At 52.0% G+C, this 48,701-nt stretch carries 40 protein-coding genes and 1 tRNA gene; 8 read left to right on the forward strand and 33 right to left on the reverse strand.

What is annotated here, in order from left to right; all coding sequences use genetic code 11:
• The first annotated feature begins 59 nt into the window (after window positions 1-59).
• The 4 genes from C4520_02310 to C4520_02325 all read left to right on the forward strand — a co-directional run bounded on the left by C4520_02310 (window position 60) and on the right by C4520_02325 (window position 4,483).
• Window positions 60-950 (forward strand): hypothetical protein, encoded by an 891-nt coding sequence (locus C4520_02310; GenBank protein RJP25455.1) that lies wholly within the window; start codon window positions 60-62, stop codon window positions 948-950.
• A gap of 158 nt (window positions 951-1,108) precedes the next feature.
• Window positions 1,109-1,861 (forward strand): hypothetical protein, encoded by a 753-nt coding sequence (locus C4520_02315; GenBank protein ID RJP25456.1) that lies wholly within the window; start codon window positions 1,109-1,111, stop codon window positions 1,859-1,861.
• Between the two features lie 35 nt (window positions 1,862-1,896).
• A complete protein-coding gene (locus tag C4520_02320; GenBank protein RJP25457.1) occupies window positions 1,897-2,790 on the forward strand; it encodes a hypothetical protein in 894 nt (297 codons plus the stop codon).
• A gap of 172 nt (window positions 2,791-2,962) precedes the next feature.
• Window positions 2,963-4,483, forward strand: coding sequence for a glycogen synthase (locus C4520_02325; protein ID RJP25458.1), 1,521 nt, complete (start codon window positions 2,963-2,965; stop codon window positions 4,481-4,483).
• A 78-nt stretch (window positions 4,484-4,561) separates the two neighbouring features.
• On the opposite strand, the gene C4520_02330 is transcribed toward C4520_02325, so the two are convergent.
• The 8 genes from C4520_02330 to C4520_02365 all read right to left on the reverse strand — a co-directional run bounded on the left by C4520_02330 (window position 4,562) and on the right by C4520_02365 (window position 13,689).
• The gene (locus C4520_02330; GenBank protein ID RJP25459.1) at window positions 4,562-5,965 is read right to left on the reverse strand and encodes an MFS transporter; all 1,404 of its coding nucleotides are present in this window, start codon (window positions 5,963-5,965) and stop codon (window positions 4,562-4,564) included.
• A gap of 112 nt (window positions 5,966-6,077) precedes the next feature.
• Complete coding sequence (locus C4520_02335; GenBank protein RJP25460.1) at window positions 6,078-7,811, reverse strand: histone deacetylase family protein; 1,734 nt, start codon at window positions 7,809-7,811, stop codon at window positions 6,078-6,080.
• Window positions 7,786-8,352: a GNAT family N-acetyltransferase gene (locus C4520_02340; GenBank protein ID RJP25461.1), complete on the reverse strand. Its 567-nt coding sequence runs from the start codon at window positions 8,350-8,352 to the stop codon at window positions 7,786-7,788. The genes C4520_02335 and C4520_02340 overlap by 26 nt, the downstream gene beginning before the upstream one ends.
• A 9-nt stretch (window positions 8,353-8,361) precedes the next feature.
• On the reverse strand, window positions 8,362-9,348 hold the full coding sequence (locus C4520_02345; protein RJP25462.1) for a D-alanine--D-alanine ligase: 987 nt from the start codon (window positions 9,346-9,348) through the stop codon (window positions 8,362-8,364).
• Entirely contained in the window at window positions 9,323-10,336 is a 1,014-nt protein-coding gene (locus tag C4520_02350) for a D-alanine--D-alanine ligase (protein ID RJP25463.1), read from the reverse strand. Before C4520_02350 ends, C4520_02345 begins: the two co-directional genes overlap by 26 nt.
• On the reverse strand, window positions 10,333-11,613 hold the full coding sequence (locus tag C4520_02355) for a KamA family radical SAM protein (protein RJP25464.1): 1,281 nt from the start codon (window positions 11,611-11,613) through the stop codon (window positions 10,333-10,335). The genes C4520_02350 and C4520_02355 overlap by 4 nt, the downstream gene beginning before the upstream one ends.
• Before the next feature lie 92 nt (window positions 11,614-11,705).
• Window positions 11,706-11,936, reverse strand: a complete 231-nt coding sequence (locus tag C4520_02360) for a hypothetical protein (protein RJP25465.1) — start codon at window positions 11,934-11,936, stop codon at window positions 11,706-11,708.
• A gap of 322 nt (window positions 11,937-12,258) precedes the next feature.
• The gene (locus C4520_02365) at window positions 12,259-13,689 is read right to left on the reverse strand and encodes a sigma-54-dependent Fis family transcriptional regulator (GenBank protein RJP25466.1); all 1,431 of its coding nucleotides are present in this window, start codon (window positions 13,687-13,689) and stop codon (window positions 12,259-12,261) included.
• Between the two features lie 403 nt (window positions 13,690-14,092).
• Here C4520_02365 and C4520_02370 point away from each other — a divergent pair, with 403 nt between their 5' ends.
• Entirely contained in the window at window positions 14,093-15,001 is a 909-nt protein-coding gene (locus C4520_02370) for a hypothetical protein (GenBank protein ID RJP25467.1), read from the forward strand.
• 89 nt (window positions 15,002-15,090) lie between these two features.
• On the forward strand, window positions 15,091-16,203 hold the full coding sequence (locus tag C4520_02375) for a hypothetical protein (protein RJP25468.1): 1,113 nt from the start codon (window positions 15,091-15,093) through the stop codon (window positions 16,201-16,203).
• Between the two features lie 58 nt (window positions 16,204-16,261).
• Here C4520_02375 and C4520_02380 read toward each other — a convergent pair whose 3' ends face one another.
• The 24 genes from C4520_02380 to C4520_02495 form a co-directional block, all read right to left on the reverse strand.
• On the reverse strand, window positions 16,262-17,920 hold the full coding sequence (locus C4520_02380) for a hypothetical protein (protein RJP25469.1): 1,659 nt from the start codon (window positions 17,918-17,920) through the stop codon (window positions 16,262-16,264).
• A gap of 34 nt (window positions 17,921-17,954) precedes the next feature.
• Complete coding sequence (locus C4520_02385) at window positions 17,955-18,242, reverse strand: hypothetical protein (GenBank protein ID RJP25470.1); 288 nt, start codon at window positions 18,240-18,242, stop codon at window positions 17,955-17,957.
• 10 nt (window positions 18,243-18,252) lie between these two features.
• Entirely contained in the window at window positions 18,253-18,489 is a 237-nt protein-coding gene (locus tag C4520_02390) for a hypothetical protein (GenBank protein RJP25471.1), read from the reverse strand.
• 134 nt (window positions 18,490-18,623) lie between these two features.
• Window positions 18,624-19,565: a methyltransferase domain-containing protein gene (locus C4520_02395; GenBank protein ID RJP25472.1), complete on the reverse strand. Its 942-nt coding sequence runs from the start codon at window positions 19,563-19,565 to the stop codon at window positions 18,624-18,626.
• 14 nt (window positions 19,566-19,579) lie between these two features.
• Window positions 19,580-20,977: a hypothetical protein gene (locus C4520_02400; protein RJP25473.1), complete on the reverse strand. Its 1,398-nt coding sequence runs from the start codon at window positions 20,975-20,977 to the stop codon at window positions 19,580-19,582.
• Window positions 20,970-22,442 (reverse strand): O-antigen ligase domain-containing protein, encoded by a 1,473-nt coding sequence (locus C4520_02405; GenBank protein RJP25474.1) that lies wholly within the window; start codon window positions 22,440-22,442, stop codon window positions 20,970-20,972. Before C4520_02405 ends, C4520_02400 begins: the two co-directional genes overlap by 8 nt.
• A 3-nt stretch (window positions 22,443-22,445) precedes the next feature.
• Window positions 22,446-24,518, reverse strand: a complete 2,073-nt coding sequence (locus C4520_02410) for a hypothetical protein (GenBank protein ID RJP25475.1) — start codon at window positions 24,516-24,518, stop codon at window positions 22,446-22,448.
• Window positions 24,519-24,539: 21 nt separating this feature from the next.
• Entirely contained in the window at window positions 24,540-25,778 is a 1,239-nt protein-coding gene (locus C4520_02415) for a hypothetical protein (GenBank protein RJP25476.1), read from the reverse strand.
• Between the two features lie 277 nt (window positions 25,779-26,055).
• On the reverse strand, window positions 26,056-27,939 hold the full coding sequence (locus C4520_02420; GenBank protein ID RJP25477.1) for a hypothetical protein: 1,884 nt from the start codon (window positions 27,937-27,939) through the stop codon (window positions 26,056-26,058).
• A 173-nt stretch (window positions 27,940-28,112) separates the two neighbouring features.
• Complete coding sequence (locus C4520_02425; GenBank protein RJP25478.1) at window positions 28,113-30,185, reverse strand: hypothetical protein; 2,073 nt, start codon at window positions 30,183-30,185, stop codon at window positions 28,113-28,115.
• Window positions 30,038-31,174, reverse strand: coding sequence for a glycosyltransferase family 1 protein (locus C4520_02430; protein ID RJP25479.1), 1,137 nt, complete (start codon window positions 31,172-31,174; stop codon window positions 30,038-30,040). Before C4520_02430 ends, C4520_02425 begins: the two co-directional genes overlap by 148 nt.
• Before the next feature lies 1 nt (window position 31,175).
• The gene (locus C4520_02435; GenBank protein RJP25480.1) at window positions 31,176-32,402 is read right to left on the reverse strand and encodes a glycosyltransferase family 1 protein; all 1,227 of its coding nucleotides are present in this window, start codon (window positions 32,400-32,402) and stop codon (window positions 31,176-31,178) included.
• Window positions 32,403-32,411: 9 nt separating this feature from the next.
• The gene (locus tag C4520_02440) at window positions 32,412-33,611 is read right to left on the reverse strand and encodes a glycosyltransferase (GenBank protein ID RJP25481.1); all 1,200 of its coding nucleotides are present in this window, start codon (window positions 33,609-33,611) and stop codon (window positions 32,412-32,414) included.
• Window positions 33,608-34,798 carry a glycosyltransferase family 1 protein gene (locus C4520_02445; protein ID RJP25482.1) on the reverse strand — a complete coding sequence of 397 codons (1,191 nt, stop codon included), beginning with the start codon at window positions 34,796-34,798 and terminating at the stop codon, window positions 33,608-33,610. The genes C4520_02440 and C4520_02445 overlap by 4 nt, the downstream gene beginning before the upstream one ends.
• A complete protein-coding gene (locus C4520_02450) occupies window positions 34,783-35,931 on the reverse strand; it encodes a glycosyltransferase family 1 protein (protein ID RJP25483.1) in 1,149 nt (382 codons plus the stop codon). Before C4520_02450 ends, C4520_02445 begins: the two co-directional genes overlap by 16 nt.
• A gap of 1 nt (window position 35,932) precedes the next feature.
• The gene (locus C4520_02455; GenBank protein ID RJP25484.1) at window positions 35,933-37,144 is read right to left on the reverse strand and encodes a glycosyltransferase family 1 protein; all 1,212 of its coding nucleotides are present in this window, start codon (window positions 37,142-37,144) and stop codon (window positions 35,933-35,935) included.
• Window positions 37,145-37,170: 26 nt separating this feature from the next.
• Window positions 37,171-38,910: a hypothetical protein gene (locus C4520_02460; protein ID RJP25485.1), complete on the reverse strand. Its 1,740-nt coding sequence runs from the start codon at window positions 38,908-38,910 to the stop codon at window positions 37,171-37,173.
• 174 nt (window positions 38,911-39,084) lie between these two features.
• Complete coding sequence (locus C4520_02465) at window positions 39,085-40,533, reverse strand: radical SAM protein (protein RJP25486.1); 1,449 nt, start codon at window positions 40,531-40,533, stop codon at window positions 39,085-39,087.
• Window positions 40,534-41,364, reverse strand: a complete 831-nt coding sequence (locus C4520_02470; protein RJP25487.1) for a glycosyltransferase — start codon at window positions 41,362-41,364, stop codon at window positions 40,534-40,536.
• 16 nt (window positions 41,365-41,380) lie between these two features.
• Window positions 41,381-42,331: a PIG-L family deacetylase gene (locus C4520_02475; protein ID RJP25488.1), complete on the reverse strand. Its 951-nt coding sequence runs from the start codon at window positions 42,329-42,331 to the stop codon at window positions 41,381-41,383.
• Window positions 42,252-43,709, reverse strand: coding sequence for a flippase (locus C4520_02480; GenBank protein RJP25489.1), 1,458 nt, complete (start codon window positions 43,707-43,709; stop codon window positions 42,252-42,254). Before C4520_02480 ends, C4520_02475 begins: the two co-directional genes overlap by 80 nt.
• Before the next feature lie 12 nt (window positions 43,710-43,721).
• Window positions 43,722-44,846 (reverse strand): GNAT family N-acetyltransferase, encoded by a 1,125-nt coding sequence (locus C4520_02485; GenBank protein RJP25490.1) that lies wholly within the window; start codon window positions 44,844-44,846, stop codon window positions 43,722-43,724.
• The gene (locus tag C4520_02490; protein RJP25491.1) at window positions 44,843-46,357 is read right to left on the reverse strand and encodes a radical SAM protein; all 1,515 of its coding nucleotides are present in this window, start codon (window positions 46,355-46,357) and stop codon (window positions 44,843-44,845) included. Before C4520_02490 ends, C4520_02485 begins: the two co-directional genes overlap by 4 nt.
• Before the next feature lie 343 nt (window positions 46,358-46,700).
• Window positions 46,701-47,507 carry a hypothetical protein gene (locus C4520_02495; GenBank protein ID RJP25492.1) on the reverse strand — a complete coding sequence of 269 codons (807 nt, stop codon included), beginning with the start codon at window positions 47,505-47,507 and terminating at the stop codon, window positions 46,701-46,703.
• Between the two features lie 41 nt (window positions 47,508-47,548).
• Between C4520_02495 and C4520_02500 the strand changes: the two genes are divergently transcribed.
• Entirely contained in the window at window positions 47,549-47,941 is a 393-nt protein-coding gene (locus C4520_02500) for a hypothetical protein (GenBank protein RJP25493.1), read from the forward strand.
• Between the two features lie 104 nt (window positions 47,942-48,045).
• On the opposite strand, the gene C4520_02505 is transcribed toward C4520_02500, so the two are convergent.
• Window positions 48,046-48,133 (reverse strand) — tRNA-Leu (locus C4520_02505).
• A gap of 215 nt (window positions 48,134-48,348) precedes the next feature.
• Here C4520_02505 and C4520_02510 point away from each other — a divergent pair.
• On the forward strand, window positions 48,349-48,642 hold the full coding sequence (locus tag C4520_02510; protein RJP25494.1) for a hypothetical protein: 294 nt from the start codon (window positions 48,349-48,351) through the stop codon (window positions 48,640-48,642).
• Window positions 48,643-48,701: the final 59 nt, after the last annotated feature.

A 48,701-nucleotide genomic window follows, 5' to 3' on the forward strand; every position in this document is an offset into this window, starting at 1 on the left:
CCATTGGTATATCGACGACCTCAAGCGACAGATCGCCGAGTTGCGTGCCGGAGGAGAGGATGCGCTGCAATCGAAGGGCCGACTCGCAAAGGCCCAGGCCGATCTCAAAGAGCTCGAGTTGGCACGACTGCGCAAGGAGACACTCGTTGCCCCGGACGTCCAGCGGATCATTCGGGGTCCGCTCGAGGCAACGCGCACGCGGATCCTCTCGGACTACAAGCGCCTGGCGCCACAGCTCCTGGGCCTCACGACGTTGTCGGAGGTCGAAGCCGTCTTGGAGCAGGCCGGTCGTGAACTCCTCACCGAACTCTCGCGCATTCCGGAGCTCCTCCGAGGCCCTGCGGCATCTGACGCTGGAGGTGATCCCACGCGCGTGGAAGCTGTTCGCCCCGCCTCCGAAGCTCACGCCAAGTCAGTGGGCCGAACGCAACCGGTTTCTCAGCCGCGAAACCGCTCCCGAGTGGGGAAAGTACCACGTTGACCGGGCCCCCTACCAGGTCGAGATGATGGACGCCATCGTCGAGCCCGGCGTGGAGGAGGTCACGTTCATGACCGCCGGCCGCGTGGGGAAGACGACGATCCTGGAGAACATCCTCGGCTATTACATCGACTACGATCCGTCGCCGATCCTCATCATCCAACCCACCGACCTCAAGGCGCGACGGTTCTCGAAGCTCAACCTCGGACCGATGATCCGGGACAATGCCGCGCTCGCCCGTCGGGTGGCCGCTCCGAACTCTCGCGACGCCGCGCACGAGATCCTCTATAAAGCCTTCGAAGGTGGTCATATCGTCGTGGGTGGAGCGAACGCCCCGACGTCGCTCTCCGCGTACTCGATGCGGATCGTCCTCTTCGATCCGCCTCACGACACCTTGCCAATTCGGATTTGGGGGTACATAATTCTACAAAAAATCAACTTTAATGGAGGCGTTACAGCGGCGGTTGTATAAGATGGAGCAGCGGTGTTTCAACTTGTTTCGTCATGTCTCCGTTCCACCTCGAGACAAATTTATATTAATAAGGAGTGACTCCATGTGCGCGATCCTTGAATGCTTTGGATCAAGGCGACGGCGCAGTCCCCGGGCATGGAGGAAAGGAGCATCAAGAGATGTTTTGGTACTTGAAAAAGAACTGGAACGATCCGGTACCCGGCATTGATGATGTCCGGCTCCATTACGTCTGGAGCCCGCGAGGATCTGCCCCCGATTGGGAGCGGTACGGGCAGGTTCGCAGTCTGAACACTTACGCAGAACGGGTCGAAGGAAAGGGAAGGGTTTCTCCTCATGAGGGGAGAGGGGAAACCAGAGTTGTGAGGGCCTTGCCGCCCGGCATGCGCGAGAAGATCATTAAAATCCCGCCGGGACTCTCCAATGGCGAGTTCGGACTGCACGACGCCACTTTTCTGCTCCACCACTACTTCGAGATCAAGCAGAACGGATCCACCTTCTACAGTCAGACCTTCACTGAAGAGATCGTCTCGTGGGAAGTCGAATATCTGGATTGGACGGGATCAATCCTTGCCGTATGCGCCCATTGGGCCATCGATGACATGGATACTCTCGCCTATACTCCGACCGAAGACCCGCGCTTTATCGAGTGGTACGGAAACGACAACGCGTTCAGATCAATCAAGGTGTATGATTGTCAGGACCTCTTGTGGTGGGCTAAAGGAAAATGGTCAATGCTTCAGCCGATGTCGTTGCCGCGCGTCTTTAAGACCCGGCTGTGGGCTCCGTGCGGCTCCCGCATTATTCAGGGGTGGCACGTGGTCCATGCTTACCGAAGTCCGGAAATGTGGCCGCTGAATGACAGTGACGAAATCTACGAAGGCTATGTTACGTACAAGGCGGGTGAGCGATAGAAACATAAGCAACCTGTACATCGAAAGGCAGCCCAATGATGTTTATAGATGCTCACGTGCACGTCGTTTCATTTGACATCCGACAGGAGTTCCAGCGGATGGGCCTCTCCGCTATCTTTGACCATTGCCCGCCCGAGCAAACGAGACAGGCGATCGAGAGCCTGCTGGGCGACATGGATAAGGCGGATGTCGATTCCTCAATCGCCATAACATCGTGCGCTCTTGACATCTTTAATGAATATCACAAAACCCGGCCACAGCGGATCTTCATTGGCTATCTCTACGATTCAAGAAACCCGAAGAGCGGATTTCGCGCACTCCGCAGGACGGTCGACGCGTATCCCCATCTGGTCAAATGCGTGAAGACGATGTTTCCATATCTCGGCCAGCATCCGCTCCAGAAGGAATTCGCCCCGCTATACCGTTTCTGCGAACAACGCAGCCTGCCGATCCAGTTCCACATCGGAGGCGACCCCAACATGGAGAATCTCAGCAATCCGCTCTATTTCGGGAAACTCTCCTCTTTGTTTCCGAAGCTGAGCATTGTCTGTCTTCATGGAGGAGGCGGCATGTTCCAGAACCTTCCCCTTCTGATGAAATTGTGGCCGAACATCTACCTGGAAGTGGAAGCGCTCCAGCTGAACGAAGCCGAAGGCTCCCGTCAGCCGCATACCCTGCAGTATCTCCTGCAGCACATCGACAGCAGCCGCTTGATGTTCGGGAGCGACCGAATCTTTCCGGAAGAAAAATATTTTTGGCGCGTTCAGGCAGCTCGTTCACTCTCGTCCGAGCAGGCTGAAGATGTCTGCTGGAGAACTGCCAATCGGGTATTCGATCTGGGACTCGACAGGAGACGGAGACCCAGGGCCGCCGCCAAGACTGAAAAAAAGGTGGAAAAAAAGAAAATAACGACAAACAAAATCAAATGAGTGGCCAGTAATAAGGCAAAAAACAATAAAAGCAACAAGGGATTGGGAGCAACCGCCCCTCTTTATAATCGTACAGGAAGAACCTGAGGCAGCACCTCCTTTCGCCCTCAACTCGCCGGTGACGACCGCCCAAAAAAACCAATCCCGCAAGAAAGCCAAGGAGAAATCGCGAATGAGGGTGCTGTTCGCGGCGTCGGAAGCGGTTCCTTTCGTGAAGACCGGCGGGCTGGCCGACGTCATTGGCTCGCTTCCTCAGGCCCTCCATCGTTCCGGAAAAGCGGATATATCCGTTGTTTTGCCCAAGTACAACTGTATTAATACCGAACTCCACGATATTGTGCCGACCGGTCTTGGCGCAGAAGTGCCGATCAACGGAGTCGTCGAATGGGCCAACGTGTGGGAATGCAAGCGAGAGATCCATTATTTCTTCATTGATAACCCGCGGTTTTACGACAGGCCGCACCCGTACCAGGAAAACGGATCGGACTATTCAGATAATGCGGAACGGTTCATCTTCTTTTCGCGCGCAGTGCTCGAGCTGTGTCACCGCTTCGACGTACGCCCGGACATCATTCACTGCCATGATTGGCATACCGCACTGATACCGGTCTTTCTTCGAACCAAGACATTTTTCTTTGCCGGAAAGAGACCGGTGGCAAGCGCATTCACCGTCCATAATGCCGGGTACCAGGGGAAATTCCCGCCTGAGAAATTCAAGCAGACGGGATTGCCAAGCAGGCTCTTTAATTCTCAGGCAGGCCTCCGGCATGGCGACGGGATCAATCTGCTCAAGGGGGGATTGCTGTTTTCCGATGTGATTACAACGGTCAGCCCCCGCTATTGCGAAGAATTGAAGAGCTGGCCGGGCGGGAACGGACTCGAAGATGTTTTTCGACGGCGCTCTGACAGCATGGTCGGCATCTTGAATGGAATCGACCTGAACGAGTGGAACCCGGCCTCTGATCCCTTCCTTGTGCGAAATTATGACGTGAATAATCCCGAGGGCAAGCGCGAATGCAAGCGCGCGCTTCAAAAGCGTCTTGCTCTTCCCGATCGAGACGATATCCCGCTCCTTGCCGCCGTCATGCGATTGACCGAGCAGAAAGGGACCCACCTCGTCGAAGCGATCAGCGGGTATCTCGGGGCCGCCGATGTCCAATTCGTCATACTCGGCTCCGGCAATCCCGCTCAAGAAGAAACATTCAGGCGCCTCTCTCGTGATTATGCCCATAAGTGCTGCGCGGTCATCGGCGATACATACTGCTTTGATCAGGCGCTCGTGCACCAGGTGGAAGCGGGTGCGGATATCTTCCTTATGCCTTCCCTCTATGAGCCGTGCGGCCTCAGCCAGATGTTCAGCCTCAGATACGGCACCGTTCCGGTTGTGCGTATGATCGGCGGACTGGATGACACGGTGAAAGAATATGATCCCGCGACCGGCAGCGGAAACGGGTTTACTTTCTTCGACCCCGTTCCGGAGCAGTTTCTCCATGCAGTCGATCGCGCGATTTCATGCTTCAGTGGACAAAAGACGCACTGGCGCCGAATCATGAAAAACGGAATGAGCGCCGACTTTTCCTGGGATACCGCGGCAGCTCATTATCTCGAACTCTACGAACGCGCACTGCGCCTGAAAGACCGCGGAGTTATTGTGGCGGGGAAAAATTCAGAAACATCCCGGTATCGTCTCTGATCGATCGAGGATCAGATCTTACAGGGCTGAAAGTATCGGAGCGAGCCTTCGCTCGCAGGCTGTTTTCGCCGCTTCAGCCTACCTCAAGCTTTTGCGGGCGATCTCCGTGAACGGGTGCAGCAGATAATTGAACCCGCTCGCAATGTTTATCCCTCGAACGCTCCTCAGGACCCGGATCAACTGTCCGACTTGCGCTTCTTCAGGCTCGGATATGTGCCTGAATAACTGAAAACCCAGCAGGCGCATCAAAGTGGAGGCGAGAAAGATGAAATGAAGCGGAACGATCTCGAAGGAAAGGAGGTTCAAGTGAGGCAAGGCAGCGTGCTTGAGTATCGATCCCGCCACGATAGGACCGGTCGCGGCGCCGAGCCCGCCGATTATGCTGTACGTGGAGAAGTAAAGCGAGCGGTTCTCCTTCGGAGAAATTCCAAGCAGCAAGTTGCTCATGCACAGGTTTATGCCGGCCCAAAAGAGCCCGCTTATGATGCTGATCATAACCGGCAAGGCGAGCGAGCCGGGCCGCACGAATATCCAGATGAAGGGGATGCAGATAGCGACTGAACTCGAGAAACGGATAACGGCCTTGTTCTTGACCGTGTCCGACATTCTCCCCCAGAAGCGCATTCCCAGCAGGTCTGCAAAACCCGATATGGTGCCCAATGCCGCCACGAATCCATAGCTGAACTGCAGGTCCTGCAGGAAGAACACCGTAAAGAAAGGCGCGGCGAAATGCACCGAAAACCCCCATACGAGCGCGAACAACAGGAATTTTCTGAAGTTGCGCTCGCGGAACGGCAGCGCCAGATTCGCCAGGAAAGGACGCGTGCGCATCGGCCGCACCATTACCGGCTCTGACACTTTGAGAAGGAACCGCATGCTGATGATGCCGAATATTATCGCTGAGATGAATACGACGCTGAACCCGAGAGATAGCCCGTCCGGCGAGGCATCCTTCAATACGTCAAGCAGCTTGCCATAGCCGAGCATCATTGCCATTCCCGCCGCCCCGCACAACATGTTCCTGTTCCCGAAGAAGCGGCCTCTCATCGAACCGGGAACCATATCCGACATCAGCGACAGCCAGGAGACTCCGCTCACGGAATTGCAGCTATGGGAAAGAAAAATAAGACCGAGGATAAGACTGAACTTCAAGGAGGCCGGATGCACGGGCAGAAGCGCCGTGATCAGAATCGGCGCCCACATGAGGCGCGCCAGCGCCGCCCCCCAGCACCAGAAGACCTTCCGCTTGCCGGTTGTCTCGATCAGGTGCGACGTCGGCCACTGAAAGATCGTCACCAGGAACGGCATTGACGCCAGGATGCCGATCATGAATTCATCCATTCCCAGATGGAGCGCAAAACCCGTAAGAAAAACCCCGCCGGTGAGGGTTGCATACATGTTCGCGAATACCCCCTCATAAACCGAATTCCTCAAATCGGTATCCGTTTCCGTGACGGGGGCAGCCTTTGCTACAACTTCCATATGAATCCTCTCCCAATAACGACTTCAGATATAAAAAATTCCTGCGCAGGGCAGGAACCAATAAGGATGACAAACTGATGAAATATGAGGCGTACTTTACAGATACTGTCGGCTATACCGATGCTCCCGCCGTCAACCCCGCAAAGAAATGCCGGGCGTTGACGCCGAGAGACCTGGTTCGATATCCCCCCTCCTGGACAATGAGAATAGGACACTCCAACTGCGCGATCATCCGGCCATTGAGCTCGAAATCGCGAGCGATTAAACTCCATGTCCCCGTCGGATCGTGCTTGGCCGTGTCAAGCCCGAATGCAATCACAACATAACGCGGGTTGAATTTCGCCACCCGCCTCAGTGCCCGCGTGAGAACTTCTCGATACTGTTCTCCTTCCACGTGCTCGGGAAGCGGGAAGTTCACGTTAAAACCTTCGCCGGCGCCGCCCCCCCGCTCATCCTCAAATCCGCTGAAATAGGGGAACGCGAACTGAGGATGGCCATGAATGGAAATGGTGAGAACATCCGGCCGCTCGTAAAAGATGTCCTGCGTCCCGTTGCCGTGATGGTAATCGATATCCAAAACGGCGACCTTCCCGTACGCGCTGAGGAAAGCAGCCGCGATGGCGGCCGAATTGAAGTAGCAGAATCCGCCGAAGGAACGCCGCTCCGCGTGATGGCCCGGCGGGCGCACCAGCGCATAGGCGAGGTTGTAGCCGCTCAGCAGCGCCTCAGCCGCCGTGAGCGCGCAGTCGACCGCCCGTTCTGCAGCGAGAAAAGCATTGCGGTTCAATGGCGTGAACGTGTCGATGCAATAATATCCGGCGCGTATCGCGAGCTCTTTGGGAGGGCGCGCCACGTTCCTGATCGGAAAAACGTATGGATAGATCGACCTGTTGCTTTCCATGCTCAAACAGATTCTGCGCAAATAGTCCACGAATCTGTTGTCGTGGACCGACTTGATATATTTTTCGGAGAAGTGGCGCGGCTCGAGCCGTTCAAAGACGTCCAAGGAAAAAATCTCGCGGAGGATCGAACGAATTCGCACCGGAGCTTCAACGTAACCCCGCTCGCGCACGTGATGGATGTCATGTTTCTCATTTATCACCAGCGCGACCTTCTTTCCGCGCAGCCGTATCTCTTTCGGAGGAGAGGGTCTTCGCTTCGAATATTTCGGCTCGCGAAGCATGACGGGATCGTCCTTGAACGACTCGACAACCAGGTCCACGTAATCGGGGGTGCACAGATAACGATACTTTCTTTCCAGGATTGCACGAACCGCGGCGCGAGCATAATCGCGACCGAGTGGAATCCCTCGGCCGAGATCGTCATATACGAGGTAGGGAGGGCACTGCAGGTCCGGTCGAACAGGCGTCTCATACGCCGTGTTCACTATCGGGCGAGCCCCGTAACGCTCATAAAAACGGAGACGAGCCGCGTTATCCTTTAGAATCTCCGGTATCCGGCACAGCATCGGGTCGTCCGGCAGGCATTCAAAGAAAATGCCTGCCGCATCAAGCGCAAGAGCTTCCTCCCTTGCCCTTTCATAGAGAGCGCCTCCTATTCCGCCTCCCGCACGCAGGGGAGCCGCCGAAATGAAATCCAGAAACATGAAGTCCAGATCGGAGGCATGATACATCAGCGCAAAGCCCTTCACCTGTGCGCGCATGTCGTCGGCAACGAACAGGATCGGGCGGAAGAGGCGGGAAGGATCGCGCAGTTTTTCGGGAAGGCTCTCCACTTGCTCTTCAGGCAATGCTCGAAATCGCGTCCGAAGGATGTCCTGGACCTGCGTGATCGCGTGCCTGTCGATGAGCACGCCGTCATCATGGATTCTTCGAATGCGAAACATCGTCTTTCGTTCTTGGTAAGGCGGGCATCAAAACCGATTTCCTCGCCGGATAGGGATGTTTTGGCTCCAGGTTTTTCATGAAAATCAACTTGTGGTCGCCTGCTTTGTAAAAATCTGTCAGAATCGAAACCAGTTCATACTGATTTTTCTTGTAAAACGTTCGGGCTTGCTCGAAAGCCGGCAACGAAGAAGTCTCAATATAGATTTGCCGGGCTCCCTGCGAGCGGGCGAGGTGCTCCATATGCTTCACGAGGGCGCCGCCGACACCTTGTCTCCCATAGTGAGTGCTGACCGCAATCCAGTAAAGGTCGTAGGCGGCGTCGGTGATCGGGATCAATCCAAAGCATATGTATCCCGCAAGGTCACCCTGTTCTCCGACCGCGCAAAAAGTCTGGTAATCCCCTCGCTCTGGAAAGCGAAGCGCATCGTCGAGCACCTCGATCGCAACCTTCATCTCGTGTTCGGGGAATACACGTCTCTCCCGCAAGATCCGTACGATCTGATCCTTGTCCTCTCCTTTGAGCGGCCGAATGGTAATCATCAGACGGTCTCATCCCATTCTTTTCTGCACGAATTGAAGAAGCTCATCGATCATCTCCACATAGTGCAGGTCATTCTGGTTCCCCGCCGCCGCGAATCCCGCATCCGGACTGATGCACGGATTCGCGTTCACCTCCAACACGAACACTCTGCCTCGATCATCGACGCGTACATCAACCCGGCCGTAGTCCCTGAGTCCGAATAGACTGAAACATTCCAGAGCCGTCTCCTCCAGCTTGCGGGCGAGCGGGCGCGGGAGGCGCGGGAAAGTTCGCCGCGAATGCTGATATTCAAAAGACGAGACGTCCCATTTCGCGCGATAGCCGACGATCCGAAATAAATCCGGGGGAAAGCCATCAAAGTCTATTTCGGCTATTGGCAACGTCTCCGGCACCGGAAACCCGAAAAGGGAAATATTGAATTCCCGTCCCGCGATGTACTCTTCAATCAGGAGGCAGCCATACCGCTGGAACAAGTCACGCAGGCCCGCGCGCAGCTTGTTTGCTTCCCGAAACACCGATTCCTGATCGATTCCTACGCTGGCGTCCTCGAATCTGGGTTTAACGATCACCGGGAAATTCAGCTTCTCAAGCGCCGGGACTTCATTCCCCTCGTAGGCTTCAAACCTCGGGGTCTTGAATCCGCAGGATGAAAGCAGGCGCTTCGACACCAGCTTGTCGGTACTCAGCATGAGCGCCGCGGTGGGCGAGCCTGAAAAAGGGATATCGAGCAACTCCAACACGGCCGCAGGATGACCGATTAACAGAGGATCTTCGTCCACACTCTCGCAGAGGTTCATCACCAGATGGGGCTTTTCTTCGGCGAGCTTTTGGACGACCGCTCCTACGTCTTTCGTGAAAGCGATTCGCGTGGATTCATATTCCAGTTCGGCGAGGGCCCGTTCCACGGCCTCCACCTGCGTCAGGACGTCAATGGAGGCTTCCGAAAATTCGCGGCCCGTGAGGGCGGGCTCATTGTATAGGATAGCGACCTTCATGTGCTACTTGCTCCACGCTGTATCTCTTTATCGCCGATGTCAGTATCTGCGCAATCAAATCGCGATAGGTCATCCCAACCCGATAGGCGATAAAACACAGGTCGGAATGGTCCGGGTTGAGGCCGGCCAACGGATTAACCTCCATGAAATTGGGGATTCCCTTGCTGTCCATGCGAATATCGATACGGCCGCCGTCGCGACAGCCAAGGCCACGCCAGGCCGCCAGTGCAATCTCCGCCGACTCCTCCGCAATCCTTCCCGTGACCAGAGGATATTCAACGAACCGCTCCCATTCTTGCTTGTTCGAATAGGAATAAGCGTCCGCCTCGGACCCTTCGCGAAGGACCACCTCGACGACGCCAACTGCCGTCGCCGCCTTACCGGTGCCGGTTATGCCTACGGTGAGCTCTCTGCCGGGAAGATACGTCTCCACAAGGACCGGCTGCCTGAATTGCCTCGCGATCGACAGACAGACCCGGCGCAACTGATCGCGGTCCACAATCTTTGAGGCGGCGCTAATGCCCTTTCCCGTGCCTTCCGCCACTGGTTTGGCAAAAAGAGGGAACGGAAGGGTTATCCCCTCGATGTCTTCTTCGCTTTCGACCACGGCAAAATCCGCCGTCGGAATCCCGAGGTCGCGAACGACATGCTTCGTCATTCCCTTATGCAAAGTCAACGAGAGCACCAGCGGGTCCGAAAAGACATAAGGGATATCGTATGCGTCGAGAAGGGCGGGAACCTGTGCTTCCCGCCCGAACCCGCGCATCCCTTCGGCAATGTTGAAAACCATGTCCCAGCGCCCGCCAGCGGCGAGTCGCCGGGTGAGGCTCTCGATATTCCCGATTCGCTCGGTCTCGTGGCCCAGCTCGGCCAGCGCCCGCTCCAGAGCCTCGATCGTATCGAGACGGTCGAACTCGGCCGTCTCTTCCTCGCCGTACCCCTTCTCCAGGTACTCCTGCCGTAAATCATAGGTCAGCCCCATTCTCATCTGCAGGGCGCCCCTTGTTCCGCGTCGACATCCGTCCCGACTCCGGGGCTATCCGGATATCGATAGACGTTGCCTTCGTAATTTCTCAAGAGCAGATAGCCGTCTTCCCGGCCAACCACGTTCTCCGGCAGCAGCGGCACCTTTCCGCCTCCGCCCGGCGCATCGATAACATACGACGGCACGGCGTAGCCGGTCGTATGACCGCGCAGACCCTGAATGATCTCGAGCCCCTTTGATACCGGCGTCCGGAAATGCGAGGAGCCCAGGATCGGGTCGCACTGGTAAAGGTAATATGGCCGCACGCGAGCCCGAAGCAGCCCCTGTAACAGGCTCTTCATCGTCTCGACGGTGTCGTTGATGCCGGCCAGCAGAACGGTCTGGCTGCCCAGCGGGATACCTGCATCGGCCAGGCGCTCGCACGCGCGGACGGTTTCCGGTGTCAACTCGTCCGGATGAGTGAAATGGATGCTCATCCACAGGGGATGATACCGCTTGAGCATCGAAGTCAGAGCCGGCGTAATGCGCTGCGGCAGCACGACGGGCGCCTTTGTGCCAATGCGGATCAGCTCCACGTGCGGGATGCGCCGCAGCCGCGACAAAAGCATCTCCAGCTTGTCGTTCGTGAGGGTGAGCGGATCTCCCCCCGAAAGCAGAACGTCGCGAATGGCCGGCGTTGCTTCTATATACGACAGCGCCTTCTCCCAATTTTCGAACTTGCAGGGCGAAGCCTTCTTCCCAACCATCCGAGAGCGCGTGCAGTAGCGGCAGTACGTCGAGCAAAATTCAGTCACAATGAACAAGGCCCGGTCCGGATATCGATGCACCAGCCCATGCACGGGACTGTCCTCATCTTCACCCAGAGGGTCCGCCGACTCGCCGGGGGCCGCGAGATGCTCCGCCGCCACGGGAATAACGCTTCGGCGTATCGGTTGAGAGGGATCGTTTTCGTCCAGAAGCGTGGCGTAATGAGGGGTGATGGCTACCGGCAAAGAACCAGAGTGGAGGGAAATGCCTTCTCGCTCATCGTCGGTAAGTTTGACAAGATGCTCCAGCCGCTCGAGGGTCTTGATTCGATTGCGCAGTTGCCAGCGCCAATTCGACCAATCTGCCTCGGTGGCTTGCGGGAAAAAACGTTTTCGAAAAACCAGGACCCTGAGGTTTTGCTCAGCGACTGGTATACGGCGGGCGTCTCCACCGGCTCTTTTCCTCTTGAATGTTTCAGATCCTGTCGCACAGACACCCCACCTTTTGTCCTCCGACTGCCCGAGACCGGGCATGGTACCCGGAGGTTCGACTTCTTCAATACTAATGAAGTCCTTTTTCATTTACCCTGTTGTCCTCCAACATGAAAGTTGCCATAACCTTCTTCCTAAATGCTTCCACTCCGATGCTTCTTTTGCAAGCGGTACTGTTTGACCCAGATGACTTTTTTGCCTTCCTCCTCTCTCACCTCACCGCTGACATGTACATTCTGATGAATCAACTGCAGCAGCTTCCCGCCCTTTTCCCGACCGTCGATCCGATACTCATTCTCATCGCCAGTGGCAACGGCGGCGGCAAGAACCTTCCCTTTGGAATCCCACTCCACGGGAATAACCACGCCCGATATTTTTGCGAGTCTGGCTTCCGTAATTGGACCTTCTCACTTTCACTAGCTCAAACATCGATATACAAATTATCGGTATATTAGGAGCAATAACCATGCCATAACGATAACGTCTTATTCTTCAAAGGGTTAAGCAGAGATCAGCAACGTACGCTTTCGGAATCGGAAGTTCCTCTTTTTTCGCCCGCGCTCATGCAGAAAAGCCTTGTCGGGCCCAGATAGACAGAAATGTCAAGAAAAAACATCATACCGGAACAAGATGTTCCTATTTGTGATAATATCAGAACTGGGAATTCCTGAATCGGAGGGAGTGCCTCTATGACCGGGAGCCGAATCGCCGAACCGGGCTCTCCTTGAAGTCTTCTTTGCGAAGCCCGTATTTCTTCATCAACTTGTGCAATTGGCGCGACGTTATACCCGCCGCCCGTGCGCTTTGTTCTATTTTTCCTTTGTGAGCCGACAGCAGCCCGTTGAGATATGTCACCTCCACCTGCTCGATTCCGCGGCGGCGGGCCTCGCTGATGCTGATCGAGGTGTCCAGACTTACCCATGAGCGCGGTGATTCGGAAACGAAGAGCTCGCTTGGGAAACTCTCGGGAGTGAGCATGGACGAGGACTCGAGAATGTAGGCGCGTTCGAGAAGGTTCTCGAGTTCGCGGATGTTTCCCGGCCAGGAATATTTTTCGAACGCTTCCATCACATACGGATGGACGTCGTAAATCTGTTTCGTGTAGAACTTGTTGAGCTTCTTGAGGAAACCCTCGACCAGCAAGGGGATGTCCTCGATGCGCTCGTTCAGCGGCGGTATCTCGATCGGGAACACGTTCAGGCGGTAGTACAGGTCGCTTCTGAACTGGCCGGAATCGCACATCTTCTTGAGATCGGTGTTGGTTGCGGCGATGATGCGGACGTTCGCCTCGATTGATTCCTCGCCGCCCACTCGTTGGAACGTACCATCCTGCAGTATCTGCAGGAGCTTGATTTGAGCGGATGGCGTTACGGTGCCGATCTCATCGAGAAAAATCGTTCCTCCTTTAGCGATCTCGAACCGGCCAAGCCTGCGCCGGATCGCTCCCGTGAAGGCGCCTTTTTCATGTCCGAACAATTCGCTCTCCAGCAGCGTATCCGGAATGGCGCCGCAGTGAACGCTGATGAATTTATTACCCCTGCGATTGCTGTGCTCGTGGATCAGTTCGGCGAGCAGGCTCTTGCCGGTGCCGGTTTCCCCGATCAGGAGAACCGTGCTTTTTGTCGGCGCGACCGACCGGATTTTCTCGAAGACTTTTTTCATCAACGCGTTTCGCGTCTTGATGACGTCGAGATCGTCCGTATGCCAGAACTTGTCGCGCAGGTAATCGAGTTCGGACTGCATGATGACCATCTCGTAGATGCTCTCGATTACATATTTCACTTCGTCCGGATTAAGCGGATACGTAAGGTAGTTGCTCGCGCCCGCCTTGACCGCCATCACGGCTTCCCGGATCATTTCCGGTCGCGTCATGACCACGATCTCGACAGTCGGATACAGGTGCCAAAACGGCTGGAGCGCCGCCTTGTAACCTTCGCCGGTTGTGGAATCCCGAAGGATCTCGATATCGATCAGAATAAAGTCGTGTCGCTTTTTCCGAAGCAGCTCGAAAGCGGCCGCCTTGTCTGCCGCGCTCGCGACTTTATAGCCGGCGCGAAAACAGGATTGGACTTGCCCGATGGTTTCGGCTTCCTGCGATATGACCAGTATCGATTTCATTCCGTCCTCGTCTCTGAATAACTACAGCAAGCGGAGAAAAATTTATCCGCTTGCTGCACCTTATTATACAGCAACTGTACTCAGAAGTGAAACGGCTTTGTGGCCGCCGGGGGAAGGCGAGGGAAATGAAATACCTCATGCGCAACCACCCGGCATTCACACGTTCCGCCCGAGGCGGTGGGTTGTATGGAAATCCTCCTGCTCCTGAAATATAATAAGAGTGCGCTTGCTTTCACCTTTCTGTGCCCGCTGTATCCGTGAGCCTGTGCATGAGCGGCTGCCGCGATGGGGGAGTTCCCCCAACTTCGATTCCAGGCCCGGGGCGCATTCAGTGAGGAGCAGGTAACCGGAGAAAGTAGACTATCAGCCGTTCCCGGAGCAAGGAGGCTTCTCGAAGAGAAACATGAAATCGAGGCTTACCAGGATCATATGTTCTTATTGCCTTTTCTTCGGGGTCATCATGTTTTCGGCCATTAAAGCCAGCAACCTGCTTACAGCCTCAGCATTTCCCTACATGCCGGACAGGCGTCTCCTCGAATTCGACCGGACGTTGGAGGGGTACGCCAGTTCGCCTTCGCCCGGCCGGCGCTACGTCATTCTGGGGAGCTCCTACGCTGAAGCCCTCGACACCTCCTATATCAATCTCGGGCTGATCTCAACGGTTCCGCGGGAACATATGCACATTATCAAAAAATGCCCGCCTGCGGATACGGTCCTTTATGTCTTCACCCTTCTGGACCTCTTTTATGCAAACTCTCCAACGCGCGAATATGTCATACGACCGCCGCTGCGGCGCCTGTATCTATGCAAAATGAGCCTTCTCTACCGGGCGCGCCTCTTTGATCGAGTCGAGGAAAAGCCAGGCAGCTATCATGAGGAGTACCGGCTTCTGCAGTATGCAGCGGGAAGGGAGAGCCTGAAAGATCTGTGGGCGGATAGAACGATCCAGTTGATCGGAGGACTCGCTGCGTGCGAGCGAGTGGACCTTGCTCCGCTGAGAAGGCTGCAACAGCTTCATCCGAATATCATCTTCGTTCTTCATCCTATTTTGCCATTGAAATCGCTTCCCGAGAACAGCGCCTTCGCGCGACAGGTGAACCATCTCGTCACCCGGCAGCACGAGCTTCTGGAAAACATGCAGCAAAGCGGGTTGCCCTTTATCGATTTATCCAATGAGGTGAAATCCGAACAATTTATTGATCTCCTCCATGTCAGGCCGGAGGCCGAATTGGGCCGCAAACTCGAGGATGCCCTGATGGACAGAGAATTCCTCAAAGAGCCTCTGATTCGGGCGCCCGTTCCCGCGGGATAAGGAAATGGATATCCTTGACAAATCAAAGGCTGCTGTGCTTCAATTAACGCATTCAACTACAGTCGAACTTTCTAACGAAGAGGGAGCCAATGGCAAGATGCCGTAGATGTCTGCTGACCGATGCGATTCCGGACGTGAATCTGGATGAGGACGGCGTGTGCAATGAATGCCGCGAGTTTCGGCCTGAAGTCTATGAGCCCGACCCGGTAACCAGGGAACAGCAGCAAAGACAGCTCGATTCGATTCTCACAAGGTATAAGGGCAGAGGCGCTTACGACGTGCTTGTCGGTTTGAGCGGCGGAAAAGACAGTGCTTATCTGATTTACCGGCTAAAGGAAGAATACGGGCTCAGGGTGCTGGCTTATTCTTTTGATAACGGCTTCCTGCCGCCGGCGGCGCTGAAGAACATCAGGCAGACTTTGGACACTCTCAAGGTTGATCACTACATGGCGCGCCCCAGCTTCGATCTGTTGCGGAAGGTCTACATTTACATGCTGACACGAACGTCCGGCAGCGTCATTCTGAAGCTCTGCCCGATCTGCGCTTCCTTCTATGGAAATATCGCAAAAAGTGTGGCATCGAAGTTCAACATCCCCGTGGTGGCTTTCGGATACTCGCGAGAACAGGATGACCCCAATTTCCGAATCCCCCGGAGCCGGTACTATGCATTTGCAACTCAATTCATGCCGCGGGACCTGTTCGATAATGTTCTCAATGCAGATGAACGCGCGTATCTGAAAGAAATCTATTGCGACCAGGTGAGAAAGATCATGCCGAACTGGCTGACTAGGGCGCTGGCGTGGGAATTGCCCACCTCCCAGTTCCGGTTTGCGATCCGGAAGTGGCCCATGGTCGTCGCTCCCTATAAGGTCTGGGGATACAATCCCGATGAGAACAAGAAAAAAGCCATAGAGTTGGGGCTGCTTGCAGATGGAAAAGCCCACCCGCTGGACACTAATTGCCATCTCGTGCCGGTCATGTATTATTCGGATTACAAGCGCCAGGGATGGACCGTGTTCGTCTATGAGTTGGCTCGCCTGGTGAGACAGGGTAAAGTCGATCGCTCCATCTGGGCCAAAGAATTCGACCAGGGCGACCTCGAGGTGGAAGAAGGCACCTTCCGGAAAGAAACAGTGGACTATGTCTTGGACCGGCTCGGAATAACCAGAGAACAACTGACGGCGAAAACAGCGGGGGGTTGAAGGAGGAGCCTGTTTCGACCTGAAAACGGCTCTCCGCTTCTCAGCCGCTTCAATCGGTTCAATCTACGTATCCAAGCCCGCGCAACGAGTCTATGATGCGCTCCTCATCCTCGGCGCCGTACGCGTCTTCCCCGTGCCCCCCGAAGGCCTCGGCAGTTGATTCGTCATAGGCGATGGGGTGCGCCTCAACGTATCCATCCTGAAAAATCTCCACCAGCACCCGGCCGTCCATTTCCTTCGGAACCGGAAACCCGAGAAGGTAAAGGAGCGTTGGCGCAATGTCCTGAATGTTTGCGGCTGGAATCTCCCGCCGCCTGGCAAAGTTCGGACCGGCGGCGAGAAAAACTCCTTCAATGCGGTGCATTCCGCTGAGCGGCGGAGAATGCCTCGTATCGAACCATTTTCTCTTATCGAGCCTCTCGTTGGGAACATAGGTGATCCCCGCGATGCTCAAATACAGGTCCGGCCCAAAGGTGGAATACGGACCCGAATACAGGGTTCTTTGATCTGCAATTTCGATCGGGCCCACTCTATCACTGAGTTGGCTCAGTTTTCGGGATATCTCTGAAAGCAGTTCCTCGTAATCCCGCCCGTGCTCCACAATACCGAATGGTTCCCTGCCTTTCACATTTATCCTCAGCCCGAACAGAGTGGTATAGGCCCTGGTCCTGGACCAAATGATGTCCCCTGTGTCGTTCCTTGCTTTCACCAGCGGAAACGTGAGAGGGATCTGCAGCACCTTCCTGGGGAGCAATCCATTCAAGAACCGCAGCTTCAATCGCTCGAGAATTCTAACCAATTGAGTTTTCTTCAGGACCAGCCGCGGAACCCGCCGCACGGTCATATAGTGGTGGTCCATAAGCCACCTATTGAGATAAAAGTCCCCATGGTATGGTCCGAAACCGTGGTCGGACACAATAATGACCGGCGTTTCCGCTTCAACTGTTTCAAGCAGCCGGCCAACCATGGTGTCAACCAGGCGATAGGCTTCCTGAATCAAATTTCCCAGCGCTTTTGCGCTCTTTTCTGAATAATGAGGGTGGGCAGGATCGCCGAGGTGCCAGAAATAATGCTGCAACCTGTCCAACAGGGTCAGAACGACAACGAAGACATCGGGTTGTTTCTCTTTTTGAAGGGCCACAGACACAGCAACCCGCTTTTCCTCGATCGAGACCATGTCCTCGAACAGGGCTCTGAATTGCTCCACCACTGTCTTTGGATCGTTCTCCCAAGAAATGATGTCGCTGAAATCGCGATCCACCCGGTAACCACTGAACCTGCTCGCGATCTCCTCGCCCAATTCAGGCGGATGACAGTATTTCTCATCATTCGCGGCCACGGGAATGCCGGGAATGACGAATCCATTGATTTTTGGCGGCGGATAAGTCATCGGAATGTTGACCATACCCACGGTTAGCCCGGCTTTCGAGAGGAGCGATGGGAACGTTTCGCTCCGAATATCGCGGAATGAGCACGGCACCTGCTTCATCGAATCGGGTGCCGGTTTCGTGAAATGAAAAACCCCATGCTTTCCCGGGTTTTTCCCCGTCAGAAAAGAGGACCAGGCGGCCGGACTGTTTGGCGGAATCACGGAATCGAGAATCGCGGAGGTTCCTCGTTTGGCCAGTGCGGCCAGATTCGGCATGCGGCCCGCTTCGATCAGTGGCGACATCACGTCCCACGTGGCGCCGTCAAGGCCAATAATAAGCGCTTTCATCAGTTATTCTTCTTGGCAAAGGTGTCCCAGTGGTTTAAGTACCCGGCAGGAAAAAATTCTTGAGAATCCAGAACAAACCCAAGAAGCTAAAGGCAATGGTGAGATAGAGCAACATGAGGTCAACGACTAGGGCGCGGTCCAATTTGCGCGCCAGCGCCTGCTTTTCCCGGATTTCTTCAATGGTAAGCCATTCGCCGTTATAGGGAAACTTGTCCTCCCTCTTCATTTCCTCAAGTTTTCGCTCAAGCGTTTCCTCGAGAACCGGAGTGATTTTCTGCCTATAAGATTCAATCGCGTCTTGTTTCTTTTTCGAAAATCGCATAAGTGGTCCCTCAGAAAATGTAAATCAAAATGAGCACTATTAGATAAATGCTGGAAAAAGCCATAAGGACCCCAACAGAAATGGCGGCCAACAATCTTAACACTCTGCCTAACTTGTATAATGCCAATTTGGGTGGAGCGGGCAAAGAAGAGTCTTGTATCATTCTCCCCTGAATTCGCGTGAAAATTTGTTTTTCAACTTCTTTCGCTATGATCAGCTTTTCTGACTGTACGAGTTCTCTTTCCATAAGAGTACTTATCCCTTTAAATTTTTCCATCAAAAAGCACAGAGAAAAATAGTAGAGCAAACTCGATCACGTTTATCCGGCTACTCATATAAGCGAACGATCAATATGATCAAAAAAGTTCCGCCTTTTCGAGTCTAGCAGTCACCAAGCTTTGTTAGATTCCACCCCATCTGTGAGGAGGCCACGTCTTCTTCACGCTTAGCCGATATCTCAAAATAGTTTATCTGTGACATGAAAGAATCATGAAATTCTTGCTTAGTTTTTCCAAGTATATCCGGGTGTACGTGATAATGTTTTTTCGGTTGACAATACCATATGTCGCGTATGGCGAAGCCGTGACTCGTGCAGAGGTCAATATATTGGGGTAGAAGGACGCGATTCATAGGAAGCTTCTTGTCATTCAACATTTTGAAAGTTCCGTCGGAATATTTCAGGTGGGAGAGCACGTTGTTTTCATTGAGAATTCGTAGCCGCGGATATCTCGTGAATACATGATAAGCATGATCCGACAGATCTACGGAATGAAACATTATTCCTCCCGGTTTTACCAAAGTTTTGAATGCAGAGAAAACGTCGTCCAAATCTTCCACATGCTCTAACACATGGTTTGAAAAAAGACAGTCCACTTTCGGAATGTTCAACTGGTATAGAAACTCACAACTCACGTGGTGGGGAATCATGTGTATCCGGGAAGATATTTCGGTGATTGAAAGTTTGCCTTCACAGCTTTCTTTATAACTCTGAGAAATAGATTCGATATATTGAAGTCTATTAGGAAATTCTCTTCGATGTGTAGTCAATTCATTAACTTCATCGGCTAGAAAAACTTCCCTTGCTCCCTCTAATATCATTAAAATGGCTGTTGTAATATCATTGCCCGGCCCAACTTCAAGAATCACTTTGCAGTCGATTGGGCCCGCTTTCAGGTAACGGTTAACTATTTGCATATATAAAAAAGGAGAATAGTAATATTTGCGTCTGCCAAAAACCTTCTGCAATAGAACGTATACTTTTGGAGATAATGACTTTCTTAGAATCCGATAAGTCATATCAAGCACATTTTTGTACGCGGTCATTTCCCATTCTTTCCTTATATCACATTTTTCCTTTCGCGCACCCGGTCAATATAATTGAGGAACAATGCCAAGAATATCCCGCCCGCAAGACCAAAGACCCACGCAACCAGCAGGTTCAACCACAAAATCGGGAAGACTGGTGTACTTGGGGGTGCGGCAGCATCAACTGTAACAAAGTAGGGGGTCTTATGACGTTCTTCGACTGTGGCGTTGTTCAGGTTCTGCTTCAGGTTCTGAAGGAAATCCCTCAGCGTCGTTATCTCCAGTTGCAGCTTGTCGTATTCTGCCTGCAGTTGGAGGTAGCCATTGATCCGTCCGCTGAGACTGTCCCTGACTCGTGCAAGCGTGTCCCGCTTTGCGGCAAGTGTCGTCGCTTGAATCAGGTTCGCCGTTAAATTCTTCCGGAGAGTTTCGTAGTGCATGTCCGCCGGCTTGATTGTGCTGTTCATGATCTGGTTGATACGGCTGCTGATCGCCTGCTCAATGCTCACCCGCCGCTCCTCAAGCGATATCATGCGGGGGTGGTCCGGCTTAAGCCGATATTTTTCGGACGCGATCTCGCCCTCGAGTCGAGCCAGATCCTCTTTCTGGGTTTGCAGGAAGCTGTCATAAGACAAGATGTCCGAGTTCAGAACGAGGAGGCCCTCCTGCTCCATCTGCACTTCAAGACTCTCTCTCTCCTTGTCGTTCTGCTGGATGAGGACAAGCGTATCATTGATGGTCGCCTCGATGCCGGCTTTTTGATTTATCAGGATGGTCAATTCCTCCTGCAGTGAGGCGATATTGTTCTTCGAGTGGAATTGCTGGAGCCCGTCTTCTGCGTCGCGAAGCTTGATTGTGTACTCTTCGATATCGTGTTCCAGATAATCGCGCATTCCACCAAATGGATTTGTCGCAATCCCCGAATAAAATTCATTGGCGGCCTCGACAAATACATTTGCGATAAGCGCTGCGACTTCAGGATCCCGGTCCCTCACGTCGATCTCGATCAGATTTTCCGAGTTGATGTCAAAGTCCGTATTCCACTTGATGTGTCGCAGGCTTCTCTTGCCCACCTTCCTTTCGACTATTTCGGCAACGGTACCACTCTTCAGTATGCCCAGAATTCCCTTCTGTACTGATTCTTGACCAGTCGGCAGAGGCGGCAAATTTCCGTTCGAGCCAGCTGTCAAATCGACGGAAGTATTTTGCGATGTAAAAAAGGCTGAGATTGTCGCCTGGTAAGTTTTAGGCAGCGTATAGCTGAGGACGGCGGTGGCTATAATGCAGGAGATGGTGACCACGTAAATCATTCCTCTCCTTCTGTAAATAATGGAAAGGTAGTCAAAAAGTTGAGGCTCCTTCTCTTTTATAGGCATATAACCAAAATGAAGAGATTCTTTCTCCACTGCCGAATAATCTGATTTAGTCATTTAGGTAATCCTTTTCTGTTTCCCTGTTCAACAGGATACTTGCCTCAGTCACGGCAAGAACCAACCAAAGGTGTTTCAAAAACATAAATGGTTGAAATGGAGCGGCGACCAGATATATTAAGCAGACCAGGAACAATATTCTGTAAGTGCAACCATGAGGCGGAGTTGGGGCGGGAATAGCCAATAGCCCTATCCGTATCACGATAAAAAATAAAAAACACCAGAAGATTAGAGCACCCAGTAGGCCGAAATCTGCAGCCGGTTGCAAGAACGTGTTATGGACGATGAGATTGAATACATTATTATAATCTGAGAAATTTCCCAAGCCGATTCCGGTCAAAGGGAAATGCCTTATCGCCCGAAAAGCGATCTGCGATGTATATATCCGAAAATCCGCCGAGCTGGTATTCAATTCCAAAAAGTTCTCGACCATATACGAGGTCAGTCCGACCAATGTGGCAGCAATTGCTATCAGGAGATACAACAGCAAAACATGTATTCCTTTGGACGGTTTGTACAGAAAACTAATCAGGCAGACGACAACCGCCAGAGCCATCAAAGCTGATCGACTAAGGGGTGGACCCTGCGAGACTAGGAGAATGATGATGCAAAGCCAATACATGCACTTCCTTTTGACCCCCAAATCTTTCTCCCATAAAAGGTAGCCTAACAAAATAACTGTTGAAATGGCTGTAACGACGCCAAGTTCGTTCGGCGAAATCATTAGAGCCGTCGATCGGGGCAGCAATCCGAAAGGAGTCTCCAGCCAGACAAATACTCCCGTCGAAAAGGTTATCTCCGATCCAGTTATAAAAAAATATGCAAGCTGAAATAATCCTATCACTCCCGAAATCAATCCAAAAATGAACATATAGTCCAGGAACCTTCTCACCTGATTGAAGTCGTTTACAAAAAGCACAATAAATGAAAAGAATCCTAACCGAGAGCATACATGGAGAGCCACCGTTAAGAGGCCTTTGATTTTTTCCCCAACACCTAGGCAAGGTGCCATCAAAGAATTGAGCCAGAAGACGGCGAGGCCAATGATGAATAAAAACGTGGGGCTGGCTCTGAACTCAGTCCTTCCTTCCAGACAGCTTCTCGCAAAAACAACCAAAAAGGCAATAACCAATACGATGAATCCGATCTCTATTATATTCTCAGAGATTACTGTGACGAAAGGTGTTAGAACTAGCAGAAAAAGAAGTAAATTATTCGTGAAATTCCTAGAAAAGAAATAAGACAAGCAGGAAAGAAGCAGGAGGCATACTAAAAATAAGATCGCAAATTCAAATGGAATAACTGTTGATATGTTAATGGTACCATAATAGAAATCAAGGTGCGAGAACACAAGAGGGTCAATGAAAACCAAAAAAGAAAGCATCAGCCCCACTGCAAATGCCAGGAATATGTGAGCCCACGCAAAAGGTAATTTGAAACTTCCGGTGGTAGCTTGGGGTTCCATAATTTAGATCGCACCTATTTCTATGAAGTGAACGGAATATGGTTCTAGCTCAACCGGGAGAGTCAGGGTGTCTTCTTTTACGATTGTCACGGTTTGAGTCGGTTTCAGGACGATACCAGCCTTTCTATTGATTTCCTGAGCTTGGGTGAATACATCTGGATCGAAGGTTTGTTTATATGAGGAATAGTACTGCATCAAGCGCTTCTTTTCCTTTTCAGGCAGTTCCCACGCTGACGGATTGTAGTATCCCTTTCTCTTGATCATTTGGATGGCTTTTTCTCCTCCATCTGGTGGGACGTTTCTTTGAATAAGGTAACGCTGGAAAGAGTTTAGTTTAAGGTCCATCATCTCTCTGTTTATGGTGTCCTTGTATTGGAATGCATTGCAGGTATTTTCGTCAATAACAAAATGACGTAATTCGTAGTTTTTCTCCTTTAGCAGTTCAGAAATACTCAACGTGATTCGCTGTTTAACGGTTTTCTTGTTTTCCAGAGCCTTGTAGTAAACGCTCGCATTTCCCAATACACTTCTAGTTCGTTCGTCGGCTGCTCGCAAACTCTTCGGTTCCACTCCTGTCTTCATATAATCGATCAATTGTTGGCGGGAAATCCTCTGGGATTGGAGATATTCCCCTGAAATTCTTTCAGCTTCCAAGTATGCCAACATCGCAAGTTGCGTATTGACAGGGGGGTGATTCCACACCATGATGAAGAAACTTTGGCCATTGCGTACCGCGAGAGCGCCAATGTGAGGATATTCCGGAATATCAACTTTCAGCCGGTCCCCTCCCTGCATCCGCTCAAGTAAAGAAAAGACATGATATGCTGGTTTCTTTATGCCGTATTGTGTCAATATTCCTAAACTTCCATGTAATTCTGAGGGTTTGGAGAAGTAGTCCTGGATGCAAAAAAAGGTATGTGAATCCAGTCCGCTATTTTCCATCTCCTGTAAAAAAGCGGGAATATAGCTTGCGCCCACCACATCATCTCTTTCAACTGTAGATTCGACTCCATTTTTTCCAATTGCCAAATTCCATTCTGTCATAATCAGTGGGGTATTTCGATCGAACCCGAATTCTTGCAACCATTTCCTGGTATATCGCCCGGCCTGAAATCTTTGGACAACGCTGACATTTGATCCATAATGATGCCATGCGATAAAGTCGATTGGGATTTTTTCGTCATGACAAAACTTGATGAATCTATAGATTAAACACCCCTTTAATTCGGTGCCATCAATAGGAAGCGATTTCCCATTTATATCATGATCCCACCGCGAAACAATGGGTCCCCCGATCTTGACAGAAATTCCATATTTCTCATGTATTCTCTTTGCAGCCAAATGAGAATGTTTATATAACAGAAAATATTCCTGTTCAGTGCCTCGCCAATATCCTAAATCGGGTTCATTCCATATTTCATAGAGAATATTATCAAATTTGTTATCTATACTATAGTACTTTATCGTTTCGTAAACCAGGCTTTCCCATTCGCCCCAGTTAGTAGGGGGCATTGAGTTCCTCTTTATTTCCATGTCCCATTCATCGCAATTTGATGTGCAACTCGAAATTCTGTCCGGCATGCCAAATAGGTTGAGAATTACCTTCCCTCCGCTTTTCTTTATTGTCGTCATCAATTCAACGTAATCTTCCTTTTTATGGACTCCTGTGTCCAGCAGATGGAAGTATAGATGCAATCGATATGTATCATTTAAGGCAAAATCCTGATTGAAAGTGTCAATCACAAGTCGGTCTGCAAATGCGTGCGGAAAACCATGGCCGTTCAGATCAATACTTGCGGAATATATGGTGGGCAATTTCCCCTCGATCCAATTTAGATTTATGGGTACGACTATGCTATCCTCCATTTGATCAGTTGAGGCCAAGCGGCCTGATGCATCTGGAGCGGCAACATCGGTATGAGGAGTATCAGAAAGGTCAGCAGCGGGAGCATTTCTACCCTTCTGCTTCGCGCAAAAAACGCTTAATACTACTACTAGGACGAAACCAAGCAGCATGCTTAATCTGTAACGGCTTTCTTTGTCGCCTTGCTTATACTCAGATATAATTTTGAACATGTGTACCCTCCCTTGAGTTTCTTAATGTTCAATATTTGAGACTTTTCGAGGCAGGTTGTTGGATCCCTTTGGGCAAGCATCAATCAGCCTTGCTGCCCCTATTACTACAGCAGCGATCAATAAAGCATCAAAAGGTATTCTGAATCTTATTCTGGTAAAAAAGATAGCAGAAAAGGCTCCACTTGTAATGTATGAGACTAAGAGAAACCATTCCAGTAAACTCAGTTTCGTTCGGTAAGCCATAGCAAGACGTACAAGAAAAAAGAGAAGCAATGGCCAATAAGTGAATAACATGATATTCGTTTTCAAAGTGCTCATTTCGGAAGATGTGGCAAGTTCATTTTTATAATGGAAGTAATATGCAAACTTTAAAAAGTAGTTTTTGATCGTAAGAAGTTTGTTTTGCATAATAAAATCTATAGCACTATCACGATAAAATGTGTCCCGAGAAATTTCGTCCAAATTTTTCAATTCGGCTTCTTTAATGTATTTAGATATATCCACCATCGTACCTAGTAGCGGATCAAAATTCTCCGAATTTCCCAACAACAGGTTCAGCCCACCATTGGATGAAAAAGGTACAGGACTCCCGAGCGTGGCCCAATTTCTTGCTGACCATATGCCAATGCAAAAGACGAAACCAAAAAAGAAAAAGAGGAGCTTTTTTATCTTCCATTTCTTGATGAATGCGATCCACCCGCCAAAGAGAATAACTGTCGGCAGGAAAAGCGGAGCCGCAAGCACTAGCAAAGCGCTGAGACTACCAATCAGAGAGGCCTTTTTCATGCTAACGCTTGACCTTGCGAAAGTAAGCCATATTATCAAAATATAAAGGAGCATTGCAAGGGTTTGAGGGTATATCGTTCCAGCTGTATACGAAAACAAAGGATAACCGATCGCGACCAGAACAGACGCTATTGCCCAAAAAGGAGACGTCTCATTTTTGACTAACCTGTAAAGGTAGTAAAGCGTAAGGCACAAGAAGCCGAAGTTAAGTATCCTGCCCGCTACTGGCCGACCGAACAAATAAGCTGGCAAGGCTAGTACTATTGGATATAGCGGAGGTCTGTAAGCAGTTGGCTTATGGCTTTCCAAACAGAAACAATGCTCAGAAACTAAATTGCGTGCAATCCTCCAGTACTGCCTTTCGTCGGGATATCTGAGCTTATCACCTAACACGAAAGAATAGATAACCCCTATGATGAAGAAAGCGACAAGCAAAGACAAGAGCAGAGTCCATTCGTGTCGTCCAGTAATCATCCTTAGGTGCAGCCCACCTCTTTCCGGCATACAGCGCGCTGTCCTTTCTCTTAATCTCTGTTTCTATTGGACAAATAATTTAGCAAGCTCTGTCCTGCGTAAAAGTAAAGTATACAATATTATTACAATTCCTTCAAATTTTTCTCATTTTTTCTCTTGGAAAGTTGACCATTTTTGATCTGTACATCTAGCAAATTTTTTTAATTTAAATCCCCCAAAGGCTCGCTTCCGGAAAACTGAGATTAGCACAGCGCCGACGCTGAATATAGCATATCATTTATTCCAGATAACCCAAATCCCTCAGGGCCCGCATGCGCTCCTCGGACACCTCGTAAATTTCTTTGTGGTACGACAGTGAAAGCTGCGCCTCCACGTGGCCCTTCAACTCGGCATGCAACATCTGGGCTATATCCAGTTTCCCATCCGCGATATCCTTCCCCTCCTTCGGGTCTGTGATACGGGAATAAAGTTCGATCCTCAGGCCGGCCCTGTTGTCTTCAATAAGCGTGTATTCAGGTGTACGAAGCGCGTTCAGGTAAGGATAGGCGGAAGCGGAATCGGATGCCGACGAGATGACAGGAACAACCTCCATTGGCTTGCCCTCAATGGCCGGCGCCAATGATCTCCCATAAACTTCGGGATGCTCTATTTCCGCATAATCCAGAACAGTCGGGAAAATGTCTGTCAGCCCGCATAAGATGTCGGATTCCCTAACCCGCTCACAGGCTGCCGGCGGCTTGATTATCAGCGGCACGTGCACAGTCTCCTCATAAAGAGTCTGCCCATGCCCCCACCCTCCATGCTCATAAAACTCCTCACCATGATCGGCAGAAACGATGATTAGGGATTTGTCGTATAATTCCATCTCTTTCAAATACTTCAAAAAGATTCCAACATGAAAATCGGTATACGCGATATCTCCATCGTATAAAGCAAGACTCTTCTCTAGCTCCTCTGGTGTCTGATCCCGGGCCGACCCGAACCTCTTCCCCTGAAGCGGCTCTTCGGAAAAGAGGGCGTTGTACGGGGCGGGCGGATTGTACGGCCAATGCGGTTCCTGCAAATGCACATAGGCGAACGCGGGTCTTCTTCTATCGGCCTCAAGCCACTTTGTGACCGAGTGAAAGATGTTCTTTGCATTGAAAGCCTCGTATCCTCCATACATCCGAAGACGCTTCACTGCCTGCTCGATGGCTGTTTCCCCCTGTACGGACCAGCGCGGGGCGCCTAGCGGATAGCTGAGGTCGAACCCCTGAGAAAAGCCGACTTCATGGCCGGCAACGCGTATCCCCATGAAAAATCCCGTCTTCCAGCCTCGGCTCTTGAGGATTTCAGCGATAGTCTCAGCGGATTCCGGCAGCCGGTTATCCTTCTCAAATACCTGATGCATCGCCGGAGGAAGTCCGGTGAATATGCTGGAAACGGAGGCGACTGTCCAGTTGGCAGCGCAGTACGCGTTTCGAAATAATGTCGCTTCGGGTAAAAGCTGGTCTATATTAGGGCTCGTGTCTCTGACATAGCCGTAGCATGACAGATGATCCGGCCGCAAAGCATCAAGAACAATAATAAAAATATGTATCGGGTTTTCGGGCCCCCTCGTCGCCACAACCGAAGAATGGCGGGGCCACGGTATCGCCACGCCAACCAAACCAATAAAAGCGGCGATTCGCAAAATCCCGAAGAGGGGCGAAAGCACCCCCACTCTTTCTCGGCGGTTTGTCCCGCTCCTGTTTCTTAAAAGCAGAAATAGAGCGAGGCCCAAAGCCAGGCATCCCATTCCGAATGCCGCGGTAATAGCCACTGAACGAGGAGAAAAAAAATTGCCGGCGAGCAGGTGCTTGTTCATGTGACTGCCTGCGACGACAAATACCGAGAAGCAAAGAAGCAATGAGAAATATCCGTATGTCAATCTGAGCGACCACCTGATGAAAGCCCAAAAGATAAGCACAATTGTATCGAGACTGAATAAGAGCACGCCATATAGCGCAATCGCGAACAGCGCCTGCTTCAAGCTGAAAGCGCCTGCCGCAATCTTGACGAAATATTCTACGAAAAGGATCACCAGCAGGATAAACGCCGCCAGGAGACCGTGCCTGACATTTTGCACCTTCACATCGAAAAGAAATTTTTTTCGATCCATATCGCTAACCTCGGCCGCCAATGGTCGTCGATTGAGAATTCGAAAGGATTCCCGCTAAGACACCGCCCCTTCTTACGAAAAGACAGTTTGATAATCTTGTCACGAAAGACACGCGGGCTCATCTGACGCTCTGCCAACAACCGTTATCAATACAGTAAAAAATGGTCCGCGGTTGCCCGGCGGCCTTTCGGAAACTACTGCAAGTACCCGAGGTCCTTCAGCACGCGCATGCGCTCCTCGGACACATCATAGATATCCTTCTCGAAGGAATTCGAGATGGCATCGCTTAGATTTACATTCAGTTCTTCCTGCAGGCGTTTAGCCTCATCCGGCTTTTCGACCGCCACATTCTCAGTCTCGTTCCGGTCCGCTTCCCGCAGGTATAACTCGACCGCCGGCGCGGAGTCTCTCATATCCCCGATGAGCGTGTATTCCGGCGTCCGAAGAGCATTGAGGTAAGGATATGTTGTTGACGAATCGGAGGCGGATGAAATAATCCCAACCGGCTCGATCGGTCTTCCTTCGATCGCAGGTCGTAAAGACCTTCCGGCCGTCCCGGTCGTTTGAATCCCCGCATAATCCAGGATCGTCGGCAGTACATCGATCAACCCGCATAGATGCTCGGTCTCCTTTACACGGGCAGCGCCGGCCGGCGGTTTGATTATGAGCGGCACGTGGATCGTTTCCTCATACATCGTCCTGCCGTGTCCCCAGCCGCCGTGCTCGTGGAACTCTTCGCCGTGATCCGCCAGGAGGATTATCAACGAGTCGTCGTACAGGTCCCCTTTTTTCAGTGAATCAAAGAACTTGCCGATTTCGGCGTCGACATGAACAATCTCGCCATCGTAAAGATCGATGCTGTCGCGAAGCATCTCAACCGTCTGCTGCGCCTCTTTTATGTCGGTGCGGCCCTCCAGAGGCTTTTCGGAAAAAAGAGAATTGTACGGAGCCGGCGGAGTATACGGCCAGTGAGGTTCATTAAAGTGAAGGTATGCAAAAATCGGCTCGGAATCGATCTGCTCAAACCAGCCAAGCGCTGAGCCGACCAATTCTCCGGCGGTATAGGAACTGCGCGTTACCCCTTTTGTCAATGGCAACAGGCGTCGCCATGCCTGCTCGAATGCGGTATTGCCCCCGATAAACCAGCCAGGCTCCGTCAGCGGAGGCGGGTACACCTTATCGGCGCCCTGGCAAAACCCGATTTCAGAGCCGATTACCTGTAGCCCCGTGAAAAAACCCGTTTTCCATCCATTTTCCTTCAGAATCTCGGCCACGGTCTCCGCCTGCTGCGGCAGCCGGTTCTCGGTCCCAAACACCTGATGAACCGCCGGGTGCACCCCCGTCAGCAGGGTTGCGACCGATGTCACGGTCCAATTCGCGTGAGCGTATGCATTTCGAAAAAGCGTTCCATCAGATGCCAGAGCGCATATGTTGGGACTCGTCGGCCGCTCATATCCATAACACGTCAAATGGTCCGGCCTGAGCGTATCGATGAGAAGAACAAAAACATTAAGCGGCTTCCCATGCCGCTCTCCTTTCGATGAGACCGTTTTCTCGCCGGAGAAAAGCAGAGCCAGTAAAACCACAATAACGGCGGCGCCTCGAAGGCCGAAAAAAAAGACCGACAGAGCGGCCCCTTTCGTTGCCCCAATCGCCTGCAATTTGCCGCGCCGGACAGAGCGAAAAATCATATATCCGAGCAGACAACATGCCGCCGCGAAAATGAGATTCAGCGCTATTGAAGGCGGCTCCGTTAAACGCCAGGGAATTAGACGCTTGTTGATGTAATTTCCTCCGATTACGAGCACCGAAAACGGAATAACGAGTGAAACATATAATTCCGGAAGTTCCTCCCGCCGAATAACGCACCAGCTTGCGAACACGACTGTATCGACAACGTATAACAACGTCGCATACAAGAGAAGAGCCAACAAAGCCTGCCTGAATGAAAAAACATCCATGCTTATCTGAGCGGCGTACTCCATCAGCAGCACCATCGCCAGAATTACCGCCGTCATTACTCCTAATCTCGAACTGATGAGTTTCACCTGATTCTGCATTGCATTCCCATCCTGCATCGACTGGTCCGCCTGCGCTCGTTCGTACAAAACGACCAATCTTAACGCTTTCCCAGTTCTTTGTAAACGGCCAGAGTCTGCCTGGCCGCTTTCTCCCATGAAAAAAATTTCGGCCTTTCGAGGCCCTTCTGTATTAAACTCGAGCGCAACTGTTCGTCTTCCCAGAGCCGAAGCATGCCCTGCGCGCATTCCCGGGGATCATGCGGATTGCATAAGACCGCCGCCTCGCCTAACACCTCCGGAAGGGCCGCGTCCGTGGAAGCGATCACCGGCACGCCGCTTGCCATCGCCTCAAGGGGTGGAAGCCCGAACCCCTCCTTTGTTGTGAGGAATGCGAAAACGCGCGCCATTGCAAGCAGGCATGGAAGGTCCTCGTCGGGTATGTAATCGAGGAATATTACCCGGTCCTCAATCCGGAGTTGCTCCAGCAACGGAAGCAACTGAGGAAAAAAGCGCTCCTTCACCCCTGCGATCACAAGCACCGGCGCTGTTGGAAACTCTTTCAGAAATACGAATCTTGCAAAGCTCTCGAGCAGCCCCTTGACGTTCTTGTGAGGACGAGTGTTTCCCAGATACAGCATGAACTTTTCCGGCAGTTTGTATTTGAGCCTTACCTCGTCGAGCCGCCGCGTGTCCGGCCTCTGATAAAACCGGTCGCCGATCGCTTCGTGGACGACAACGATCTTGGACTCGTCAATACCGTACATTTCAACGATATCCCGCTTGGTTGCTCCCGAAACGGCGATGATCTTGTCCGCTCGATTCATGCTGAGGGGGTAGCTCATCCGGTAAAAATACTCCGCTCCTTTCTGGAGCACTACATTCCGATTCGATGAAAAGTGCGGATCGGTAACCGCCTGCAGGTCATGCACCGTCACGACCGTCTTGCAAGCGGGAAACAGCGGCGCTACCGGGAAGAGAGAATGAAAGATATCCAGCCTGTGCCGCTGCACGATGAGCGACAAATTGAGCCACGTGCCGAAAGATACCGGGCGCGACTTTACCGGCACCTCGAAAAAGTTGGGCTTGTCAACGATCCTATCCACCGCCGGATTCTTGAAAAGAACATACTCGTTCTCGCCGTCGAACTCGGAGATCCGGTTCGCAAGATTATGCGTGTATCGCCCGACGCCGGTAAAATAATCGTATAAATATCTGCAATCGATTCCTATTCGCATGCTATTCCATTTCAGCAGCGCCGGCTGGTTTCGCGCTCAGAAAATCGTCCACTATCTTCTCAAACTCATCAATTGTGCGCTCCCAATCCCACTTCTCTTTCACCGTCCGATACGCTTTCTCGACCATCAGATTCGCCGCATCGGACGGATCCAGAAACTCGCTGACAACTGCCGCGAACGCTTTCGGCTCGCGAGGCGCAAGGCGTCCGGTCACTCCATCGACAACGGTCTCGCGAACGCCGCCTTCACCGACCGCGACAACCGGAATTTTGCGAAGGGCTGCTTCGAGCGGAGTGAAGCCGAACGGCTCGCGAATCGGCGCGTACACAAAAGCCTTCGCCTCCTCATAATACCTGTGCAGTTGCTCCTCGGAAACGTTGCCGGCGAAGGTGACTTTCACCCCCAGCCGGTCGGCAAGCTTCCGCACATAGCTCTGATACGACCCCGAAACTTTGTTGAAGATAATGACCAACTCGGGCCGTTTACCCGCTTCTATCTCGGCAAGCGCCTGAATAAGAAAATCCTGCGCTTTCCAGCGATTCAATTGGCCGACGCACAACACATAATTCCGCCGCGTCGCAACCTCGTCCCGAGAACCGTTCCCGGAGACTCCCTGATAAAGAACCTCTGAATCGAGCCCGTATTTCTCGCGTATCGTTTTTTGAGTGAAGCACGAATTGGTCAGGATCAGGCCGGCACTGCGCATGTTGTTCCTCTCGAGCATTCTGAGAATGCCGTGGTAAGGCGAAAGCAAAGCAAGAAGAAACGCGCGCATCTTCTCCCTGATGCCCGAGTAGCGCGGATGCGGCTCATTGATAAACCGGTAAAGTTCGTGACAATAGTAAATGGAGGGGGTTTTCAGAAAACGGGCCAGAAAAGGACACTGCGTGTACTTGCAATTATGGATGAGCACGAGGTCGTAGCCTCCCGCATCAATCTGGCGCGCGACTCTTTTCGTCGCCGCACGAAGCCGCGCAAGTTCCACAAGCGCCAGCGGAGAAAAAAGCAGAGCCTGCTCGCCTAGAGGAAACCAGAGGTTGAATCGGAAGGTGAAGACGTTGTTTGCCACTTTTGACAACGGCAGGAATTCCTGGCTTTCTTCAAAGCTATAAACGTCTATCTCCGCTCCCCGTTTTCTCAAGCGGCTGCAAAACTCGTAGATCGACCGCTTGCTCCCGCCGGAGGCGATATTATGGAAAACGGCTATTTTCCAGTTTCTTCCCCGCATTGGATGCGCTCACTCGTTTCCAGGCACGCGCGTGCACAATCCGGCAAATAGATCAATCGTTTTTCGCGCGATCTCCGGCCAGGCAAACTCGGATGACGACTCCCGCTCGAGTCCCTTTCGCGCCAGCTCGCCCCTCAACTGGTCATCCTGCAAAAGCCGAATCATCCCTTCTTTCAGTGCTTTCTTATCGCCCGTCTTTACAACGAGCGACGTTTGCTCGGGAAGCGCGACATCAAGAAAACACGGCAAATCCGAAATGAGCGTGGCCTTCCCGAATGCATACGCCAGGTGCAAAGCGCCGGAAGTCGTTCCGGAAAGATAGGGGAGTATCACAACATCGACGTCTTGAAAAATCTTCCAGATCTCTTCGTTCGATATGTAGCCCGGCAGCAACCGCGCCGACTCAAATCCCTTGGCCCTTTCGATAAGGTCCTCATCGCCTGGATTCACCACCCCTGCGATGACCGTATTAAAATGATGTCCTTCAATTTGCATTTCCTTGCACGCTTCAATGAATAATTCCAGCCCCTTATGGCGCTTGAAGCCGAAGAAAAGAATCGTAGGATGCTCGTTGCCGGGATGAGCTTCGGCGGCTGTGTTCTTCGAAAAAGTAGTGAACAAGAGATAATTGCCGTGGGGAATTACCTCCATCCTTGAACGGGGAATCGCACGCTCCTCTTCAAGCAGCCGGGCCGTCCGTTCGTTATGCACGATAACGGCGTCGCTTTTCCGGAGCAGAAAATCCGCCGATCTTCTCTCCATCGGCGATATCGAGGCGATTCTTTCACGGTTCACTTCATGGACCGTTCTGACGATCTTTATTTGCAGGAGTTTGAACAAAAAATGAAGGAAAAGGTCCAAATACCAATGTTCGGTCGTGCTGTGAATATGAGCGGTTCGTATCTTGTTTCTCTTGAGCACAAAAACATATCGCGCAAAGTTCAGCAGAGTGATGAGCAGCCGAATAATCCTGTTTCTGTTGTACGGAGACAAAATGAAAATCTCCACCTCCGGCGCCAGCAGATCGAATTCCTTTTCTCCCGCTTCCTTGGTGGTGAAAATGAGAGTCAGGATGAGTTTGCCAATGCCTCTGTCTTTAACCAGCGCATTACACAACTGGGTCGTATAATGATAATGGCCTTCCCTGGGAACCGGAACAACGACCGTTGCGTTCAACGGCCGCGTGTCTTTTTGAGAAGCCTCTTTCATCCGTTCACAACCGTCTTATAAACTTCCATTGTTTTGGTTGCAGCCGTCTCCCAGGAAAATTCGTGAGCGCGTTTAAGAGAGCGCTCTCTGAGCGCTTGCGAAAGAGCATTGTCCGAGAGCACGGCAAGCAGCGCTTTTTTCATTTCCTCCCGGTTGGTGGGCTCGAAAAGAAGGCCGGCATCTCCAACAATTTCGGGCAGCGAACAGGCATTGGAGGTGACGACGGGGATCCCGCACGCCATGGCCTCAATCACCGGTATCCCGAAGCCCTCGAGCAACGAAGGAAGCACAAACAAATCAGCGCCGTTATAGAAGGAAGGCATGTCTTCCTGGGGAATATATCCCATGCATTTAATGCTTTCCTCGAGATTCAATTGCGCGATCTTCCTGAATATCGTGTTGAAGAACCATCCACGCGCTCCGACAAGAACCAGGCGGTGAGGAATCCGGTGGTCCCGCTTGATGGAACCGAAAATTTCTATTAACCTCTCCACGTTCTTATTCGGTTGGAACGTCCCGACAAAAAGGATATACGGCCCTTCAATGCCATGTTTCTGCAGCGTTCTCGCTACGGCATCCCTGTCTTCAAGCATCCGGTATATGGGAGAAATCCCGTGGTAGATGACTGCAACTTTTTCTTCGGCTACCTCCAGGTACGTGCAGATGTCTTTCTTGGAAAATTCAGATACCGTAACGATTTTGTCGGCCTGGCGGGCCGATCGCGTCGTGTGCCTTTTCTTGAATTCCACCCATTCCGGTCTCAGGGAATCGGGAGTACGCATATAAGCCATGTCGTGGATGGTCACCACACTCTTGCCTCGAGACACCCGGGGCACAAGGTCGTCCAGTCCGTGAAAAATATCGAATTTACCGGCAGCAAGCTCGATGGGAACCAGCCAATCGCGAAACACCTGCGGCGGAATCCGGCTGATTTTTGTCTCCATTCGGGCGCCGTTGAATTGCGAAAGGAATTTCCGGCATTCAGCAAGATGGCGGCCCTTCAGAAAATTCGCGAACAGCACGAAGTCGTGCCCGTCCCCCAGCGACAACAGCCGCAGGGCGAGATGGTAAATGTACCAGTAGACGCCTGCTTTCTCCGTCCCGTCCAGGCAGTTTCTTGTCACATCTAAAATGATTCTCATGTATCCTACCGCGGCGTGGAGCCGGCAGGTCACGCCGAAGAGCAAACTTTCTGATAAACGCCCAATGTTGCCATCGCGGCCTTTTCCCACGTAAATTCCGCAGCCCGCTTCTTGCCCGACTCTCTGAGCCGGTCTGCAAAGGAACGGTCGCTGATGATCTTGAAGATGCCTTCCGCTATCTGCTCGACTTCGGTGGGATCAACAAGAAGCGCCGCCCCGTCTGCAATCTCCGGGAGTGAACAAACGTTCGACGTCAACACCGGAACCCCCGACGCCATCGCCTCGAGTACCGGCATGCCGAACCCCTCATGCAGCGACGGAAAAACAAACGCGTCCGCCCCGGCATACAGGAGCGGCATATCCTCTTGCGGAACGGGTCCCGTACAAGTTATTACCTTTTCCAAACCGAGTTCATGAATCCTGTTGAACGTGCCCTCGAAGCGCCATCCTTTCGCGCCGACCAGCACCAACTGGTGAGGAATCGATTCCTGCTTCCTTAGCCGATAATACGCCTCGATCAGGCGGTCGATGTTCTTGTGCGGCCAAAAGGTGCCGATGTAAAGCAAATACGGTTTCTTCACAGAATAAGAAGCGAGGGCTTTGGCAATCAGCTCTTCGTTATCCAGTTGTCGATATAATGGATCGACCCCGTGATGTATGACCGTTATCTTGTCAGGCGGCAGATTCAAATGGGCTGAAGCCTCCCGCTTCGTGAATTCGGAAACTGCAATGATGTGATGCGCCCTCTTCGTAGACGCCGTAGTTATCTTCTCATTCGCTTGTATCCATTCCTTCTTCAGCAAATGCGGAATCCGCCGGTAGGCGAGGTCGTGAAGAGTCACAATCCGTTTCGCTGAACGAGTGGGGGGAACGTAATCAACCATTCCATGAAAAACGTCAACCGGCCCGACCGCCAGTTCTATCGGCAATCCCAGACTCCTCCACACCTGCGGGGGAATGCGGCTTATCCGTTCTCTGAAGGAGGCGTCCGGAAATAAAGAAAAGAATTCCCTCGTCGTTTCGAGATGTTTTCCCTTGATGAAGTTCGCGAACAGCACGTATTCATTCTTCGAATCCGCCTTCAAGAGATTCGAGACAATGTAGTATATGTACCAGTAATAGCCGGCTTTGCCGGCGCCCGGTGAGCAGGCCCTCAAAACATCAAGCGCGATCTTCATCTCAGTTATTCGATGCGCTCCTCTTGGTCAACACCTGCGTGTATATGCCCAGGATTCGCTTCATATGGGCTTCGGCCGTATATTCTTGCTCCGCCCGCTGTCTTCCCTTGATCCCCATCTCGTTTGCCCGCTGCCTATTTTGCAGCACAATTCTGAGCTTGTCCGCCAGGTCGGTCGAATTATTCGGCTCAAAAAGGAGGCCGGTTTCTCCGTCCACTATTATTTCGGGTATTCCTCCGACGCGGCTGCCAATAACCGGTCGTCCTGCCGCCATCGCTTCCAGAAGCACAAGCGGGCAGTTTTCGAGGATCGTTGCGGGCAGAACAAGCACAGTAGCGCGGGTATAATATTGCTTCAGACGCTCGGGCGGCACTCCTCCGGTAAACCGCACGCATTCCTGAAGCCCCAATTCCTTCGACAGCTTGAGCAACTCTTCTTCGGCGGGCCCGCTGCCGACGATATCTGCAGTCAGCTCCGGCACATCCTTGAGCACCTCCCGCAACGCCCTCAGAAGCACATGCACTCCTTTTCCCGGAAACAGGCTTCCGATGAAAAGAATTTTTGGGGCGCCGTCCGGGACGGGGCTTGCTTCAACGTCAAGCCGGCTCACGAAATTGGGTACGTGCTCCGTTGCGATCCCAAGATGAGAAAAGATTTCACCAAGCGCCTTGCTCGGCACTATCACCCGGTCGAACCGCCTTCGCAAAAGAAACTCGAGCGCCTTTCGCGCCGGCAGACGAAACCAGAAGCTCCGCCTGCCGAGGCACCCGATCCTCAGGCAGTGCATCCCATGACCCAGCAAACATACTTCTCCCGTAACATCGATGCCGCTTCCGTTGGGGCAGACGATGCGGCAGTCATGAATCGTCTGAACCAGCGGCAGAGCCAGAGGAATTGCGGAAATGATGGATAAAGGAAAAAGGAGGTTATTATGCAGATGCACGAGGTCAGGCTTTGCCTCGCTCAACAGCGCCCGGAATTCTGAAATCAGCCCGGGATGAAAATAGACTCGTTTGAATCGTCCCGTCCTCTCAAGATCGCCGGCACTCCTGAGAATCCGGGCGCCCCGGTCCAGAGCGGCAACCGCCTTGTCCTGGCAGGCGACCGTGAAGACTTCGTGTCCCAAAGCCTCCAGCCTGCAGGCAAGTTCTCGTCGATACTGCTCAGCCCCTCCAAGCACATTGGAATCGTCATGAAACATTAATACTTTCATTTTTTGAGGACGGAATTTTTCAACGTCTAATCGATATATCCCAGGCCCTTTAAACGTCGCCGTATATCGGCTTCTTCCTCAGCCGGCGTGCCGTCGCCCGGCTCGCTTTCGGCCGCAAACACGTGGTCTCCCTCCTCGACCCTCACCGGCTTGAAAATTATCGGATGGTCGGAAAGGAAATCGTTTTGGAAAGCCTCGGCAATAACCTTGCCATCCATGTCTTCCGGCACGGGAAGGCCCAGCAAATGCATTATTGTGGGAGCCATGTCCTCTATATGCGCATCCTGAATTCCGGCCCCCTTCTTCGCGTTGCGATCCCTCATGAAAAAGATGCCGTTCATACGGTGAATAGCGGGGCTGAAATCGGCCGGTTTCTCAAAAATCGGTTTGCCGAACAACTCGCCTCGCGGAAGTATCGCCGTCGCGCGGGTGACAAATTGGATATCGGGCGCAAGCTCCATGCACGGGCCGGCGTAAATCTCCTCGCGGCGGTAGGCTTTTTCAACCACGCGCTCGCCGTCGTGGTCCCTCAGGTTCTGGAGCTTCCGGATTATCTCGTCGCGGAGCCTCTCGTATTCCTCGCCGGATGCTACGATTCCCTCCGGCTCTCTGCCCTTCACGTTGAGGTAGATCACCTCTTCGCCGCCCGTCCAGCTCGAATACGCCCTGGTCCTCGTCCAATCGATGACCGGCGGCGCTTCCGTCGCGTCTCTTGCCGGTTTGAGAAACTTCAGGTTGCGCGCCCTGATCCGGCTGAGCATTCCAACAATTCTCTCGCCAAGAATCTTCCTCATGAGCGGTCCAACAAGGAAATTGCGAAGCGCTCTCAGTGGACTGAGCCTGAACGAGCCGCCCTTCTTCAACACCAGCAAGCCCTCGTCCCGAAGCCATCTGTTCACATAAAATTTTTCGTGGATCGGGCCGAACCCGTGGTCGGACATGATAATGACCGACGTGTCTTCGTCAAGCGTGGAAATGATGTCTCCAATGAGATCGTCGACGAGTTCGTAGGAAGTTTCGATCAGGCCGCGGAACTTTGCGCATTTCTCGGGAAACTGTTTCTGGTATTCAGGAATCGTGTATTTCCACGCGACGTGCGCCACCTTATCCGTGATCGAAAACATGACCATCGCGAAGTCCCATGCATTCTTGCTCATCAGAAGCTTGGCCGCCTCGTGCACCTTGCGGGTGCCGTGAACCATGCTCTGATACGCCAAAACTTCGTCGCCGGTATTCAGAAAGACATCCACCGCATCCGTGTCTATCGGATAATCCCCGAGCGCTGCGATAAGCTCCATGTGCAGCTCCGGTGGATGCGTGAACACGCTCATCGGGCTGGGCGTGAGCAGGCCGCCAACCAGAAACCCGTTGACTTTTTCCGGCGGATACGTAACCGGCACATTCACCACGATCACTCTCTTACCCTGCTCGCTCAAAAGGTTCCAGAGGGTTTTCGCCTTGATCGATTTCGCGCTGATGACAGGGCGGGCATAGCTGTTCGGCTTCTTCTCCATGAAGAAATAGACACCGTGCTTGCCGGGCTTTTTCCCCGTCATGAAGGAGCTCCAGGCGACCGAACTGTTCGGAGGAATCGTCGACACCAGTGTGCCGTGCGCCGATTCTTTCAGAAGGCGCGCGAAATTCTTCAGGCGCCCCTTCTTGATCATCGGCGATATAATGTCAAAAGTGGCCCCGTCTACGCCGATTACAACAACTTTTTTCTTTCTCTGATCCACTTGTTTCTCCAGGCGCCTGCCTAATGCCATTCACTTAAGGCGAGGCCGACTGCTTTTTGTACGAATTGCATTCTGCCGCTCCCTTGAATTTCCCCCTTTGGAAAAGGGGGACTAAGGGGGATTCTAGACCGCGATGTTGTTTGTGTCGCATTTCATACATCCTCTTTCGAGGTGCTTAAATGAATGGCATTAGCCGGTCGCTCGTCAACGTTTGAAATCCAGAATGTGGCCGAGGACCGCCTTCGCCCCCTTTGCGACATAATTCGCGTCTTCCCACGAGCGGATGCGGGACAACTGGCGCAACACGAACCGGGCGTTAAAGAACCTCTTGTACACCGCCCGGCACATCTCGGAAACTTCCGCCGGCTCCATGTCGGGCGTCTTCAAAATGGGTTCCATCATTCCGTAGCGGTCGTAATCGAGCGGGTCGATCAGAAACCAATCGTTCTCGACGGCCATATCGTATAGTCCCGTGCCGGGATAGGGAATAACAATGGTCGATTGCAGCATCTCGGCGTATCCCTTCGACATGAGGTTGTCGGCCAGATCGCACGTGCGCTGCGCATCCTCGCGCGTCTCCCACGGATAGCCAACCATGATCGTCAACTGTACGTCGATTCCGGCTTCGCTCGCCGCGCGACAGCCCGCCGTGATATCCTCAACCCTCAGATTCTTGTTCAGCATGTCCAGCGTCTTCTGACTCGCTGATTCAAGCCCGCACTTCACTTTCCGGTAGCCGGCCTTCTTCATGAGATTCGCGTCGCTCTTGCGAAGCAGATCGAACCGGAAGTTGCTCGAGAAGAGGATTTTCTTGTTGTATCCCCGTTCGATCATTCCTTTGCAGAACGTTTCGAGCCATGCACCCGAGGGAAACGTGCCGGTATCATCAAAAATTTCCCGGACCCCATATTCCTCAATCAGAAAACCGATCTCATCCAGCAGGCTCTCCGGTTTCCTCGCGCGGAATTTGGGGTATAAAGTCTTCCAAGAACAAAACTTGCAATTCCACATGCAGTCCCGGCCTACCATCGTATAGAAGAAAGGGTCCCTCTTCTTCCATTTCTCAAAGTACAGGTGGGCCTTCGTGAGCTTTCTGTCGATGAGCGGAAGACTGTCGAGATCAGTATCCAGTGAAAAGCGGCCGGTATCGCGGATCGTATCGCCGTCACGATAATAGATGCCGGCCGGAAGCTCCGATTTGTCCCGCAGAAAACGCGCCAGCTTCAGCAGCGAAACGTCATAGTCGCCGCCTGTTACCGCGTAATCGATCTTCGAGTTTAAAAATGATTCCATCGGCCTGGCCGTTATATGATCCCCGAAGAAAACGATTCGCGTTCGCGGCTCAACCTCTTTTATCCGACCTGCAATTGCCCAGAGCCGCCTCATTATCGGGGTTTTCGTCTCGATCGCAACCAGGTCCGGCCGCTCCCGCTCAATAAACCGCAGGAAGTCCGAAAATTCAATACCCTCGGCAATACAATCCATCCAGAATGCCTCGAACCCGTTCTCCTTCAGCAATGTAGCCGCAGAGGCGGGAACCAAGGGAAAAATATACGAGGGGAAGTGGAACCATTGAAATTGACGGTTCTGAGTCCACATCGGAGAATAGCTGTTATTCTCGAATGATGGATAAGCGATACAGACTTTCATCATCTATTCTCCATCCACAGCGGCTTCTGAATGAAGCAGCTTTTCATGCATTAATTGTTTTACCACACGGAGAATGAAAACGGGATTTCCAACCACATATCGCTTCCACAACCGTTTTGGGTCCTGCACTAGCCGGAACAGCCATTCCAGGCTATGATCGTTCATCCATGCCGGGGCGCGTCTCTCTCGGCCCGTCACGAAATTGAAGAGACCTCCGACAGCCCAGCAAATGCTGACATCGAGCATGCCGCGGTACTTGAAAATCCACTTTTCCTGGATCGGAGAACCCATGCCCACGAGCAGGATGTGCGGACGGGATTGATTGATCATATGAACGACCGGCCGCGAATCCTTTCGATTAAAATAGCCGTGATGGGTTCCCACAACATCGAGACCCGGAAATCGCTCCTGCAATACTCGCCCCGCCTCCTGCGCTACTCCTTCATGACCGCCAAGAAGAAAAAGCGAATACCGTTTGCGCCGAGCCAGCTCGCACAAATCATAAATCCAGTCCGCTCCGGTCATGCGGCACGGGAGACTCTTGCCCAACAAACGAGCTCCAAACAGAAGGCCGGCTCCATCGACGTAGATGACATCGGCCTTCTGCATCGCCATCTTCAAAATCTCATCTTCATACACCAGATTCATCGTTCTGACGTTTCCATAATTTATGGTAAGCCGCTTCTGCGAATCCAGGCAGTCGGAGACTATGTTTAGCAGGTCCTCCAGGCGCAGCTTCATGAGAGGTATCCCGAACATCGATACGGTATTATTCGCATCATTCCGCAAAGCGTTTGTGCCCGCATAATTCTGAGCGTGTTCGATTGTATGCATGATACGAAATATTTCCTCAGCCCTTGCTCTCGATTCGTCTCGACAGCAGAGTGTTTTTTATGCTTGCCAACCTGCGTTTCAGGCGCTTATCCAGATACTTGACGTCTTTCATCGAACAACTCTGGAAAAGAGCCATATACTGCTTTGCGGTCAGCGAGAGGAAGCCTTCTGCATATCTCTCGCGGCCCACGTAGCCCGCCCCTCGAAAGGCGTTCAATCCGACGGAACCCTTCTCGTAGTCCACATATTTCAACTGGCTCGCATATTTTCGGATTGCCGAGCGCTTGAGATCGATGACATCCGTTATATCAACCAATAGGTTTGGAACGATGGCAGTCCATCCCTCGTAAGCATTGACCGTAAAGTCGACTTCACCCAAACTTGCGAGCAGATCGGCAAAAACACGATTCACGTTCAGATGGTCGATGTGATTATCGAGAAACGTCGGCAGATAGACCACGTCCGGCCTTTCCTCGCGAAAAAGAACCGTCAGCCTCCGTATGAGCGCCGGATGCGACTTGAGCTCCGTCTCCGGCTCGTCAAGCATTACCAGCTTCCGTATCCCCAGCAAATCGCAGGCCGCGCGCGCCTCGGCCTTCCGAATGTTCATTACGGCTTCTTTGTCAGGATTCAGATAATCGCCCGCCTTGCCGTCGGTCATGAATACGACCGTAACCGAGGCCCCGTCGGCCGCATGCTTGGCGAGCGTCCCTCCGCACGAAAGCGTCTCATCGTCAAAATGAGGCGACAAAACGAGCACGCGCCGGCCCGGCGGACACTCCACCCACTTCGGCGCATACATCAGATTCTCCGGCCTGAAGAACGTGTTGATGAAGTCCTTCAACTGCTTTCCGTGGATTCTCTCCATATTTTCCGCTTTTTCGCCGCTACGTCTCCCTTCTGGCCGTGAGCAGAAAGGTGATTTCGGACTTCTTGATCGAGGAGAGCAAGAAAAATGCCGATACATACACCAGCACCGCCAAAAGCACTTGGAGCACAAGAGGGGCAAAACCGGTCACCGTAAGCGTTAGCCACATCAATCCGACTGCAACAATCAACTTTATGAGTGCAACATGAATATCGGGCCGGCGGCCGTCAAAAATACGCGTGGCAAAAAGGTATCGGACCACGGAATCAATCCCAAAGGTGATAAAGGTGGCAATGCCCGCGCCAACGAAGCTGTACTTCGGAATCAGGATCAGGTTCAGCGAAATATTAAGGGCCGTATTGAAAAGCAAGAAAACCCCGAACTTCTTGGTATACGTGGAGTTCAGGATGAGAACACGAAATGGAGTGAACGCGAACGCCAGCGCGCAGATGACGCAGAAAATCCTTAAAATCGAACTGGATGGCGCATACGCCTCTCCAAATACCAGAAGAACGATGTCTCTCGCATAGTACCCCATCAGCAGCAACACCGGAAAAGAGATCGCAGCAAGAATGCGCACAATGCTCTCGATAACCCGCCGCAACGATTCCTTCGAAGTTACCAGCATCGAGGAAACTGTCGGCATTAAGACCATATTGATGCTTATCGACGCAAACATGATCGGCTCGAGCAGTTTGTACGGGGCGGCATAAATCCCCACCACTTCGTATGACTTCATTCGGGCCAGCATGAGAGTGTCAACCCGGAAATGAATAAAGGCGAGGACCCCTAAAATCGCGAAAATATAGGAGTTGCTCAAAAGATACTTCGCAATGCTCTTGTCCAGTCCCGGGCGGATAAGCCCGACGTCTTTCCGAATAATCAGATAATAGGTGAGCCATCGCCAGAACGCCCAGAAAATGTAGGCTCCCAGGAGCGCGCCGATCTTGAACCCGAGGAAAAGCAGGCAGATGCCGGACGCTACCTGCAAACAGGTGTACGCCGTATCAACCAGCGAGGTCAGATGCATGCGTTCCAATGCCCGCAGCGCGGAGGCAAACGGGCCTTCCAGCGCCGTAAACATCAGCAGCGGCGCCGCCAGCAGGATCAGTTTGTAGCTCTCTGGAGAATCGGAAAGAATATGCGAAGCAATAAAGAGAACCGGCAGGGCCAGAAGACTCAGGCATAACTTGATGCCGAAGAGAGTGCTCAAATACTCCTTTAGGTTCGATCGGTTGCGCGCAATGTCCCGGATCGTAAGCGGATCAAGCCCGAAATCTACGATGGCATATCCAATGCCCAGAAGAACAAAAATCAAGGACCAGAGCCCGAACTTCTCCTTGCCGAGCATCCTGACCGCAATGATATTGAAGGCGACAAACGCCAGCCGCGAGATGATTCCGCCCGCTTGTACCGCCAGCAGATTCCTGATGGCTCGGGGCGCGATCCGTACTTGCTTTGTAGCGGTATCTTCCATAAAAACCCATCTTCAGCCCATGAAGTCGGTATCACCCAGCGTGAGAAACCAATTCTTCTGATTCCGCATGAAAGCAAAATGCGGAAACTCCGGATCGATCTCCTGGTAAACGAGCGGCTTGCTCTCGTCCCTCGAAAAGAACCCGTACCGTTCCAGAGTCTTGCGCTGAGGAGAATGCTCGAGCATGGCGCACTTCACGTAGTCCGTCTTTCGCCGCACAAAAAATCCGAGCGCGCTCTTCAGGAGAGCCCCCATGACTCGCTCCGACTCGTAACAGAAGAAATCCATGATATAACCGATTCGATGCCCCTCCTGAGTCTCCTCAAGAGCAAGCACGGCATAACCGAGCATCATCTGCTCATCCGAACACTTCAAAATGTGGAACTTCGCCATCGGGTTCTGTAAGTATCTCCACTCCAGATACTCCTTGTCGCGTACTCCGCAAATGGCCAGCGTCGGCGCAAGCGATTGCCACAAAACGTCGAATTCCTCATCGAAACCTTCGACTTCCTCAACCCGAATGTTCTTCTTGCGAATCGGGCTCTTGAAAGTAAGCCTCAGCCGCATAAGGAATCCCGATATCGAGGAAGCGAGATTCGACAAAAAAGTACATTTTGTCCGTTCTTGAACCGCCAACCTCCAATTCGTTCTGCAAAACAGGACGGGCAGCCCAAGTAAATCCTCGCCCCCAATAGCGGCTTTTATGATCGGATAATACCTCTCGTTGGGGAATCCGAGCCCAACCGGCAAATTCAGTTCCCGATAGCGCGCAAATGCACCTTGGTACACGGACGTGATTATCCCTTTGCCCCAATAATCGGGGTCGACACAGTTGTCCACGGGCTGCGTGAAGAGGCAGATCTCGTCTCCGACTTTGAATCTGGACACCGTGTTCGCCCACTGTCCCACAATTTTTCCGTCGATTTCTTTGACAACAATGACTTTCTCGCGCAGCCAGGACGTGTCGGCGAACTTCCAGCGCCAGCACTCGAGGGAACGCGCTTCCTGAAATGTCTTGTTGAACAACTCATTCAACTGGAATTCGTCCCCGGGTTTATAACGACGCACATCCAGTTCCGACAGAAAAGTCTCTATCTGATCGTGAGTCTTCAGTTTCGCGGCATCCGGTTTGTTCATATTCTTCGAAGATTTAATCTGTTCTTGAATCCTGCCGCCCAAATTTCAAATGGAAGCGCCGTGCTGGCAAGCCGCAGCCTCAAGGAAATGATGAGCATGGCAATTCTTTGCACAAGACCGGCATCTTTCCGCCGAATCTTTAGCTTCAGAAACCATCGAAAATAGTAATCCCTGAAGTGGGTGCTTTTCCTGGATATTTTTCTCGTCAGCACATAGCCTATTGGCTCGGCAAATACCAGATCATACGTTCCCCAGTCGGTCGTGCTGGTGGGCGGTGAATATCCTTGCTGAATACTAACATCATAGAACAGTGCTCCAGGAAGCGGAATAAAGTATCGAAGAATAGGTACAGCTAAGGGAATCTGCATTATTTTACAGCACTGTCTTATCGTTGACTTCATGGACGACTCCGGCTCGCCCGGAAACCCAATTATATAAGAAAACTCGGCGCCTACGCCATTACTCGAAAGTATCTGTGCCGCTTGAACATTGACTTCAGGTCGGCGCTTCTTATTGATCCTTTCAAGAGTCTCTTCGCAGCCGGATTCCCCTCCAACAAAGAGAAAGACGCACCCGCTGTCATGAAGAAGCTTCGCAAATTCGTCTCCATATTTTGCAATATGGGTCGATTCGCCGGTACAGGCCCAGTTCAACTTCATCCCGCGCTCAATAAGCCCGTGACAAAACTGCTCAACCCGCTTCTTTGAGACCATGAAGTTTGCGTCGTTGAAGATAATAAAATCAAATTGATACTGCTCATGCAAGCTCTGAATTTCATCAAGCATTCGATCAGCGTCGAGCGCCGTGTACCGTCTCGCCGTTACACCCGGACTGGCGCAAAAAGCGCATCCCTCAGGGCAACCATAACTCGAATAGTACGTTAGGCAACGCAACGGTCGGTGGCCCCATTCCTCTCCTCTGACAAGGGAATAAAATTGCCTGAAGACCGGATTTACCGGATCTGAATCAAAATATCGGTTCAGGTCGATTAAATGGTATGGCAACGCCGGGAGATCATTGAGATCTGTAAACTGCCGTGGGGCAGTCACACATACTTCACCGTTGCGTTTGAATGCAATCCCATCGATCGAATCAAGCGGTTTCTTTTCTCGCAGCGCCCGAAAGAGTTCCCAAAAAGTTTTTTCCCCCTGACCTATCACGCAAATGTCGCACAGATCTTCGTCAAATATGGTTTTGTATGACGTAGAGACAAACCAGCCTCCCCAAACCACTGGCAAATGAGGATACGCTTGTCTGATTGCTCGCGCGGCCTTCGCTGCCATATATACCTGATACCCAACAACAGCAGTAATCCCCACGCAAAGAGCATCCTTGCATTCCTCAAGCAATTCACCCACGGGATCGTCATCGACGATTCCATCCACTATTCGTACGTCAACCTGCTCGCTTAAAAGAAGTGATGCCGCAGCCAGCAACTCCAGTGGCGCCCGCTGATACGTGGCGCCGGTTTCCATCCACCTGGGTCGATAAAGCACAATTTTCGGATCCATAGTCACCTCGCGCTGATCTCGCTTTCTTTGTCTTGCCCATACAAACAAACGAATGACTTGATCGCCGATTCTTGGTCCGGAGTCAAAAAGACCCAACCCCAGACAAGAATCGCTGCGGGGTGAACCAGGCCCTGTGCTTGGCCCAAACTATCTTTCTACCTCATTAGCAGATGATCCTCCTGCTCCCGTAAGTTGCAACCACCTTGTTTACCTTAAAATTAACTTCAGGAGTGGTATTAATAATGGTTGGTCTTGCTCGCTTCCAGTCAGGTTCTTGAGAGAAATGTCGTGTTAGACTTACACGAGCAAGAAGCCGCTTGACGGGCACGCCTCCGAGAAGCCCCTACCGGGAAATGATAACGTTGTTTCGATTCTGGTCTCCCTCAAACGCATCTTCCACGGCCGGGATCAAAGCGATACCTCTCTCGGTTTCGACGATGGGATGCACGATATTGTAAAGATGTCCAAAGAAATCATCCACCTCAGCAATAAAGCTGGAGGGGACAAAGACGACATCGCCTTTTTGCAGAAGCGGGTTCTGAGAGAAATCTCCTTCTCTCAGGAAATCCCTGAGATTTATAAGACGAGCCTCAAGCTTGTCTCCATCTTTCCGAAGAAGCGCCACCGACTTCAGCTCGGCGCTGGGCAGATACCCGCTGGCCGCCGCAACGCCATCAATAAGCCGCATCTGTCCGTCAATCGCAAAAACACCCGGATTCAACACTTCGCCGAGCACCGTCACCTTGTTGCTGAACGAGCTTTCAACGTTCAACGCAACAACCGGCTCCACATAATACCGTTCATATTCCGCCGTCAGAAGCTGCGTCAACTCCCGCGCCGTCTTGCCGGTAACCGTCACGTGTCCCAAGAAGCTCAATGCCACGTCGCCGGAAGGACTCACCGTCACCTGCTGGCTCAGCTCGGGATTATTCCAAACAGAGATCGCTATCTTATCCCCCGGACCAAGCGTAAACCCGCTCAATTGCGGAGCAACATCTACAGCAGCAGGCGCCGGCGCCGCAGGGGCGGCGACAACAGGTTCCTCTTTTGAGAAGAAACCCGGCGTTTCACATCCCATAACATTAAGACAGAAAAGAATGATTACAAGAGCCGAGACAACAGTCTGAAAAGCTTCTCTCCGAATCCGCATGAAATTACCTCCGTCGGCCGGGTACTGCCGGGGAATATATGATGAGAAAGATTCTTTGGGTGTCGCCGCCGTTTGAGCCGCCGCTCAGTGATCAATCGGCTTTAGCCGCCATTCCTCAGCCGCAGCCGAAAAATCGATATCGGACATGGAAAAGATTGAATACAAAGGTGAGCTATTTTATCGGTAATTCAATTTCTTTGTCAAGTTTTTTCTGCTCGGAAAACCGCCGCCCCACGCCCGCTCATTGCCCGCGCGTTCGCCCGAATAGCATAACCAATTCGTTGCTGCATGGCAGTCATTCCAGCTCGAGGGAAACCATTTTTTTCTTGCAGGTCCTGCGGCTGAAAATTCGGTCGACTGGAGAGGATCTTGACGGAGACATCTCTTTTTCTGCAAACCTGCCTCGTCAGGCGCTCCATAAAAGACTTGACTAGGCAGGAATGGAATGAATAAGGAATCTGCGGTTGGGATTTCTATCCCGCTTCAGAAGATATTACAAAGTCGGGTATTTGTGAAGGATGCGCTTTCGGACAAGCACCGGTGCCGGAGGAGGGAATCGAACCCTCATGGTGCCAAGCACCGGGGGATTTTGAGTCCCCTGCGTCTACCAGTTCCACCACTCCGGCTGTTGTCTGGTAATTCAAAAATAGCAAAAACGGGAGCGGTTTGTCAATTTTTCCAGCCCAAGGTCCAAAGCATGCCCCGGACCTGATCAGGGGTCCAACCTCGAAAGTAGAAAAAGAAGACAGTCCGCTGCGGATAGGGCAGATTTTTTGAATCAATAAAATGATCCCGAGACCGGATTCTCGAGATATTAAAGAGTTCAGGAAAAAGAAGAGGAATGGCGGGAAGAAGAGGTAAAGCAATGCGTCAAGAGAAGACTTGGCCCGGAATCTTTCTGTCATTTCTAAATATTGCACCGCAAGACCTGCCCTCGCTTTCATTGCCTTATGAGCGGGCGACGGCGATCCCCTTCTGCTCAATTACCCGGAGCGCTTTCTCGGGGCTCATCGACCAGATGATGATGGATACTGGAATATCCGTCCTGGTATGCCAATACTTAATGCCTTTGGAAAACAAATGCCTTTTGAACGTTGAGCTCCTCACAAGAATTTGTGGGTTAATTGTGGCATAGGAAGGTCTCCGAGCACGTGATAAAGGGCAAGCGAAAAGGTTTCAAATGTGCGGTAGCCG

This window comes from Candidatus Abyssobacteria bacterium SURF_5 (genome assembly GCA_003598085.1).
Taxonomy (GTDB): Bacteria; Abyssobacteria; SURF-5; order SURF-5; family SURF-5; genus SURF-5.

Coding starts and splice junctions, on each gene's coding strand:
- C4520_02405 (RJP25474.1), bottom strand. CDS start 22,442: ATGGAACCCCAAGCTACCACCGGAAGTTTCAAATTACCTTTTGCGTGG.
- C4520_02320 (RJP25457.1), top strand. CDS start 1,897: ATGATGTTTATAGATGCTCACGTGCACGTCGTTTCATTTGACATCCGA.
- C4520_02490 (RJP25491.1), bottom strand. CDS start 46,357: ATGGATCCGAAAATTGTGCTTTATCGACCCAGGTGGATGGAAACCGGC.
- C4520_02390 (RJP25471.1), bottom strand. CDS start 18,489: ATGGAAAGAGAACTCGTACAGTCAGAAAAGCTGATCATAGCGAAAGAA.
- C4520_02370 (RJP25467.1), top strand. CDS start 14,093: ATGAAATCGAGGCTTACCAGGATCATATGTTCTTATTGCCTTTTCTTC.
- C4520_02495 (RJP25492.1), bottom strand. CDS start 47,507: ATGCGGATTCGGAGAGAAGCTTTTCAGACTGTTGTCTCGGCTCTTGTA.
- C4520_02415 (RJP25476.1), bottom strand. CDS start 25,778: ATGATTACTGGACGACACGAATGGACTCTGCTCTTGTCTTTGCTTGTC.
- C4520_02395 (RJP25472.1), bottom strand. CDS start 19,565: ATGACCGCGTACAAAAATGTGCTTGATATGACTTATCGGATTCTAAGA.
- C4520_02460 (RJP25485.1), bottom strand. CDS start 38,910: ATGGCATTAGGCAGGCGCCTGGAGAAACAAGTGGATCAGAGAAAGAAA.
- C4520_02455 (RJP25484.1), bottom strand. CDS start 37,144: ATGAAAGTATTAATGTTTCATGACGATTCCAATGTGCTTGGAGGGGCT.
- C4520_02365 (RJP25466.1), bottom strand. CDS start 13,689: ATGAAATCGATACTGGTCATATCGCAGGAAGCCGAAACCATCGGGCAA.
- C4520_02410 (RJP25475.1), bottom strand. CDS start 24,518: ATGTTCAAAATTATATCTGAGTATAAGCAAGGCGACAAAGAAAGCCGT.
- C4520_02330 (RJP25459.1), bottom strand. CDS start 5,965: ATGGAAGTTGTAGCAAAGGCTGCCCCCGTCACGGAAACGGATACCGAT.
- C4520_02310 (RJP25455.1), top strand. CDS start 60: ATGCGCTGCAATCGAAGGGCCGACTCGCAAAGGCCCAGGCCGATCTCA.
- C4520_02440 (RJP25481.1), bottom strand. CDS start 33,611: ATGAAAGAGGCTTCTCAAAAAGACACGCGGCCGTTGAACGCAACGGTC.
- C4520_02325 (RJP25458.1), top strand. CDS start 2,963: ATGAGGGTGCTGTTCGCGGCGTCGGAAGCGGTTCCTTTCGTGAAGACC.
- C4520_02485 (RJP25490.1), bottom strand. CDS start 44,846: ATGAACAAACCGGATGCCGCGAAACTGAAGACTCACGATCAGATAGAG.
- C4520_02500 (RJP25493.1), top strand. CDS start 47,549: ATGAGAAAGATTCTTTGGGTGTCGCCGCCGTTTGAGCCGCCGCTCAGT.
- C4520_02350 (RJP25463.1), bottom strand. CDS start 10,336: ATGAGAATGGGGCTGACCTATGATTTACGGCAGGAGTACCTGGAGAAG.
- C4520_02340 (RJP25461.1), bottom strand. CDS start 8,352: ATGATTACCATTCGGCCGCTCAAAGGAGAGGACAAGGATCAGATCGTA.
- C4520_02475 (RJP25488.1), bottom strand. CDS start 42,331: ATGTATCGGCATTTTTCTTGCTCTCCTCGATCAAGAAGTCCGAAATCA.
- C4520_02375 (RJP25468.1), top strand. CDS start 15,091: ATGGCAAGATGCCGTAGATGTCTGCTGACCGATGCGATTCCGGACGTG.
- C4520_02430 (RJP25479.1), bottom strand. CDS start 31,174: ATGCGAATAGGAATCGATTGCAGATATTTATACGATTATTTTACCGGC.
- C4520_02385 (RJP25470.1), bottom strand. CDS start 18,242: ATGCGATTTTCGAAAAAGAAACAAGACGCGATTGAATCTTATAGGCAG.
- C4520_02465 (RJP25486.1), bottom strand. CDS start 40,533: ATGATGAAAGTCTGTATCGCTTATCCATCATTCGAGAATAACAGCTAT.
- C4520_02380 (RJP25469.1), bottom strand. CDS start 17,920: ATGAAAGCGCTTATTATTGGCCTTGACGGCGCCACGTGGGACGTGATG.
- C4520_02425 (RJP25478.1), bottom strand. CDS start 30,185: ATGCGCGCAGGGCATGCTTCGGCTCTGGGAAGACGAACAGTTGCGCTC.
- C4520_02450 (RJP25483.1), bottom strand. CDS start 35,931: ATGAAGATCGCGCTTGATGTTTTGAGGGCCTGCTCACCGGGCGCCGGC.
- C4520_02400 (RJP25473.1), bottom strand. CDS start 20,977: ATGACTAAATCAGATTATTCGGCAGTGGAGAAAGAATCTCTTCATTTT.
- C4520_02335 (RJP25460.1), bottom strand. CDS start 7,811: ATGTTTCGCATTCGAAGAATCCATGATGACGGCGTGCTCATCGACAGG.
- C4520_02355 (RJP25464.1), bottom strand. CDS start 11,613: ATGCCCGGTCTCGGGCAGTCGGAGGACAAAAGGTGGGGTGTCTGTGCG.
- C4520_02315 (RJP25456.1), top strand. CDS start 1,109: ATGTTTTGGTACTTGAAAAAGAACTGGAACGATCCGGTACCCGGCATT.
- C4520_02435 (RJP25480.1), bottom strand. CDS start 32,402: ATGCGGGGAAGAAACTGGAAAATAGCCGTTTTCCATAATATCGCCTCC.
- C4520_02345 (RJP25462.1), bottom strand. CDS start 9,348: ATGAAGGTCGCTATCCTATACAATGAGCCCGCCCTCACGGGCCGCGAA.
- C4520_02480 (RJP25489.1), bottom strand. CDS start 43,709: ATGGAAGATACCGCTACAAAGCAAGTACGGATCGCGCCCCGAGCCATC.
- C4520_02470 (RJP25487.1), bottom strand. CDS start 41,364: ATGCATACAATCGAACACGCTCAGAATTATGCGGGCACAAACGCTTTG.
- C4520_02510 (RJP25494.1), top strand. CDS start 48,349: ATGGCGGGAAGAAGAGGTAAAGCAATGCGTCAAGAGAAGACTTGGCCC.